The 57,671-nt window shown below is 56.4% G+C and carries 54 protein-coding genes (1 of these 54 running past the window's edge); 28 read left to right on the top strand and 26 right to left on the bottom strand.

Features of this window, described 5'->3' with window-relative positions:
- Window positions 1-131 precede the first annotated feature (131 nt).
- Complete coding sequence (locus tag AAHA41_RS14090) at window positions 132-1,070, top strand: DUF2971 domain-containing protein (protein WP_323070179.1); 939 nt, start codon at window positions 132-134, stop codon at window positions 1,068-1,070.
- Window positions 1,071-1,426: 356 nt separating this feature from the next.
- Here AAHA41_RS14090 and AAHA41_RS14095 read toward each other — a convergent pair whose 3' ends face one another.
- The 10 genes from AAHA41_RS14095 to AAHA41_RS14140 all read right to left on the bottom strand — a co-directional run bounded on the left by AAHA41_RS14095 (window position 1,427) and on the right by AAHA41_RS14140 (window position 9,579).
- Window positions 1,427-2,314 carry a hypothetical protein gene (locus AAHA41_RS14095; protein WP_323070182.1) on the bottom strand — a complete coding sequence of 296 codons (888 nt, stop codon included), beginning with the start codon at window positions 2,312-2,314 and terminating at the stop codon, window positions 1,427-1,429.
- A gap of 758 nt (window positions 2,315-3,072) precedes the next feature.
- Complete coding sequence (locus AAHA41_RS14100) at window positions 3,073-3,912, bottom strand: hypothetical protein (RefSeq protein ID WP_323070184.1); 840 nt, start codon at window positions 3,910-3,912, stop codon at window positions 3,073-3,075.
- A 139-nt stretch (window positions 3,913-4,051) separates the two neighbouring features.
- Window positions 4,052-5,254, bottom strand: a complete 1,203-nt coding sequence (locus AAHA41_RS14105) for a zonular occludens toxin domain-containing protein (RefSeq protein ID WP_323070185.1) — start codon at window positions 5,252-5,254, stop codon at window positions 4,052-4,054.
- Window positions 5,255-5,569: a DUF2523 family protein gene (locus AAHA41_RS14110; RefSeq protein WP_323070186.1), complete on the bottom strand. Its 315-nt coding sequence runs from the start codon at window positions 5,567-5,569 to the stop codon at window positions 5,255-5,257.
- A 6-nt stretch (window positions 5,570-5,575) separates the two neighbouring features.
- Window positions 5,576-6,901, bottom strand: coding sequence for a hypothetical protein (locus AAHA41_RS14115; protein ID WP_197025490.1), 1,326 nt, complete (start codon window positions 6,899-6,901; stop codon window positions 5,576-5,578).
- A gap of 92 nt (window positions 6,902-6,993) precedes the next feature.
- The gene (locus AAHA41_RS14120) at window positions 6,994-7,215 is read right to left on the bottom strand and encodes a Flexible pilin (RefSeq protein ID WP_323070187.1); all 222 of its coding nucleotides are present in this window, start codon (window positions 7,213-7,215) and stop codon (window positions 6,994-6,996) included.
- Window positions 7,216-7,218: 3 nt separating this feature from the next.
- Window positions 7,219-7,452, bottom strand: coding sequence for a hypothetical protein (locus AAHA41_RS14125; protein WP_146181436.1), 234 nt, complete (start codon window positions 7,450-7,452; stop codon window positions 7,219-7,221).
- Window positions 7,453-7,598: 146 nt separating this feature from the next.
- Window positions 7,599-7,832, bottom strand: a complete 234-nt coding sequence (locus AAHA41_RS14130) for a hypothetical protein (protein ID WP_323070188.1) — start codon at window positions 7,830-7,832, stop codon at window positions 7,599-7,601.
- Window positions 7,833-7,859: 27 nt separating this feature from the next.
- Window positions 7,860-9,341 carry a replication initiation factor domain-containing protein gene (locus tag AAHA41_RS14135; protein WP_323070189.1) on the bottom strand — a complete coding sequence of 494 codons (1,482 nt, stop codon included), beginning with the start codon at window positions 9,339-9,341 and terminating at the stop codon, window positions 7,860-7,862.
- A complete protein-coding gene (locus AAHA41_RS14140; RefSeq protein ID WP_041207774.1) occupies window positions 9,328-9,579 on the bottom strand; it encodes a hypothetical protein in 252 nt (83 codons plus the stop codon). The genes AAHA41_RS14135 and AAHA41_RS14140 overlap by 14 nt, the downstream gene beginning before the upstream one ends.
- A 124-nt stretch (window positions 9,580-9,703) precedes the next feature.
- Here AAHA41_RS14140 and AAHA41_RS14145 point away from each other — a divergent pair, with 124 nt between their 5' ends.
- From AAHA41_RS14145 to fabA, 3 genes are all read left to right on the top strand, one after another.
- Window positions 9,704-10,066, top strand: coding sequence for a helix-turn-helix domain-containing protein (locus tag AAHA41_RS14145; RefSeq protein WP_323070190.1), 363 nt, complete (start codon window positions 9,704-9,706; stop codon window positions 10,064-10,066).
- A gap of 79 nt (window positions 10,067-10,145) precedes the next feature.
- Window positions 10,146-12,122, top strand: coding sequence for a Lon protease family protein (locus AAHA41_RS14150; protein ID WP_323070191.1), 1,977 nt, complete (start codon window positions 10,146-10,148; stop codon window positions 12,120-12,122).
- Between the two features lie 76 nt (window positions 12,123-12,198).
- Window positions 12,199-12,759: a 3-hydroxyacyl-[acyl-carrier-protein] dehydratase FabA gene (gene fabA, locus AAHA41_RS14155; RefSeq protein ID WP_033113552.1), complete on the top strand. Its 561-nt coding sequence runs from the start codon at window positions 12,199-12,201 to the stop codon at window positions 12,757-12,759.
- An 87-nt stretch (window positions 12,760-12,846) separates the two neighbouring features.
- On the opposite strand, the gene rmf is transcribed toward fabA, so the two are convergent.
- From rmf to rlmKL, 4 genes are all read right to left on the bottom strand, one after another.
- Complete coding sequence (rmf, locus tag AAHA41_RS14160; RefSeq protein WP_010674759.1) at window positions 12,847-13,023, bottom strand: ribosome modulation factor; 177 nt, start codon at window positions 13,021-13,023, stop codon at window positions 12,847-12,849.
- Window positions 13,024-13,184: 161 nt separating this feature from the next.
- Entirely contained in the window at window positions 13,185-15,098 is a 1,914-nt protein-coding gene (locus tag AAHA41_RS14165) for an ABC transporter ATP-binding protein (RefSeq protein ID WP_323070192.1), read from the bottom strand.
- A gap of 73 nt (window positions 15,099-15,171) precedes the next feature.
- Complete coding sequence (locus AAHA41_RS14170; RefSeq protein WP_323070224.1) at window positions 15,172-15,402, bottom strand: glutaredoxin family protein; 231 nt, start codon at window positions 15,400-15,402, stop codon at window positions 15,172-15,174.
- Window positions 15,402-17,579, bottom strand: coding sequence for a bifunctional 23S rRNA (guanine(2069)-N(7))-methyltransferase RlmK/23S rRNA (guanine(2445)-N(2))-methyltransferase RlmL (gene rlmKL, locus AAHA41_RS14175; RefSeq protein WP_323070194.1), 2,178 nt, complete (start codon window positions 17,577-17,579; stop codon window positions 15,402-15,404). The genes AAHA41_RS14170 and rlmKL overlap by 1 nt, the downstream gene beginning before the upstream one ends.
- A 250-nt stretch (window positions 17,580-17,829) precedes the next feature.
- Between rlmKL and AAHA41_RS14180 the strand changes: the two genes are divergently transcribed.
- The 9 genes from AAHA41_RS14180 (at window position 17,830) to AAHA41_RS14220 (ending at window position 27,837) form a co-directional block, all read left to right on the top strand.
- Complete coding sequence (locus AAHA41_RS14180; RefSeq protein WP_033113548.1) at window positions 17,830-18,198, top strand: response regulator; 369 nt, start codon at window positions 17,830-17,832, stop codon at window positions 18,196-18,198.
- A gap of 15 nt (window positions 18,199-18,213) precedes the next feature.
- Window positions 18,214-18,534: an STAS domain-containing protein gene (locus tag AAHA41_RS14185; RefSeq protein WP_323070195.1), complete on the top strand. Its 321-nt coding sequence runs from the start codon at window positions 18,214-18,216 to the stop codon at window positions 18,532-18,534.
- Window positions 18,521-20,695, top strand: a complete 2,175-nt coding sequence (locus AAHA41_RS14190; RefSeq protein WP_323070196.1) for a chemotaxis protein CheA — start codon at window positions 18,521-18,523, stop codon at window positions 20,693-20,695. Before AAHA41_RS14185 ends, AAHA41_RS14190 begins: the two co-directional genes overlap by 14 nt.
- Window positions 20,696-20,738: 43 nt before the next feature.
- The gene (locus AAHA41_RS14195; RefSeq protein ID WP_323070197.1) at window positions 20,739-22,415 is read left to right on the top strand and encodes a methyl-accepting chemotaxis protein; all 1,677 of its coding nucleotides are present in this window, start codon (window positions 20,739-20,741) and stop codon (window positions 22,413-22,415) included.
- Between the two features lie 10 nt (window positions 22,416-22,425).
- Complete coding sequence (locus AAHA41_RS14200; RefSeq protein WP_033113544.1) at window positions 22,426-22,959, top strand: chemotaxis protein CheW; 534 nt, start codon at window positions 22,426-22,428, stop codon at window positions 22,957-22,959.
- Window positions 22,959-23,822, top strand: a complete 864-nt coding sequence (locus AAHA41_RS14205; RefSeq protein ID WP_323070199.1) for a protein-glutamate O-methyltransferase CheR — start codon at window positions 22,959-22,961, stop codon at window positions 23,820-23,822. The genes AAHA41_RS14200 and AAHA41_RS14205 overlap by 1 nt, the downstream gene beginning before the upstream one ends.
- Window positions 23,819-24,889 (top strand): chemotaxis response regulator protein-glutamate methylesterase, encoded by a 1,071-nt coding sequence (locus tag AAHA41_RS14210; protein WP_323070200.1) that lies wholly within the window; start codon window positions 23,819-23,821, stop codon window positions 24,887-24,889. The genes AAHA41_RS14205 and AAHA41_RS14210 overlap by 4 nt, the downstream gene beginning before the upstream one ends.
- A gap of 11 nt (window positions 24,890-24,900) precedes the next feature.
- The gene (locus AAHA41_RS14215) at window positions 24,901-26,130 is read left to right on the top strand and encodes an EAL domain-containing response regulator (RefSeq protein ID WP_323070202.1); all 1,230 of its coding nucleotides are present in this window, start codon (window positions 24,901-24,903) and stop codon (window positions 26,128-26,130) included.
- 75 nt (window positions 26,131-26,205) lie between these two features.
- Window positions 26,206-27,837: a methyl-accepting chemotaxis protein gene (locus AAHA41_RS14220; RefSeq protein ID WP_323070203.1), complete on the top strand. Its 1,632-nt coding sequence runs from the start codon at window positions 26,206-26,208 to the stop codon at window positions 27,835-27,837.
- 237 nt (window positions 27,838-28,074) lie between these two features.
- On the opposite strand, the gene AAHA41_RS14225 is transcribed toward AAHA41_RS14220, so the two are convergent.
- The 10 genes from AAHA41_RS14225 to AAHA41_RS14270 all read right to left on the bottom strand — a co-directional run bounded on the left by AAHA41_RS14225 (window position 28,075) and on the right by AAHA41_RS14270 (window position 42,053).
- Window positions 28,075-28,611: a cell division protein ZapC gene (locus AAHA41_RS14225; RefSeq protein WP_043850785.1), complete on the bottom strand. Its 537-nt coding sequence runs from the start codon at window positions 28,609-28,611 to the stop codon at window positions 28,075-28,077.
- Window positions 28,612-28,700: 89 nt separating this feature from the next.
- Window positions 28,701-29,711 (bottom strand): quinone-dependent dihydroorotate dehydrogenase, encoded by a 1,011-nt coding sequence (pyrD, locus tag AAHA41_RS14230; protein ID WP_033113539.1) that lies wholly within the window; start codon window positions 29,709-29,711, stop codon window positions 28,701-28,703.
- A 77-nt stretch (window positions 29,712-29,788) separates the two neighbouring features.
- Complete coding sequence (locus tag AAHA41_RS14235; protein WP_323070204.1) at window positions 29,789-34,627, bottom strand: NAD-glutamate dehydrogenase; 4,839 nt, start codon at window positions 34,625-34,627, stop codon at window positions 29,789-29,791.
- Between the two features lie 278 nt (window positions 34,628-34,905).
- Window positions 34,906-35,127 carry a DUF2835 domain-containing protein gene (locus AAHA41_RS14240; RefSeq protein WP_041207791.1) on the bottom strand — a complete coding sequence of 74 codons (222 nt, stop codon included), beginning with the start codon at window positions 35,125-35,127 and terminating at the stop codon, window positions 34,906-34,908.
- Window positions 35,128-35,220: 93 nt separating this feature from the next.
- Window positions 35,221-37,845: an aminopeptidase N gene (gene pepN / locus AAHA41_RS14245; RefSeq protein ID WP_323070205.1), complete on the bottom strand. Its 2,625-nt coding sequence runs from the start codon at window positions 37,843-37,845 to the stop codon at window positions 35,221-35,223.
- A 129-nt stretch (window positions 37,846-37,974) separates the two neighbouring features.
- Window positions 37,975-39,990: a carboxy terminal-processing peptidase gene (gene prc / locus AAHA41_RS14250; RefSeq protein ID WP_043850781.1), complete on the bottom strand. Its 2,016-nt coding sequence runs from the start codon at window positions 39,988-39,990 to the stop codon at window positions 37,975-37,977.
- Window positions 39,991-39,998: 8 nt separating this feature from the next.
- On the bottom strand, window positions 39,999-40,637 hold the full coding sequence (gene proQ / locus AAHA41_RS14255; protein WP_323070207.1) for an RNA chaperone ProQ: 639 nt from the start codon (window positions 40,635-40,637) through the stop codon (window positions 39,999-40,001).
- Between the two features lie 101 nt (window positions 40,638-40,738).
- Window positions 40,739-41,197: a GAF domain-containing protein gene (locus AAHA41_RS14260; protein WP_033113533.1), complete on the bottom strand. Its 459-nt coding sequence runs from the start codon at window positions 41,195-41,197 to the stop codon at window positions 40,739-40,741.
- A 102-nt stretch (window positions 41,198-41,299) separates the two neighbouring features.
- Window positions 41,300-41,761 (bottom strand): hypothetical protein, encoded by a 462-nt coding sequence (locus tag AAHA41_RS14265; protein WP_323070208.1) that lies wholly within the window; start codon window positions 41,759-41,761, stop codon window positions 41,300-41,302.
- Between the two features lie 124 nt (window positions 41,762-41,885).
- Window positions 41,886-42,053 (bottom strand): hypothetical protein, encoded by a 168-nt coding sequence (locus AAHA41_RS14270; RefSeq protein ID WP_323070209.1) that lies wholly within the window; start codon window positions 42,051-42,053, stop codon window positions 41,886-41,888.
- Here AAHA41_RS14270 and ccoN point away from each other — a divergent pair.
- From ccoN to ttcA, 11 genes are all read left to right on the top strand, one after another.
- Window positions 42,045-43,469, top strand: a complete 1,425-nt coding sequence (ccoN, locus tag AAHA41_RS14275) for a cytochrome-c oxidase, cbb3-type subunit I (RefSeq protein ID WP_042031008.1) — start codon at window positions 42,045-42,047, stop codon at window positions 43,467-43,469. The genes AAHA41_RS14270 and ccoN overlap by 9 nt on opposite strands.
- Before the next feature lie 16 nt (window positions 43,470-43,485).
- Window positions 43,486-44,100: a cytochrome-c oxidase, cbb3-type subunit II gene (gene ccoO, locus AAHA41_RS14280; RefSeq protein ID WP_041207796.1), complete on the top strand. Its 615-nt coding sequence runs from the start codon at window positions 43,486-43,488 to the stop codon at window positions 44,098-44,100.
- A gap of 10 nt (window positions 44,101-44,110) precedes the next feature.
- Window positions 44,111-44,293 carry a CcoQ/FixQ family Cbb3-type cytochrome c oxidase assembly chaperone gene (locus AAHA41_RS14285; RefSeq protein WP_041207797.1) on the top strand — a complete coding sequence of 61 codons (183 nt, stop codon included), beginning with the start codon at window positions 44,111-44,113 and terminating at the stop codon, window positions 44,291-44,293.
- Entirely contained in the window at window positions 44,290-45,270 is a 981-nt protein-coding gene (gene ccoP, locus AAHA41_RS14290; protein ID WP_041207798.1) for a cytochrome-c oxidase, cbb3-type subunit III, read from the top strand. Before AAHA41_RS14285 ends, ccoP begins: the two co-directional genes overlap by 4 nt.
- A gap of 140 nt (window positions 45,271-45,410) precedes the next feature.
- Window positions 45,411-45,911 carry a FixH family protein gene (locus AAHA41_RS14295; protein ID WP_041207800.1) on the top strand — a complete coding sequence of 167 codons (501 nt, stop codon included), beginning with the start codon at window positions 45,411-45,413 and terminating at the stop codon, window positions 45,909-45,911.
- A 3-nt stretch (window positions 45,912-45,914) separates the two neighbouring features.
- Complete coding sequence (locus AAHA41_RS14300) at window positions 45,915-48,311, top strand: heavy metal translocating P-type ATPase (RefSeq protein ID WP_323070210.1); 2,397 nt, start codon at window positions 45,915-45,917, stop codon at window positions 48,309-48,311.
- Between the two features lie 138 nt (window positions 48,312-48,449).
- A complete protein-coding gene (gene ccoS / locus AAHA41_RS14305) occupies window positions 48,450-48,638 on the top strand; it encodes a cbb3-type cytochrome oxidase assembly protein CcoS (protein ID WP_033113556.1) in 189 nt (62 codons plus the stop codon).
- A complete protein-coding gene (locus tag AAHA41_RS14310; protein WP_215807908.1) occupies window positions 48,622-49,308 on the top strand; it encodes a sulfite exporter TauE/SafE family protein in 687 nt (228 codons plus the stop codon). The genes ccoS and AAHA41_RS14310 overlap by 17 nt, the downstream gene beginning before the upstream one ends.
- Before the next feature lie 68 nt (window positions 49,309-49,376).
- On the top strand, window positions 49,377-50,132 hold the full coding sequence (locus tag AAHA41_RS14315; protein WP_033113524.1) for an FNR family transcription factor: 756 nt from the start codon (window positions 49,377-49,379) through the stop codon (window positions 50,130-50,132).
- Between the two features lie 151 nt (window positions 50,133-50,283).
- Window positions 50,284-51,231, top strand: a complete 948-nt coding sequence (uspE, locus tag AAHA41_RS14320; RefSeq protein ID WP_323070211.1) for a universal stress protein UspE — start codon at window positions 50,284-50,286, stop codon at window positions 51,229-51,231.
- 74 nt (window positions 51,232-51,305) lie between these two features.
- Window positions 51,306-52,214 carry a tRNA 2-thiocytidine(32) synthetase TtcA gene (ttcA, locus tag AAHA41_RS14325; protein WP_005336634.1) on the top strand — a complete coding sequence of 303 codons (909 nt, stop codon included), beginning with the start codon at window positions 51,306-51,308 and terminating at the stop codon, window positions 52,212-52,214.
- Window positions 52,215-52,317: 103 nt separating this feature from the next.
- Here ttcA and AAHA41_RS14330 read toward each other — a convergent pair whose 3' ends face one another.
- Window positions 52,318-53,007, bottom strand: a complete 690-nt coding sequence (locus AAHA41_RS14330; RefSeq protein WP_071910072.1) for a DUF2987 domain-containing protein — start codon at window positions 53,005-53,007, stop codon at window positions 52,318-52,320.
- Window positions 53,008-53,023: 16 nt separating this feature from the next.
- A complete protein-coding gene (locus AAHA41_RS14335; protein ID WP_043850773.1) occupies window positions 53,024-53,761 on the bottom strand; it encodes a hypothetical protein in 738 nt (245 codons plus the stop codon).
- Between the two features lie 191 nt (window positions 53,762-53,952).
- Here AAHA41_RS14335 and potA point away from each other — a divergent pair, with 191 nt between their 5' ends.
- The 4 genes from potA to AAHA41_RS14355 all read left to right on the top strand — a co-directional run.
- Window positions 53,953-55,056, top strand: coding sequence for a spermidine/putrescine ABC transporter ATP-binding protein PotA (gene potA, locus AAHA41_RS14340; protein WP_323070212.1), 1,104 nt, complete (start codon window positions 53,953-53,955; stop codon window positions 55,054-55,056).
- On the top strand, window positions 55,043-55,930 hold the full coding sequence (gene potB / locus AAHA41_RS14345; RefSeq protein ID WP_323070213.1) for a spermidine/putrescine ABC transporter permease PotB: 888 nt from the start codon (window positions 55,043-55,045) through the stop codon (window positions 55,928-55,930). Before potA ends, potB begins: the two co-directional genes overlap by 14 nt.
- On the top strand, window positions 55,927-56,697 hold the full coding sequence (gene potC, locus AAHA41_RS14350; RefSeq protein WP_005336644.1) for a spermidine/putrescine ABC transporter permease PotC: 771 nt from the start codon (window positions 55,927-55,929) through the stop codon (window positions 56,695-56,697). Before potB ends, potC begins: the two co-directional genes overlap by 4 nt.
- Before the next feature lie 81 nt (window positions 56,698-56,778).
- Window positions 56,779-57,671, top strand: the 5' portion of a protein-coding gene (locus tag AAHA41_RS14355; RefSeq protein WP_323070214.1) for an extracellular solute-binding protein. The gene runs 175 nt beyond the window's last position; the window shows 893 of its 1,068 coding nt (coding positions 1-893); it begins with the start codon at window positions 56,779-56,781; its stop codon lies off the right edge, out of view.

Here is a 57,671-nt window from a genome sequence, read left to right on the forward strand (position 1 = left end):
TGGAGTGGGAACACACGAAACTGGACACCGATAGGAGCCGTGATGCTGAACCCAGAGCGGTCAGAACCAGAAGAAAAACAAGCGGCTTAAAACAGGGTTACGCGACAACTATCTTGAAAAACGCCGCATAGATGAATGTACTATTTAAATATTATAAAAATCTACCTATTTCATATTTTGATGCGCCGACACTAAAAATAACAAGCACAACTCAACTTAATGACCCTTTCGAGGAAATAATAGATGAAGAGTCAATGAGTCTTGCGCTTGATAAATATGAAGACACAGATCCAGTATCAATTTTTTGTAAGAAGGATGAACAACTCCTGTCCATATTCAATGAAGTCAGCTTCAGCACTATGGTTGAAATGACAGGAATTATTTCACTAACTGAAACACCAAGAAATTTACTAATGTGGTCTCATTATGCAGATCAGCACAAAGGTATTTGCATCGGTTATAAGTCAAATTTTTTAGAACACATGGAAAATAGAGTCCATCCATCACTTCCAGTTGCATTTAAGCCACATAAAATAAATTATGACAACTGCAGGTATGATAGACATACCGACATGTTTAGTGGAATGGATGTCACAGAATTAAGAAAAAATATACTAATGAAATCACTTTTAACAAAGGGTGACGATTGGATATATGAAAAAGAATACCGATGCATAGTCCCCTTGCAATTTCATGATCAAATAAAATGCATAAGTGACAAAAAAGCAGATTATTATCAAGGTCAGCTCGATGACGTAGTCGTAATAGATGAAGACACCTTCAAAGTTGAAACTGATATCGATGGTTTATCGCAAAACAACTATGCGATGCTTTCCGATGAATTAATGCTCACATTAAATATTAATCCTTCATCCATCGTGTCTGTATATGTTGGCTGGAAATCAAACCACATTGAAAACATGAAGCTACATGATAAAATATGTAAAAACAATCAACTATCTCACATTAAAATGTTTCAAGTAACGCCAAGCAGAACCAAGTTCGAACTAAATATAATTCCATTTTCTGAGTTCAATATTTTTGACAACATAACATTACCTAATACTTAAATTCCCCGAGGTGTTTCCTCTCTCAGACACTGAAAGTTTTAAAAACCAGTTTGGCAGGAAAGGGATAGATGGGCGACATATTGCCGCCCATAAAGCTTTAGCGAACCTTGCTAAAGATTAGTAATATAAGACTTACACATACCAAGAATCCCCACATCGCAACGCTGAAGACTGTATTAGTTGCATCCATAACGTTTTCCATTATTGCTCGGTGCTGCTCTAAGGTAATTGGTCCAGAAAGTAATACACTTTCTTTCTCTGATATATGACCAAATGGTAAAGAAGCCAGACCGAGCCAGACATAATAGCCAAGGCCAACAATCGACATGGAAGCCCATCGTATGATGGTTTTAACTTTACTTGATAGCATCAGACACCCCACCTAATACGCCACCAACTGAACCACCAGAATACGGTGATAGCTTACCTATAGCTGATGCAACCTCAGCCAAGGTACTCAGGAAAGAATCATCATGTGCAGGAGAAACCTTGGTAGTATTCGGATATTGCTTTCTGAACTCAGCAGTCACCTCTACGACCTGCATAGATTTTTCTGAACTTTTCTTAATCAAATAACGCTGCAAAGATACGGGAACAGCAAAATCCTCTTCCGAATCAATCCGCATTTGAGAATTCGTTGTGTATCCTCCTTTAAAAACAGAGGAGCCTGCCATTTTAATACCATCAGTGGTGTGTGTTGTGCAGTTTTTTCCTGTTACATCATATCTATCGATGGTATGGCCATTTTTCTTTGTCATTGCGCCCATGTCAGGAGTGGGGGCAGCAGGTACACCATTAGACCAAAGGCGCTCAAAATATTTTCTTGCAATAGCAGGGTCAGCATCAGTGATCATAAATACTCTGGCTGATTTGCTATAAAGTTCATCACGGTAATATTCTCTGGCGTCTTCATATTTGAAGAAATTCAGGATGCCATCCCCAACAGCACCGCGAGGGTTCCCAACACGACCAAAGCGGCCATAGGTGTAGACGAACGGGCTATTGCTTTCATGAACAGAAACAAAAGCATGTCCGGCACCTTTAATTTCTGTCCAAACAAATACGCCATTTTCTATCGGATTGAACGGCTTCTTACACTCGTTCTCCGATTCAATCCATTTGCCTTCGGCTTTCTTAACCAGTTGCACGAAGCCACCGTTATCCTTTTTCGTGTACTGGATAGGCTCACCAGTGGCCAACTTCTTGTCTTGCCACAGGCCCAATCCCTTACCGTATTGCTTCATCTGAGCCGGAGTCATGTTTCCCTCACACCAAAAACTAAGCGGGCATTGTGCCATGAGCTACAGGCGAGACCAAATTTGAATGACGTAGGGCGTGCCTGATTATCATGACGGCCAGCACCGCAGACTAATACGGCGCTATTGAGTGATGGGGCAGGGAAGTGATTACTCCTATTGTTGCGGTTCCCGAAAAATTTGCAGAGGGTTTGCGTCGCTTCGCTAGCACCCTCGCATTTTTCGTCTATTCGGGCAGCTAAACACGGTTTGGCAGGGAAGTGGGTGATCCAGTCTCTGGGGTAGATGGGCGTGCTCCGCCGCGAGGCTATTGGAGGTTAAATGGACAGCAGAGGGCGGCTTATAGGGGCTACCGCCCCTATCCTTTGCGGCGTTGACATCTGTATTTAACATAAACAATGCAGTGACGCAGTTAGGCATTATTTATACCCGGGCATAAAATTAAAAGGCCGTCTGAATCCTTTCAAACGGCCTTCAACCATCAAGTTCTCTTAACGAATAATGATAGGCGGCGGGGGAGGAGGTGGCTCACCTGCCGAGACTGAGAACACAGCAAAGGCATTCATCCCGATAATAGCCAACACAAGCAAAGCGATTCTTTTCATGTGTCTTAATCCCTGACGATTGGTAGCTCGGTGTAAGTGGGCGGGACTACGGCACCACTCAAGACCTATTAAAGCTTACCGGCGAGGATACACAAAGGGCACTCCGTAAAATTCCCGGGAATACCGCATAGCAAAATCGCTTTACCGCTTCTCTTCATCCGAGAACTCGGTCTGCGGGACCCGCTGACTCACCCAAGCAGACTGGCATGCATCTCGTAAGCGAAGTGCCAATTGCTTATCCAGAGGGTAGGAGATGTCTCCGGCCACAGCGGTCAGATACGTTAACAGCTCATCTGCATCAGCACGGTCAAAAGTAACCGTGACTTTTTTCATTTTCTGACGAGCACGATATGCGGCCTGTTTTTCGGCTGGAGTCATAGCACGCTCGCCAGAGGATGGTCTGCCACGAGGTCGTTTAGGCTTGGCCTGCTCGGGTGTAGAGGTTGTTTTGGTCACAGTTTCCAAATCAAGATTGGGGATGCTGTCAGCGCGTTGATCTTTTTCGGCAACTGTTACCAAATTTTGAGTTTTAGTGGGGCTAGTCGGTGAAGTCATTTTGGTCACTGTTACCTCTGGTGATGGCTTGGCCAATGCGCCTACTGGATTATCGGATGAACGCTTGGCCAGCACATCGGCAATCATTGCTGCGTTCTTGGCCTCAATCTGGCGAAGGCCATGATGCAACAATTTGGACGCATCAGGAAAGACAATAGGCTTCTTGGGCGGCCTCGGTGGTAAAGCAACAGCCTCCTTCTCCAACTTATCAGCCGTCATATCGGCCTCAATCATAAGGGCCTCAATGGCTCGCCGCAGCGGGATTGGTCTGCGTGGCCAGACAGGCTCCTCAAGGGGGAAGTCCGCAGGCGTAAGGCCAAGAGCCTCCAATGCCTCAATCATATCGAAGATATTGTCCTTCTTGATAGCCGCAAGAAGGCTGTTATACCGAACACGAAGTTGAGCAATCTGAGCTTTGTAGTCCATGACAAAACCTTTTTAGTCACTGTTACCATCAACATTATAGTAACGGTGACCAATAAATTAAATCATTACGTAACGGTTACCTTATTTATTTTCACGTAATGGCCTTAAGGCCAAGGGAAGGGATCCCTCCTGAAGCCATTTATGTTCGGCCATCATTTGGTTTCATCTTGCTATCACCGCCAGCAAAGAGGGCGGCGTTCTGTTTACGGCGTAGAGCGTCACCTTCTGGATCGCAGTACACGTCTACCGGCTGGCCCTGATACTTCACCACGGCATGGCAACCGCTGACGGCATCGACACTGGCCAGTTCCTCTGGCCAATCGTCTACATCCAAAGGCGCGACCTCGTCTCCCTTGCGCAGGGCAAAGCAATACTCGACCCGGTAAGACCCAAGATTGTCTTTAATCAGCACATGGCAACTGATGATCAGGCGATGGCCTGCAAAAGGTCCTACAGAAAGAACCCCGCCACCAGACGCAGCAGGAGCGCCGCTAGGACGTACCCCAGCAGTGGGCGAAGCACCCACCGCCCCAGAAGTCTTAGCAGCGGCAGGAGAGGGCGCAGGGGCCTTGCTAGGCTTATCAATAAATTCCGGCTTGATGAGGCCAAAGTAGAGACAGAATCCAATAACACCCAGAAAAAACAGAATTTTAGGATCACGCAGGATCGAGCTACCCGCAATTGTATCCGTGACTTGGCCTGTTGTAGTTGAGTCGTAGAGCTTGAAAACATAGTTGGGCACCTTGTTGAATGGCTTGGCCTGCAGAACATCGGACATAGACGCACCGCTGTTATCCGCAAGATGCAAGACAGTTTTGTAACGCTTACCAAAGCCCAATATCTTCATATTGGTGTGTCTGATCGCCGTCTCTGATGCAGCCCTGATCACGGCGTGAACCTTCTTGATGTTCGGGGTGGTAAAGACGAAATCCCAGTTGTGGTGACGGTGCATATCAAAGGCAACGTCAATGGTTTCGGGTCGGCCGTCAGCCTTGGCGACTTCCGGCCCACCCGGATAATCGAGTCGGTCGAGGTCGCTCTGGCGCCATGCAGGCGGAAAGATCCGCTGCACTTCATCGACCAGAAAGAACACCCCCTTCGGAGCCCAGTGGTAGAAGCGGGCTAATTGGTCGCGGCCTTCTTGGGCTTCGGTGTCGATATAGGTCACCTTGAACTCATCGGGCACCGCCTTGCCCAGAACCTCCTTGCAGCGTTCGGCGGTGAACCCGCGAACGTTAGTGATGATATGGCGGCCTGCCTTGATGGCGGGGATCACATCGGTGTGAATGGCCCCTGATGATTTGTAAGAGCCTGGCGCCCCGTGGTGGATCTTGATGGACATTTACCACCCCATGATGTTCAGCAGAAAACGGGTCACGAAGGCCTGCGTCAGGATGGCAAGCCCTTTATCCAGATGGATAAAGAGCAGCATCGAGCGAAAGTCAGCGGGGAGGGCATTGAAGGACTGGGAGATCATTTCACTAAAGTGAACGTTCACCAAAATTTGCTTGGCAACGTCCCATGAGAAGGTAAGCATAAACAACTTAAATTCTACCCATTGCACCGTCATTCTGATTGCCAACCATGCACCGAACTGGACAGCCAATTGATATAAATCGTTGAAGAATGAATTAAAGAAGTCACCAAGCCATTCCATGACGTATTACCTCTTGAATACAATTGCGAACGCAATGAAGTAGAAAATAAACATCATCAGTGCGGCGATGATGTCCCAATATTCTTTTGCAGGCGGGCAAACGCGATAATCTTTTCCACCATAGGTGAAAAAATCGAAGCACTCCATAATTCCAGCAGAACCAGAGAGCTGAAAATCAAACATGTCTTTTACTTCATCACCAATACTTTTGTGTTTGTCAGAGATAGCCTTGTTCGCGTCATCCAGCTTCTTTTGAATGGCGGCTATATCAAAGAAGCAATCACCGCCCGTACAGGCCGAGTTATAATGAGCAGCTCCCACCGTGAGCGGATGATTGCCGGAGCCAGGCATCTTGGAGTAATCAATTCCGCTGTCGCCGCTTCCCGAGCCGGAGCCAGAACCGGTACCGTCACCTGCAACCGAGTTGCGAATATCGCGCAGATCCTTGGCCATGAACTTCATGCCTTCAAGCATCTGCTGCATGGATGGATCACCCGCACCACCACCGGAAGAGCCGCCGCCCGTTGAGCCGCCAGAACTGCCCATCTTGGCGCTGATTTGTTCTAGGGTGCCTCGCATGGCGTTGATATTGCCTGCCATGCCATTAGAGCCCATCGCGCCCGCAATGCTATTAAGCGGGTTCTGCATGCTGTTTAACTTCTGATCCATGCTGTTGAATACACCCCAGCGCATGGCATCCAAGACACCAAATAACCGGTCTTGGTCAAACTCTCGTCCGGCAGAACCGCCAGAGCCAGAATCGCCCCCTTTATCTGCGATTTTCTTAAGATGGACATTACTCTCCTGAATACCTTGCTCAATGCGAGACAGAGACAGGTTAGAGCCCTCCATAGAGGATTGAGCTGCACGGTTATATTCGGCGATATCTTTTAATAGACGCTCAGCAGTTTCAGTTGCATTAACAATACGCGTTGTATCGCCACTAATTTGATTTACCCGTGAATATATCCGTTCCGTACCTTCGGAGAAGGCGCCAATATGTTTACCAAGGTTTTTATTGAGCTTGGCAATAGATGCGGATACAGAAGTCCCTGTGGCATCACCCACAACCGGATTAAAGAAATCCCAGTCCTTAGGTAAACCGCCGTTCTCTGAATTATTGCCTTCGCCCGGTGTATGGCCGCTGCCGTCAGAGTCACCGTTACCACTGCCATTATCGGTATAATTGCAGGCCGTGCCGGTGGTCTCCACTGGCCCCTTGGTATTGGCTAAAGGCAACTCAACACAGACCCCCTTGCAATTAACCTCGCAGCCACCCAGTTGTGATGAATCGAACTTCAGGCAGACAGGCAACCGAGTGGCAATCGTCACGTTCCCCAGCTGAACACCGACTGGACAACCAGCAATAGCAAACGCCAGCGATGGAAATAAAACCAGAGCGTCCCAATAAGCAGGGACATGGTTTAAGCTTTACGGATCAGGGAAATGACGATACCTGTAGCGGTCACCAGTGCGACTACCAACAACACTTTGGGAGAGGTTGAGGTTACATCGGCCTGAGCTGCCTCCATCGCTTTACCGGCTGCATCCGCGAGACCAGTTCCCTCGGCCAGCGCCGCATTAGCAGACAGACCACACACAGCCGCAATACATGCATTACGGAACAAACCTGATACTTTTTTCATTTTTTATCCTCTTTTTGCACCAACAATTACACGGGCAATTGCGCCCAACTTTACGCCTAAGACCCAAATAGCAAGGCCAGAGCCAAAGGCTATTCCCACGGTGGATATATCGAACTGGAACCAGTTTGATATATCCGTGAGTCTGGAATGCTCCTGAACAGTCAGCAGCACATATTTACAGGCATCCCCCTCGGATAAACGGGCATATCCTTCGGCGGTAATATCAAGACAAAGCATGGTCGCGCCCTCGTCGTCGCTCGCTGCGCGCTCTCGCTCCTCCTCCTCGCGGCGCGGTGGTTAAACCGGTTTTTTGCTGGCCTGATAGCCAACAACAACGTTGCGGGTCGGGTTCTGCGGGTCGGCTTCCAGCACCAGATCAATGGCTACCAGCTTGGGGCAGTCGGCCATCTCCTTGATGGTGCAGCATCATTGCGCAGGGCCAGCTGGCGAACTTCGTAGCCCCAGGAGGTGATATTGCACTCGGGCTTATTAACGTTATTGGCCGGAGCCAAGTATTCAACCTGTGCAAAATCATACGGAACCGGCGAACCCGATTTACGAGATACACCAAAGCCATGAGTAACGCGCGTTACCAAAATACCTGTGAGCAGGGACATATTACTTACCTCGTTGAAGAACCATGATTAGGTCGAAATTAGACAGTGTTCACCCGATATAAACTCGGGTGGTAACGGCATTCTTAACCGTGCGGGAATATCATCTTCTTTTAGGTGCGCAGTTAATTGGTTAACAATCACCGCCGGGGCTAACCCTTCAATATTTGCTAACCAATTAACGAGCCGGCCGGCCATGCGAGCCATATTGAATACAGCGTTATCACGACTGGTTTTGAACTTGTTCTTAAATGTGGTCACACGAACAGGTTCGACATCGGCCTGCTTGAGTGAATCCAGCCATTTAGCAAACTGCGGATACATCCCGGCAAAGAAAGGATCCGGATTAACCAGAACCTCCAGTGGGATCACCCGGTCTTTGTTATGTAGCTCGCCTTCGGCGCGCACCCAGTTCGGATGCTCGGTCGATTGCATCTGCTTACCTTTCTCATACACCCGGGCACATTTGCCATTGATGCGGCTGCCAACATAGAACGAACATCCCTTGGTCGGGGCCATGCCATAGCGCTTGGCAATCCCTTTAGAGATCTCGGCTATCACGAACTCACCTGACTCGATCTTCATCCATGACGGAGCACGGCCACGTTCTGGATGGAATTCCCCAGACTCAGCACCGGCGATTGCATCTTGATAGGAGATCACGTCGCCGCTGTAGTCATCGAGCGCCAAGTCGACCCGGGTGATGCGAATGGATGGAATGTGAGAGATAACATCATGCAAAGCTTGGAAATCGAGGGCCGCACAACCCACGCCAGAAAAACTCACCATGCAGCCATGGTTGGCCGCCCCCCAACCAATCAGACCGCAGGGCAGGCCATCACAAAGCAGATCTGCAGAGTGGGTATAACCATGCAGGCCAGAACGACGCGGACGCATCGAAAAGCGAGGGGCGGGGATAGGAACCCCAATCCGGGTATTCAGCTCCTCAAGCCACAACTCGATTTCGGCGCAGCACAGGGCATCAAGAAACTGAACCCCATAGCTGTCGATCAAATCGTTGTAGGCTTCCCAATACTTGGCGCCTTCGACCACCTCGAACTGGGAGAACTCCAACAGGGTAGAGCAGACCGTCTTCAGCTCTTTACGGACATCAGCGCGAGACTTGTACCCAGAGTGCAGCACTTGTTCCAGCATGTCCGCCATTGACGGCGAGCATACAGGGGAGGGGGCTTTACAGATCACAGGCTGGGGCGTGGCCTTGTCACAAAGGCGTTCTGTCACCTTATCAAAGCGGGTGAGGGGATTGAACCCAGCCGGGCGTTTCCACAGATAACGCAGTTCATTGACCGCAGGAGTTGAGAACGCCGCCTGAATAGAGGGATTGCTGGTCTCGAAACGTGGGATCGCTTTTAAGAACGCACCTTGCTTGGCCAGCTCGGTCATTCGGCGTAACTCATCGGGCGACCATGTGAATGACAGATAGTCGATCAGGGTTTTGTTGCCGATAACGCTATTTATCGGCATTACGGCGTCAGCATTATGACCAGTCATCGAAGAAGACTCCCTGATCATAGAAACCTTGCCATGTCTCTTCGGTAACCTCGACCAGCTCGAAGGCGGTATCGGGATACGTCATAGAGAGGAACACCCGCAGTTCGTAGAGGTCGCGGAACATCTCAACCTGACCCGCGATACAGGCGGAGTAATCGCCAGTCGGTTCAGCCTGCCAATAGACCTTGCGCTCGGTGAGCGCAGGCAGATCTTGGTTTTGTGGGCTAAAGTAGGTCATGGGTAGATAAGATTTATTATGAACTGACTGGATTGAATCAGATCTAAATCTAACTAACAACGGATGACTTTTAGCCCAAATAAGTGTGTGATATGCCCACTGAAGCAAGCGAGGAAACAGCAAAATGGACTCAAAAGCCCTGATTCAGGCGTACATGAGAACCAAAAAGCTCACCCAATATCAGCAAGTTGCTGCTGAGCTTGGTTTTACCAAATCGCACATCTCCAGTTTGACCACTGGCAAAGTGCAACTCACTGATGCCACAGCAAAAAAGATTGCCGCAGAGATCGGCCTAGACGTTCAAGAAGTGCTGTTAAATCTGGCCGCTGTCAGAGAGACAGACCCAGAGCTAAAACAGGCTTGGTATGACATTTTAGCGAAGTACACAAAAGGTACAGGCACAGCTGTAGCCCTTGCGGTTGCTATGTTCCTGACCCCTAGCCACGGGACTGACATGACTGCGCATAATGTATATTATGTTAAATGAAGTATCTTGTTTTCTGTTCCCACTAAGTGAACTGTGTATAATGGCAACAATTGATCCTCTCTCCGACCGGATGTCTTAAGTGGCTGAATTAACATCAGAACAATTAAAACCTGCTTTTGCGATTGAACAGTTTCCAAGCCTCAGCGAGCTAGAACCCATTCCGTTTGCTGCGCTGCAACCCAGAGCCATTTCTGCCATCAAACGGTTAGCCAGTTTTGATGGCGACTGCCCGGTCATGTTGCTCAACGGGTTCCCCGGCGCCGATTACGAAGATGTCTGCCGTACCCTCATTGCCGCCTCCAACGGCAAGGATGGCGATCTGTTCGACCTCTGCTACACCGAGAACCTCAACAACCCCTTCAAACCGATCTGGCTGCGCCTGCAACCAGGCACTGGTATCGAGTTCTGCGAGATGGTTGGCGAATTGCTCAAGCTGATGAGCCACCACCTCGATGCCGAGCGTCTGGTGACCCGCATCATGCGCAAGCAGAACAACGATCCCAAGATCGATGACTTTCTCTCCGATCTGTCCGCCCATGTCGCTCTGGGTCTGGAGTTCCAGCATCCGGTGCTGATCAATCTGCTCATTCATCACGAAGAGCAGGAAGCGCCGGTGATCTACGGCCGTGACCTCAACTGGGATACTCTGTTTGGCTCCATCAACTACCAGACCGAGCAAGGCTCCGTCTATGCCAACCAGCACCTATTGGAGCCCGGCTTGCTACGTCAGGCCAACGGCGGTTATCTGATCCTGCAACTGGATGAACTGCTTGATCAGCCCCATCTCTGGTTCAAGCTCAAAAATGCCATGCAAAAAGGCGAGCTGGACTGGAACGCCTATCAGGAAGGCAAGACGCTGACCCCCTTCTTCACGCCGGAAGCGACCCCCATCAAGCTCAAGCTCATTCTGGTGGGTGATCGTCTCGATGTGGCCGAGTTCCAGATGCTGGATCGTGATATGTCCGAGCGTATCTTCCTGCGCGCAGATCTGGTCTCTGAAGTGAACATCGAAGAAGATCTGCAGGAGTTTTTACAATATCTCGCTTGGCTGCGCGAGCGTTGGGAACTGCTGGACTTCACTCCTGCCGCCCTCGCCGCTCTATGCCGGCACGCCAGCCGTCTGTGCGATCATCAGGAGTGGCTCTCCCTCTCCGAGGTACAACTCTCCGCCATCATGCGGATGGCTGACAGTCTGGCACGCGAACTGGAAGCGGAGGTCGTCACCGACGAGCATATCCGCGGCGCACTGGAAGAGCAGGATTATCGCCTCAACTATCTGGTCGAACAGTCCGATCAGGGGGTTATCGATGGGCAGATCCTGCTGCAGACCGATGGTGAAGAGATTGGCCAGATCAACGGCCTCTCCGTCATTCAGGTCTCCGGTCACCCATATGACTTTGGCGAACCGGTACGTCTGACCGCCACCGTTCACCTGGGTGATGGCGATGTGGCGGATATCGAACGCAAGGCAGAACTGGCCGGCCACATCCATGCCAAGGCGATGATGATCATTCACGGCTACCTCTCCAACAAGTTTGGCGCCGAGAACCCCTCTCCTCTCTCCGCCAATCTGGTGTTCGAGCAGTCCTATCACGAAATTGATGGTGACAGCGCCTCGCTAACCGGTCTGTGTGCCCTGCTCTCTGCCCTCGCCCGCCAGCCCATTTACCAGCACTTTGCGGTAACGGGTGCGGTCGACCAGTTTGGCAATGTGCAGGCCGTTGGCGGCGTCAACGAGAAGATCGAAGGCTTCTTCCGGGTGTGCAAGATCCACGGTCTGACTGGCAAACAAGGCATCCTGCTGCCCGGCACCAACGCCCAACAGCTTAACCTCTCTGATGAGGTGATCGCCGCCGTCGAAGCGGGTCAGTTCCATATCCACCCGGTGGATCATGTGGAAGAGGCTATCGAGCTCTTGACTGGCTGTGTGGCGGGTGAACCTGACATGCCAGATACCCTGTTCGGCCGCATTCAGGAGCGACTGGATGAGCTGAACGGCAGCACAGCGAAAGTCGGGCTGCTGCGAGCCCTTCTTGATCGGCTGTTTGGCCGCTAATGAAGTGATCGGAGTTGTTTAGCGCACATCTGTACGCTAAATTGGCGCAGCTTTACTCATTTGAAGGAAACTCAGCGTGACCGTAGACAATTCGACCCTGGAAGCCCGCCTTTCCCTGTGTGAACAGGGCAAGAACTCTTTTACCCGTGAAGAGCTGCTGGCTTGCAGCCGTGGCGAACTCTTTGGTGAGGGTAACAGTCAGCTGCCCGCCCCCAACATGTTGATGATGGATCGCATCGTCAAGATCAATGACAACGGTGGCGAGCACGGCAAGGGCGAGATCCTGGCAGAGCTCGACATTACCCCCGATCTCTGGTTCTTCGATTGCCACTTCCCGGGTGATCCCGTGATGCCGGGCTGTCTCGGTCTGGATGCCATGTGGCAGCTGGTTGGCTTCTTCCTCGGCTGGAAAGGCGGCCCGGGCAAAGGCCGTGCGCTGGGTGTCGGTGAAGTGAAATTTACCGGCCAGATCCTGCCAACCGCCAAGAAAGTGACCTACAAGATCACTTTCAAGCGGGTCATCAACCGCAAACTGGTGATGGGCATTGCTGATGGTGTCGTTGAAGTTGACGGCCGCCCCATCTATAGCGCAACCGACCTGAAAGTGGGCCTGTTCCAGGACACCACCGCATTCTGATTAATGCGAACCTGAATGTGGCGAAAGCCACAACGCAAAGGGGCCACGACGGCCCCTTTCCTTTTGTAATGAGTGTAATGAAGTAACTTACTTCATGAAGAGGCCTGAGCCCCGCCCTTCCATGGCATCTCGCCAACCACCAAGCCAATGCCCACGGGCATCCAGACATTGATACGGACACGCTTCTTTCTGTTTGCCGACCACGCCAGCCTGATAACCACGAGCACGAGCTCTTTCCAGACGGTCCCGTTTCTGTCTCTTCATCATCTACGACCCTCTTCGTGGAACAAAAAAAGCGACCAATTCTTCATCGGTCGCTTTCATCTTTACCCCAGCAGGGAGGGAGGGTCAAACAAAAATTTCCATGCTAACCCCCCTCTGTGACATAAGGCACTGAACTCAATTAAATTTAAATTACAGGAAACTTATTCCTGATTTTTGAGTCCTTCCAGCTCTTCCCAGCGAGCAAATGCCTCCTCCAGCGATGTCTCGGCGGCACTCAATGCGGCCAGTTTGGGCTGGGTCTGCTCGCTTGGCAGGGAGAAGAAACCGGGCTGGTTGATCTCCCCTTGCAGCGCGTCAAGTTCAGCTTCCAGCTGCTCAAGACGCGCCGGCAAACCATCCAGTTCAAGCTGTAGCTTGTAGGAGAGTTTTTTGCCTTTCTTCGGCGCTTCGGGCGCAACGGCAACGACCGGCTCGGGAGCCTTCACCGGTGTGCTCTTGGCCTGTTGCTGAGCGCGCTGCTGCTCACGGGTCGCCATCATGTCGGCATAGCCGCCCACGTAGTCACTGATGCGGCCATCCCCTTCAAATAGCCAACAACCGGTTACCGTATTGTCGATGAAGCGACGATCGTGACTGACCAGCAGCAGAGTACCCGGATAGTCCGCCAGCAGCTCTTCCAGCAGCTCCAGAGTCTCGACGTCGAGGTCGTTGGTCGGTTCATCGAGGATCAGCAGGTTGCTGGGTTTAAGGAACAGCTTGGCCAGCAGCAGACGGTTTTTCTCACCGCCAGAGAGCGCCTTGACCGGCGTTCTGGCCCGCTTGGGCTCGAACAGGAAGTCCTGCAGGTAGCCGAGGATGTGGCGGGAGCGACCGCGCACCATCACCTCCTGCTTGCCCTCCCCGACGTTGTCCACCACCGTCTGCTCGGGATCGAGCTGTTCGCGGTACTGATCGAAGTAGGCCACTTCCAGATTGGTGCCCTGACGTACCGAGCCACGAGTGGCATCTAGCTGGCCCAGCAACAGCTTGATCAGGGTCGACTTGCCGCAACCGTTGGGGCCGACCAGCGCAATCTTGTCGCCACGCAGCACCTGCAGATCCAGCCCCTCGAACAGGGTGCGATCACCAAAGTCGAGCCCCAGCCCTTCCGCCTCAAATACCAGCTTGCCGGAGCGGCTCGCCTCATCGAGTTGCAGCTTGGCTTTGCCCTGCAGTTCGCGACGCTGGGTTCGCTCCATGCGCATCGCCTTGAGGGCGCGCACTCGCCCCTCGTTACGGGTACGGCGCGCCTTGATCCCCTGGCGTACCCACACCTCTTCCTGAGCCAGCTTGCGATCGAACTCGGCATTTTTCAGCTCTTCGACCCGCAACCACTCCTCTTTGCCCTGCTGGTACTCGTCATAGTTGCCGGGCCAGGAGGTGATCACGCCGCGGTCCAGATCGATGATCCGGGTCGCCAGCTTGTGGATAAACTCACGGTCGTGGGAGATAAACACGATGGCACCACGGAAATCCTTGAGGAACTCTTCCAGCCAGTTGATGGCCTCGATATCCAGGTGGTTGGTCGGTTCGTCCAGCAGCAGCAAATCGGGATCGCATGCCAATGCCCGGGCCAACGCCACCTTGCGCAGCCAGCCACCGGAGAGACTGTCGAGGGTCACGTCAGGATCAAGACCAAGCAGGGTCAACACCTGATTGATGCGGGTCTCGTACTGCCAACCATTCTGATAATCAAGCTGCTCCTGCAGCTGGCTCATCTTGCGAATGTTGGCATCGGACGGGTCACTCGCCAGCGCCATGGAGACGTGGTGATACTGCTTGAGCAGCTCGCCCACGCCAGCCAGCCCTTCGGCGGCGTAATCAAACACGGTGAGCTCGCTCGAGGTGGGCGGATCCTGCTCAAGACGAGTCACTTTCAGATCCTGCTGCAACACCAGACGGCCATCATCGAGGGGCAGTTCACCGGCAATCACCTTCATCAGGGTGGACTTGCCCGCCCCGTTGCGGCCCACCAGACAGAGGCGCTCGCCTCGCTCGATGGTCAGCTCGGCCTTGTCGAGCAACGGAAAATCACTGAACGACAGACACGCGCCGTGCAATGTTAAAAGAGCCATGTTCGTTCCTTATCTCATATGAAAAAACGGGCAACAGACTGGGTCTGCCCCCGTTTCATCGTCAAATCACAAATCAACCCTGACGAGCGAGCCAACCCTTGAGCTCCACCAGCGTGAAGGGCCAGCCCAGCTCGCGGCCAGCCTCGTCCCGCAGCACCGGAATACGCGCCCGATAGGCCTCAAGCCAGCCGGCATCGTCCATGATGTCGCAGCGGCGGGTCACATCGCCTGCCCCCGCCTCCTCCACCAGCGCCCACGCCTGTTCGCACAGGTGGCAACCGTCGGTGTGAAACAGGGTCAGCATCATGCCTCAGCCCCGCTATCGGCATGGGTGATGATCCAGCAGTTGTGGATGTGCTGGTTGCGCTCGAAATCCTTGGGCCGGGTCTTGCCTGTGATGTTCTGTGCCTTGAGACCGATGGCCTCAAGACCGGCCAGATCCATCTTGAAGTGGCGCTTGTTGTTGGAAAACACCAGGGTGCCACCCGCAGCCAGCAACCGCTTCAGGTGCTGCATCAGCAGCAGGTGATCGCGCTGCACGTCGAAGCTCTCGTCCATCCGCTTGGAGTTGGAGAAGGTGGGCGGATCGATAAAGATGAGGTCGTACTGCTCGTCCGCTTCCGACAGCCACTTCAGGCAGTCGGCCTGGACAAACTTGTGCTGACGGCCCACCAGCGAGTTGAGGCGCATGTTGTCCTGAGCCCAGTTGAGGTAGGTGCGCGACATATCCACCGTGGTGGTCTCGCTGGCACCGCCAAGACCCGCGTGCACGGTGGCACTGCCGGTGTAGGCAAACAGGTTCAGGAAGCGCTTGCCCTTGGCCATCTGACCCAGCATGCGGCGGGTCTGACGGTGGTCAAGGAACAGACCGGTATCGAGGTAGTCATAGAGGTTGACCCACAGACGGGCCCCATACTCCTGCACTTCCATCCGGTGCTGCTCTTCGGAGAGCTTCTGGTACTGCTGCTTGCCCTCCTGACGCTCGCGCACTTTCAGGATCACCTTCTCGCCGTCCATGCCGGTCACCTTGATGGCGGCTTGCACCATGTCGAGCAGACGCTGACGGGTCTTCTGGGCGGGGATATCCTTGGGCGCCGCGTACTCCTGCACCACCAGATAGTCCTGATAGCGGTCGATGGCGGCGTTGTACTCAGGCAGGTCAGCATCGTAGAGACGGTAGCAGTCGAGATTCTCTTTCTTGGCCCACTTCTCGAGCGCTTTCAGATTCTTGCGCAGACGGTTGGCAAAGTCCTGAGCCACCTCTTTTTGCGAGGCGACGGCATCGAGCGCAATCTGGTAGTTACGCAGCTGACACTCGAGGGCACCGTTGAACAGGCGATACTGCTTGTCAGCGCGCAGGCGCAGACAGCTGAGCAGCTCGGGTGATGCGGACAGAATGGAGACTCTCCACCCCTGGAAGCTGCGACGCAGGGCATCGCCGAGGGCCTGATGCACTTCCAGCAGCGCCGGGAATTCGCCAAGACGCTCGCCGTAGGGCGGGTTGGAGATCAGCATACCGACCTGACGGGCCTCCCCTTCCACAGCCGGCATCGGCAGCGGGTTTTCCAGCTTGGTGACATCAGCCTGCTTGAAGGTGATGAGATGGGCGACACCGGCGGCTTTTGCGTTGTCACGGGCTTTGAGCAGCACGCGCGAATCGGCATCACAACCAAACAGTTTCACCTCACAGCGCTGCATGCCGCGTTTGGCTCGAACTTGCGCTTCCATCATCAGGCTTTGCCACAACTCGCTATCGTGCAGCAGCCAGCGATCAAAACCGAAGCGCTCGCGGCGCAGGGCCGGAGCCATATCGGCGGCGATAAAGGCCGCTTCAATCAGCAGCGTACCGGAGCCGCACATCGGGTCCATCATGGGCTCGCCGGCCCAACCGCTACGGGCAATCATGGCGACCGCCAGGTTCTCTTTGAGCGGTGCTTCACCTGTGCCCTGACGATAGAAACGCTGATGCAGCGCCGGGCCTGACAAGTCCAGCGTGATATTGGCCTTGCCTTTGCCCAGATGCGCCATGATGCGAATATCCGGGGATTTTTTGTCCACGTCCGGGCGGACATGACCGCGCTTGGTAAAGCGATCGACGATGGCATCCTTGATCTTCAACGCGCCATATTGGGTATTGCGAATGGAGGCGTTGGTACCGGTAAAGTCCACCGCAATGGTGGCGGTGCCGGAGAAGTGCTCTTCCCAGGGGATGGTATGCGCGCCCAGATAGAGATCCAGATCGTCGTTCATCTGGAATTCGGAGAGCACCAGTACGATGCGGGAAGCCAGACGGCTCCAGAGACAGGCCTTGTAGCCCACCGCCAGTTCGCCTTTGAAGTGGACGCCAGCCACGGTCTCACGGACCTGCTCTGCGCCCAGATTGGTCAGCTCGTCGGCCAACAGGTTTTCCAGCCCCTTGGGGCAGGTTGCAAAAAATTCTTTCATCACGCTCACGGGGAACCCATAAAAATAGTCCCGCATTATACCTCATCAGGTCACTCTGAGCATGCAAAAGTGGCTGACAATGACAGGAGATACGGTGTAACAAGCGCCTATTGAACCCATTCCGTAGTCGCTTAAAAACCACCACGCCCCCCCTTCCCCGATTTTTGTCCTGCACACGCCGATCCATTTTTAAAAAATCCACACACATCAACTTATTGGACAACAATTAGGAAGCCTCTACCCATGTCACCCGGATACAAATAACGCCAGTGAACGAGTCACCCTTATGACCAAAACCATCCTTGTTGTGGAAGACTCCGCCAGCATCAGAGCCACCATTACCATGACGCTGCAAAGCGCCGGTTTTAGCGTGATCGAAGCGGATGATGGCAACGCGGCCCTCTCCCGCCTCGATGGCCAGCGGGTACATCTCATCATCTCCGATCTCAACATGCCGGGCATGGACGGAATGACACTGCTGCGCCATCTCAAGGCACAGGCAACTACTCGCTATATCCCGTTCATCATGCTGACGACGGAAAACTCGCCTGAGATCCGCCAGGAGGGGTTCGATGCTGGCGCCCGTGTCTGGCTGACCAAGCCATTCGAACCGCTGAAGCTTATCGATGACGTCTACAAGGTGGTGCAACCATGATAGGGAGCACAAGGTATGAGTTTTGAACTGGATATTATGCACGCGCCCCCAACCGCCATTCTCACGGGGGAGTTCACCGTCATGACGGTGGCAGAGCTGCAAGACGATCTCTTCAGTCTGCTCAACTTTCCTGTTGCCCTGCTGGATTTGAGCCAGCTTGAAGCACTCGATAGCTGCGGCGCCCAGCTTGTCGCCCTACTCCAACAAGAGGCCAATAACCAGGGCAAGCGGCTGCGGATCAAGACGGGAGATGGCAGTGAAGCCGAACTGGCGCTGGGCCAGCTCGGGTTGCTTTCTTCCCTGACCAGAGCGGAGGGGCCAGATGGACGTCAATAAAGCGCGCACCCTCTTTTTCGAGGAGGCCTACGAGCAGTGTGATCATCTGGAGCAGGCGCTCCTTGATCGCGAAAGCTATCCGGCCAATCCCGAAACCTACAATCTGATGTTTCGTACCGCCCATACCATCAAGGGTTCAGCCAGCATGCTGGGCCTCACCATGCTGGTACGCTTCGCCCACGCCATGGAAAACATGCTGGCACGGCTTCGCAGCGGCGAGTTGCAGCTCGATGAGCATCTGATCAACCTGCTGCTGGCCTGCAATGATCAGCTACGCGACCTGTTGCAAGGGGCGGAGCACAACCCCGAGCTGCCGCAGACCGAAACCCAACAGATCCTGGCCCTGCTTTCCCAACTGCAAGGCCATCAAAGTTTGCCAGCCCAGCCGGTCGTAGTGCCGCCACAGAACGTAACTTCTTCGCAGGATCTCAAGCGCTGGCACCTCTCTGTGCGTTTTTATCCCGCGCTTTATCAGGATGGCTTCGACCTGCTGGCCTTTATCCGCTATCTCGGCAATCTGGGAGAGATCATCTTCATCGAACCGGTCTGGCACGAATGGCCCCCCCTTCAGTTGCTCGACCCAACCGAATGTTTCCTTGGCTATGAAATTGGCCTGCGCAGTGCTGAATCCCCCGAGCGGATCCGCAGTACCTTCGATTTTGTGGCTCATGCCAGCATCATCTGCCTGCTGACGCCTCATCAGGATCTCGCCGAGTTTGCTGCGCAAGGTGAACGACTGGCCCAGTGGCGCAATGAAGCGCTGACGGCCCAGCTTGCCCGCTGGGAGGCGGCCGACGTCCTGACCCGTGAAGAAGCGGCCGCCATTGAACGGGGCGACTATCGCCGCGGCCAAACCAGCGAAACAGACAACGCATCCGCCGCCCCTTCAGCATCAGTGTCACAACCTGCGCAGCCAGAGCCGGAACAGCCGGTAACACCTCAGCCCAAGCCCGCCCCGCTGCGCAGTGAGGGACACTACATTCGCATTGAGGCGGCGAAGCTCGACCGGCTGATCAACCGGGTCGGCGAACTGGTGATCGCCACCTCAGCGACAACCCTGCAGGCCAGATTGCGAGGAGATGCCGAGCTGGTCGAGTCGGTGGCAGCGGTCAATACCCTGGTCGAGGGGATCCGCGATGACGCCCTTACCCTGCGCATGGTGCCCATCAACGAGATCTTCAACCGCTTTCCGAGGTTGGTGCACGAACTCTCCCAGCAGACCGGCAAGAACATCAGCCTGCACATCAACAACGCCGAAACCGATATCGACAAATCCATGGTCGAGAAGCTGACCGATCCCCTGATGCATCTGGTGCGCAACGCCGTCGATCACGGCATCGAGGATGAGGCGCAGCGCCTTGAGGCTGGCAAGGCGGCTGGCGGCGTGATCACCCTGAACGCTTATCACGACGCAGGCGCCGTAGTGGTTGAAGTGAGCGACGATGGTCGCGGCATCGATCGCGACAAGATCCTGGCCAAGGCCCAGACGATGGGCATGGCTCAGGAGGGAAAAGTCCTGAGCGAGCAGGAGATATTCCAGTTCCTGTTCCAACCCGGCTTCTCAACCGCCAGCGGTGTCAGCGATCTTTCGGGTCGCGGTGTCGGGCTCGATGTAGTTAAACGCAATCTGGAGTCCCTGCGGGGCGAGACCACTATCGAGAGCCATCCTGGCCGCGGCACAACGTTTCGCCTGCGGCTCCCCCTGACCCTCGCCATCATCGACGGTTTTCGCATCGAGGTGGATCACTCCTCTCTGGTGATCCCCCTCGACATGATGCTCGAGTGCATTGACCTGCCGCCGGATGCCCTCGATACCCCCTCGCGCCAGATCAATATCCGCGGCGAGTGGGTGCCCTTTATCGTACTGCGCGAGCTGTTTGCCCTTCCCCCCGCCGACGAGCCCGAGTTTGTCGTTATCGTCGACTATGCCGACAACCGCGCCGGCATTGTGGTGGATCGTCTGATTGGCGAAGTGCAGGCGGTGATCAAACCACTCGGAGAGCTGTTCAGGACGCTGCGATATGTCAGCGGTTCAACCATTTTGGGCAATGGCCAGCCGGCCCTCATTCTTGATGTGCCACAGCTTATCGAGCTGGCCAGACGACGGGAGTTGCACTTGATCCACCGGCATGCCGATGCCCTCTCCGGCAACCGAACCTGATTGACCACATACTGTTATCAACCGCTTTAACGGAGTCAAAACCATGGACTGGTTTCACAACTTGCAAGTCAGAACAAAACTGGTGCTCTCATTTTCCGTTTTGATGGTGCTGCTGGTGACCTTGACCGTCACCAGCTACTACTCCACCAAAACGATGGCACTGCTTGTCAGAAGCATGCATGCCAACCAACTGGTGCCCATTCGGGATCTGGCCAACGCCAACATGCAGGCGATCTACATGAACCGTGCTCTATACCGCTACGTGCTGGAGACCAAAGAGGAGACCAGAAAGCTCAATGCAGGCAACATCCTGCGTTACGAGAGTCAGCTCAACAAACTGCTCGATGCCTATCGCAAAACCTATCTGACCCAACCTGAAATCGATGCGCTGGCGCGCTTTGACCAATCCTGGGTCACCTACAAGTCCTATGCCGATATCATCATGCGCACCGCGCAGTCGGATACCGGCGATAATGTCAACAACCAGAGAGCAACCCAGATCATGGCCGAACAAGGCCGCCCAGCCTTCGACAAGTCAGATGATCTGCTGACCGAGCTGGTCAATATCAATGACCGCCTAGCCACCCAGTCGTTAAAAGAGAGTGAAGATATCTATCAGGACAACCTGAGCCTGCTGATCCTCATCTCCTGCTCCGCCTTCGTTATCTGTCTGGTTCTGGCCATGCTGGTCACCCGCAGCATCCTGCGTCAGCTGGGTGGCGATCCCTCCTATACCGTGCAGGTGGTTTCCCGTGTCGCCGCCGGGGATCTTTCAACCCCGGTCAAACTGCGCAACGATGACAGCAGCAGCCTGCTCTTTGCCATCAAGAGCATGGCCCACCGCCTCTCCGATATTCTCAACGAGGTGGGCGCCATGTCGGAAGCCATCGGCTCGGCCTCTGAACAGGTCGCCGCCACCGCCAACTCGCTGTCGCAAACCTCCTCCGAACTGGCCTCCAGCGTCGAGCAGACCAGCGCCTCCGTCGAGGAGATGGCGGCCACCGTCAGCCAGAACGCCGACAATGCCAAGGTCACCGAGAATATCTCCACCAAGGCGGCCAGCAGTGCCACCGAAAGCGGCAAGGCGGTGGGCGAGATGGTTCACGCCATGAAGGAGATCGCCTCGCGCATCACCGTCATCAATGACATCGCCAACAAGACCGACCTGCTGGCCATCAATGCCGCCATTGAGGCGGCGCGCGCCGGCGAACACGGCAAGGGTTTTGCCACCGTGGCGGCAGAGGTGCGCAAACTGGCGGAGCGCTCGCAAAATGCCGCCAAGGAGATTGGCGAGCTGGCTGGCCGCTCGGTCAGCGTTGCCGAACAGGCCGGCACCCTGCTGCGGGAGATGCTGCCGGGGATCGATCAGACTGCCACTCTGGTGCAGGAGATCGCATCGGCCTCCCGTGAACAGCGGGCCAGCGTCTCCCAGATCAATATTGCAGTGACCCAGATCAGTGATGGCATGCAGGCCTCCGCTGCCTCGGCCGAGGAGCTGAGTTCCACCTCGGAAGAGCTGAGCTCCACCGCTCTGCAACTGCAGGAGCTGATGCAGCAGTTCACCCTGCGCGGCGGCAACAACCGTCAGCCCACCCAGTTTCATGCCGCCGGTTACAGTGCCAGACCGGCCATCCCGAAAAAGAGCACGCTGAACCAACACCTGCACCATGACGACGATCTGGAGCGGGAAGTAGACGATGGCAAGTTCAGCAACTATTAGGAGCAACCCAATGCGCACAACACATGCCCCTGATACTGTCACCTCCCACTTCCACTGCGTGACCTTCATGCTGGGAGGGGAGCTCTACGGGGTCGATATCGGCTGCATCCGCGAGATCATCGAGTTCGAGGGGATGACGCCGGTGCCCATGATGCCGCGCTTTGTCAGGGGGATCATCAACCTGCGGGGCGCCGTGGTGCCGGTCATCGACCTCTCGATCCGCTTTGGCCGGGGGCAGACCCCGATCCAGCCCACCACCTGTGTCGCGATCCTTTCGCTGCCCAACAGCAATGGCGAAGAGCAGGAGATCGGCATGCTGCTCGACTCCGTCTGCGAGGTGCTGGAGATTGCCACCGACACCATAGAGCCAGCCCCGACCTTTGGCGCCCATATTCGCGGCGACTTCATCCAGGGGGTGGTCACCATCGCCCAGCAGTTCGCCATTCTGCTCGACATGCACAAGGCGCTCTCCATCGCCGAGCTGAGCGCCATGGCCGAGGCCACCACCAGCCAGCTCTTCAACAGCGAGCAAGGGGGCTATTAGTGGCGGCATCCCTCACCACCCCGGATCAGGGGCCGGTGCTCACCCAAAGAGAGTTCGAGCTGTTCCGGCGTTTTATCTTCACCGCCGCCGGCATCGATCTCGCCCCCTGCAAGCGGGCGCTGGTGCAATCCCGCCTCGCAAAACGGCTGAGGGCGCTCAATCTCACCAGCTACTACGGCTACTGGGAGTGGATCAACCAGCCACAGAATGTGCAGGAGCGACAGCTCGCTATCAACCTGCTCTCTACCAACGAAACCTATTTTTTCCGCGAGGCACAGCACTTCAGCTGGCTGAAACACCATGCCGAACAACTACACGCTAGCCGCCATCAACCATTGCGAGTCTGGTCTGCCGCCTGCTCCACCGGTGAGGAGGCCTACTCCGCCGCCATGGTGCTGGCCGAACAGCTCGGCATCAACGAGCGCTGGCGGATCTACGGCACCGACATCAATACCCGGGTGATCCCCTTTGCCCAGCGTGCCATCTATGCCGTGGAACGGGCCCAGCATGTCCCGCCCCACCTCTGGATGCGCTATTTCCAGCGCGGTCACGACGAATATGCGGGCAAGGTGCGGGTGAGACCCGAGCTGGCGAGAAAAGTGTCATTCTCCAACCTCAACCTGCTCACCTGCGGCAACTTTATCGAGCGGGAGTTCGACGTCATTTTTCTGCGCAATGTGCTTATCTACTTCAACGAAGAGACCAAAGGCCAGGTGCTCTCCCAATTGTGTGAGCTGCTCAGACCCGGCGGCTATCTGCTGGTCGGCCATTCGGAGATCATCCGTCAGCAGGATCTGCCACTGGTGCAGGAGGCCCCTTCGCGCTATCGCTGCCAACCTCAGCTTTTTAAGGATGAAACATGACCATACGGGTACTGATCGTGGACGACTCGGCGCTGGTGCGGGAAGTGCTGACCCAGATGCTGGGCAAGGCTGCCGATATCGAAATAATTGGCGCAGCATTCGATCCCATCTTTGCCATGCAGCAGATGAAGAAGTGTTGGCCGGATGTGATCATTCTCGATATCGAGATGCCCCGCATGGATGGTCTCACCTTTCTGCGCAAGATCATGAGCGAACGTCCGACGCCGGTCATCATCTGCTCTTCCCTGACCGAAGAGGGCGCTACTATTACCCTGGATGCCATGGCTGCCGGGGCCATCTCCATCATCACCAAGCCCGCGGTCGGCATCAAAAGCTTCCTGCAGCAATCGGCCAATGAGCTGATCCAGGAGATCCGTACCGCAGTCAACGCCAAGCTGCGCAACCTGCTGCCAGACCACCAGCAACCCGGTTTTAGTCCGCCTCCCAAGCGCACCGCCGATGCCATGCTCTCGCCCCCGCCGGAGCGGGTCAAATTTCGCACTACCGACCGGATCATCGCCCTTGGCACCTCCACCGGCGGCACCCAGGCCCTTGAGTATCTGCTTACCAGACTGCCGGTCACCTGTCCGGGGCTCGCCATCGTGCAGCATATGCCGGGGCGCTTTACCGCCTCGTTTGCAGAGCGCTTGAACGGCCTTTCCAAAATCGAAGTCAAAGAGGCGGCCACCGGCGATCGCCTGCTGCCCGGGGTGGCGCTGATCGCCCCCGGTGGCAAACATCTGCTGATCCAGCGCAGCGGCACCCAATATCTGGCTGAGGTGAAAGAGGGTCCCCCCGTCTCTCGTCACTGTCCCTCGGTCGATGTGCTGTTTCGCTCGGTAGCGGTCAGTGCCGGTCACAACGCCCTTGGCGTCATCATGACCGGCATGGGGGATGATGGCGCCCGCGGTATGCGTGAACTGCATGACACCGGCGCTCGCACCATCGCGCAGGATGAGGCGAGTTGCGTGGTCTTTGGCATGCCCAAGGAGGCAATCGCCCATGGCGGGATCGATGAAGTGATGTCCCTTGCCCAGATAACCCAGACGCTTGGCCGTCCCGATTGAGAGGAACCACCATGTCCCTAGAACAATGGCAGGGCCGCAATGCCCTGGTGGTCGATGACTCCCGTACCCAGCAGTATGAGGTGACCTGCCTGCTGCAAGATCTGGGCTTTGGCCAGATCCATCTCGCCAGCGATGGTCAGGATGCCCTCAACAAGCTGCAGCAACTGGAGCATGTCGATCTGCTGCTGACCGATCTCAACATGCCGGGAATGGATGGGGTCGAGCTCATCAGCCAGCTGGAGAAGCACACCGGCTATCAGATGTTTGTCGCCGTGATGAGCGCCGTGGATCGGGATGTGCTGGATGTGATCCACTCCATCGCCGATGCCGGCACGCTGGAGGTGATCGGCGTACTGGCCAAACCGCTCAGAGCCCAGGATCTGCGCAACATGTTGCAGCACTGCGATCCGCGGGTCCATCGGGAGAGCAACAAATGGATGCAGCTCACCTTCACCAGCGACGATGTCCGCCATGCTCTGGAGCAAGGCCAGCTGGTTCCCTTTTTGCAGCCCAAGATCACCATGAGCGATGCCAGCCTCTATGGCTTCGAGGCGCTGGTGCGCTGGCATCACCCCGAGCATGGCACCCTGCCCCCGGTCTGTTTCGTTCATCATCTGGAAGAGGGGCCGCTGGCGCTCGATTTTTTCTACGCCTTCCTGCATGCCACCTGCGAGGCACTCAACAAACTCACTCTGCAAACCGGCCAGCTCAGCTGCTCCATCAACCTGCCGGTCTCACTGCTGACGACCGACAAGCTGGTGGAAACCATGGTAGAGGTAGTGCAGGGCCATCGCCTGCCCTGTCAGGCGATTATCATCGAAGTCACCGAGACCACCTTCATGTCCAACCTCGCCGTGTCGCTCGGTACCCTCGCCCGTCTGCGACTGCGTGGCTTCGGTGTGGCAATGGACGATTACGGCACCGGCTACTCCTCGATGAAACAGCTGTCCCGCTGCCCGTTTACCGAAATCAAGATAGACAAGGAGTTTGTCCACGATGCCCATACCAGCCCCAAGAAGCTGGCCATCCTCACCTCCGCCATTGTGATGAGCCAAAAACTGGGGCTCAAAACCGTCGCTGAGGGAGTTGAGAGCGAAGAGGATTGGGATCAGCTGGCCTTGCTGGGGTGTGATTTAGCCCAGGGCTATTACATCAGTCGCCCGCTGCCGGTTGAACAGATTGCACACTGGTTCGGCGAATGGCAGGCAAAAAACGCTATTTATCCGGCAGACCAACCCTGATTGGGAAAATAACTTAAATTTAAGGTGTCGTGTAATTTCGGCATGGAATGCAAATACATCAGCATGAGGCTCTATATGATAAATCTGATCCGTCTTGTATCGATAAAAATGCGACTGATGCTCGCCTTTTTGCTAGTCAACCTGATCCTGATCGGGGTGGGATTTTACGGCAAGCAAAATACTGCAACCGTCAACGACATGTTGAATGACATGTATCTCAACATGCTGGTCCCGATAAAGGATCTCTCCAACGCCAATATGCAGGCTATTTATCACAACCGCTCCCTGTTTGATTATGTGATTGAGCCAACCAAACCGGGCATGGATGCCATCTCTCATAAAATGGATGGCTACGAGCAGAAGATGAACGAGCTGCTCAACCAATATCGAGCGACCGAACTGACCGAACCGGAAAAAGTGGTGCTGGCAGATTTTGATCGCGCCTGGCCCCTTTACAAAGAGGCGGCCAAAAAAGCGATGGCAGCCAGCTACGCCAATGATAACGACACCGCCGTCAAATTGATGAAGGGGGAAGCAGCCGCGACCTTTCAGGTCGCCGATGACCTGCTCAGCAAGCTGGTAGATATCAACCAGGGGCTGGCTAAACAAGCCTATGACGATAGCGACGTGATCGTTGCCGATATCTCCACTGCAACCTACACCATCATCACAATATCAGTCGCCCTCTCGGTAGTGCTTGGCTGGCTGCTTAGCCAGAGCATCAACCTGCCGCTTGGCAACATCATGGAAGAATTGAAACAATTGGCCGCCGGTTATCTCACTGGCAGTGATAATCGTGACGGGCAAGACGAGATCACCCAGATGCAGATCTCCATGGGTAACGCCCGCCGCAGCCTGCGCAACATCGTATCCACCATGCAGCATGCCGCCGAAGGGCTCAGCGCCAGCTCCTCCCAGCTGGTTGCCGCAGCGCAGCAAGTCAACACCAGCTCCCAGCAGCAATCACTGGCGACCGCCAACACAGCCGCATCGGTAGAAGAGCTGACCACCTCGGTCTCCCAGCTCTCCTCCTTTGCCAATCAGGCCAACAGCGTGGTAATGGAGTCCGGTGAAATCGCTCATGCCGGTGAGGAACAGGTCAAGCGGGCGTCACAGGAGGTGGTGCGCGTTACCAATGCGGTCAACGATTCCGCCAAACAGGTACAGGGATTGTTTGATGACATCACTCGCATCAGCCAGATCTCGGTGATGATCCAGGGGGTCGCCGATCAGACCAACCTGCTGGCGCTCAACGCGGCTATCGAGGCCGCCCGGGCAGGCGACATGGGCCGCGGCTTTGCGGTCGTTGCCGATGAGGTGCGTACGCTGGCGGCCCGCACCACACAGGCCACCCAGGAGATCAACGAGATGCTCCAGTCAATCCAGCAGGGTGCAACCGGCGCGGTCAAGGGAATGAACGCCTGCTCCGACAGCATGGGCACGGTACGCGAGACTACCGACAACTCCAGCCACACCATGGCGCAGGTCGATCAGAGCTCCCGCAAGGTAGTGGGCCTTATTCAGGAGATCAGTTCCATGCTGCATGAGCAGGCGGCAGCCAGCCAGCTGATCGCCCAGTCGGTCGAGGAGATCACCCAGATGTCGCTGGAAAACGTCTCGGCCGCCGAGAGCGTCAACCACGATGCCTCCCAGCTGACCGACATCATCAAACAGCTCGACGAGGGGATCCGCTTCTTCAAGGTGTAAAACTGGATAACAACAAGATCAGATGCAAAGTGGCGGGCAGTCCCGCCACTTTTTTATTTCAACTTCACTCAGGGCAACGCCCCGTCTCGATTTCCAGACACGCAATCAAGCCATTTGCCAGGCAACGGCGGCATCACTCTCTGGGGAAACTGAAATATAAACAGATGACGGGGTAAGAATGTGAGGAAATAGAGGCAAATAAATGGAACTGAGAATGGCGGCGACAGGGCGCCGCTTTCAGCTGACCTGACGATATTGCTCGGTCAGGACAATACGAGGGGTCATCCGGTTGTTCATCACCTTGATAACGCCAAAACGGGACAAGGTTTTGCTGGTTGTCAGTACAAAATCCTGAGTCAGGTTCATGCAGACACTCGCCTGTTCACCCGCTTCAATGACCATAAATTCCCCTCTGCCGTGGGGCGTATTCATCCAGACCAGATCGCCATTTTGTGGCGATATAACCGGGTGCTGTTCACCAAAAAACCAGCTTTGTGGCATCAGGGGTTTATAAAAACGGCTCACTGCGATGGCATTAAGCACCAACTGGACCTGATGAGGAATACTCCACGCCAGTTCTGCCGCTTTATCCATCAATTGATAATAGAGTGCCGCATCATCGACACAAAAAGGCTGGGTGGTAAATGAACTGGGTACCAATTGCCGCCCTTTATATTCGGTGGCAAATAGCATGTTATCAGACAGGTCCAACATCAGACGGTCATTCTGGGCATCATAGTGCCATTGCCAGCTATCGGTCGGTTGGATAAGCATGCGGGAGCCCTTACTTGATAATTACCAGTTGACTTTATTCCATATGCAGGAAATCAGCAACGTCAAATAAAGGGCTCCCCAACTATTTCTTAAATATTGGTCACAATCTCTTTGACCAGACCCGGCCCTTTATAAATAAAACCGCTATAAATTTGTACCAGACTGGCTCCGGCAGCCAATTTTTCCCGCGCCGCCATGGCACTATCGATACCACCGACCCCGATAATTGGCAGAGCGCCATCAAGCGCTTTGGCCAGATGACGGATCACCTCGGTGCTCTTGTGCTGCAGCGGACGACCACTCAGGCCACCCGCCTCACCGGCATGGGGCATGTCGTAAATCATCTCGCGCTCGAGGGTGGTATTGGTGGCGATGACCCCATCGATGCCATTGCGAACCAGCGAAGCGGCAACCTGATCTATTTCCTCGAAGCTCAAATCCGGCGCAATTTTTACCGCCAGCGGCACATACTTTTTATATTGGGCGGCCAGTTCCTGCTGGCGGGTTTTCAGTGCGGCGAGCAATTCATCGAGCGCCTCGCCATATTGCAGCGAACGCAAACCCGGGGTGTTGGGAGAAGAGATATTGACGGCGATATAACCGGCATGGTCATACACCTTGTCCATGCAGAAGAGGTAATCATCCTTGCCCTGCTCGATGGGGGTATCTTTGTTTTTGCCGATATTGATGCCAATTACCCCCTGATATTTGGCCTCTTTTACCCGCGCTACCAGATGATCAACCCCCTTGTTGTTGAATCCCATCCGGTTGATGATCCCCTCTGCCGGAATAACCCGGAACAGGCGCGGTTTGTCATTGCCGCTTTGCGGTCTGGGGGTAACGGTACCTACTTCGATAAAGCCGAATCCCATGGCCCCCAATGCATCAATACACTCCCCATCTTTATCCAGACCGGCCGCCAACCCCACCGGGTTGGCAAAAGAAAGCCCCATGACAGTGACGGGGCGTTTCGGCAAATTCTGGCGGAAGAAACAATCGAGTGGCGTACCGAGAAGGCGGGGCAAATATTTCATGGAGAGATCGTGAGCCTGTTCCGGATTGAGTTTGAACAGGAAATGCCTGGCGATGGGGTACAACATCTTTGCTCCTTAAAGAAAGCCCCGGCAACTGGCCGGGGCTTTGGGTGTAATGTCGGTGTCATGCCTTAATCCGGCAATTAAAGTGCCCGACAATTCAACTGGAGCAGGTTCAACTCTCGCAAGGCCACCGAGAACTTGGCGAACTCGTGAGTGCTGGTGGTCTTGAAGTCGGCCAACATGTGGGTCCAACGGGACAAGAGTTGTTCATGCTCCGAAATCCAGTCGGCCAGTATGGTAGCGCATTCTCCCTGATCTTTGCACCCTTCCAGTACCACGGAAGTGAGACTGCGCTGCTGCCAGTCCAAATCTTCGCGGAAGGAGGCCCGCGCCATCGCCTGCCAGTGGTTGCCCACCGGCTGATGGTTGATCTGGTCGAGGAACCAGTGCAGGTCCAGCTTGGCGCCAAGGCGATAGTAGACGTTGGCGGCGCGCAGGATGTCGGTCTTGTGCTCCGCGGCAATCTGGGCCAGATCCAGAGTGGAGAAGAGGCTGCTCATATGAGCGACCTGACGGGCGATGGCCTCCGGCACCTGTTTCTCCACCAGCTTCTGCACTGCCAGCTTGTGCTCGGCTACTTCGCTCTCATCCATGACCTCATAGAGATGCTGACTCAGGGTTTCGAAGGCCGGACGGAAGAAGGCGATGTTCTCGCTGATACTCCAGCTGCGGTTGCGAGCGCGCAGGAACCAGCGGGTGGCGCGGCGCACAATGCGACGGCTGTAGAACATCAGCTCGAGCTGGGTCTCTGCCCCCACCAGGTTGTCGCACCCTTCGATATCGCGCCACAGCCGGTTCATGCCAAACACCTCGCGGGCCATGGCAAAGCAGCAGGCCACTTCAGCGACCGAGGCTCCGGTCTCGTCTTTCATCCGGCTGGCGAAGTTAAGCCCCATGTCATTGACCAGCATGTTGGCGACCCGGGTCGCAATTATCTCGCCACGCAGCGGATGCTGGGCCAGTGCCGCACCGAACTGCTGCTGCAGCTTGGGCGGGAAGCTGGTGACCAGCATGTTGGCCAAGAACGGCTCGTCGGTCACTTCCGGGCAGTTGAGCTGCTCTTTCAGAACCATCTTGCCGTACGCCACCAGCACCGCCAGCTCGGGTCGGGTCAGCCCCTGCCCCGCCGCCATCCGCTCGGAGAGCTCCTCATCGGATGGCAGGAACTCCAAAGCTCGGTCGAGCTTGCCTTCCCGCTCCAGCCCCTGAATAAAGCGCTGCTGCTCTTTGAGTTGTTCAGAGCCGCGGAAGCTGGTGACCGAGATGGACTGGGACTGGCGATAGGCGTTGGTGATGACAATCTGCGCCACATCGTCGGTCATCTCGTAGAGCATCTGGTTACGCTGCTTGAGGGTCATATCCCCGGCTGCCACCAACTGGTTCAGCAGGATCTTGATGTTCACCTCGTTATCGGAGCAGTCCACGCCGCCCACGTTGTCGGTAAAATCGGTATTGATGCGGCCGCCCTGACTGGCGTACTCCACCCGGCCAAGCTGGGTAAAGCCGAGGTTGCCGCCCTCACCCACGATGCGGGCACGCAGATCGCGGCCATTGACCCGCAGTGCATCGTTGCTGCGATCACCGACCTCGGCGTCGCTCTCGCGGGCGCTCTTCACGTAGGTGCCGATACCGCCATTCCACAGCAAGTCGACATTCAGGCAAAGCAGTGCCTTGATCAGCTCGTTCGGCGCCATGTTGGCCTTGTCGGTACCGAGCAGGGTCTGCATCTCGGGGCTGAGCTTGATGGACTTGGCCGAGCGCAGGAAGATGCCGCCCCCTGCCGAGATCAGGCTCTTGTCGTAGTCATCCCAGGTCGAGGTCGGCAGCTCGAACAGACGCTTGCGCTCGACAAAGCTCCTGGCCGAATCCGGGTTGGGGTCGACGAAGATGTGCATGTGGTTGAACGCGCCCACCAGTCGGGTGTGCTCGGAGAGCAGCATGCCGTTGCCAAACACGTCGCCCGCCATGTCGCCGATCCCGACGCAGGTAAAATCGGTGGTCTGGCAGTTGATACCCAGCTCGCGGAAGTGGCGCTTGACCGACTCCCAGGCGCCGCGCGCAGTGATGCCCATCTTCTTGTGGTCATAACCGACCGAACCGCCGGAGGCGAACGCGTCACCCAGCCAGTGGCCATACTCCAGGCTGATTTCGTTGGCGATATCGGAGAAGGTGGCCGTCCCCTTGTCGGCGGCAACCACCAGGTAGTAGTCATCCTCGTCGTGACGCACCACATCCCTGGGCGGGATCACTTCGCCGGCGATGATGTTGTCGGTCACATCGAGCAGACCGCGGATAAACAGGCGATAGCAGGCCTTGCCCTCTTCCTGAATAACGGCGCGAGGGGCCCCCGCCGGCATCTGCTTGCAGTAGAAGCCCCCCTTGGCCCCCACCGGCACGATGACGGTGTTCTTCACCTGCTGGGCTTTGACCAGACCCAGCACTTCAGTCCGGAAGTCCTCCTTGCGATCGGACCAGCGCAGGCCGCCACGGGCTACCTTGCCCCAGCGCAGATGCACCCCTTCCACTCGTGGCGAGTAGACAAAGATCTCGAACTTGGGCAGCGGCAGCGGCATGTCGGTGATGCTGGATGGCGCCAGCTTGAAGGAGATGTAGGGCTTGATGTTGCCTGCCTTGTCCAGCTGGTAGTAGTTGGTGCGCAGGGTGGCGTCGATCATCTCCACATAGCGGCGAATGATGCGATCGTCATCGAGGTTAGCCACCTGATCCAGCTTGGCGGCGAGCTCCTCATGCAGTCTGGCCCCGGTTTCCGCATTGCGGGTCATGGCCGGATTGAGACGCTGCTCGAAAAGTCCAAACAGCAGGCCGGCGATATCGGGATAGCGGGTCAGGGTCTCTTCGATATAGGACTGGCTGAAGGAGACGCCAGTCTGGCGCATGTATTTGGCATAGGCGCGCAACACCGAGACCTGACGGCCAGTGAGACCCGCACCCAGCACCAGTCGGTTGAAGCCATCATCTTCCAGCTGCTTGTTCCAGATGGCCGCGAAGGCTTCCTGGAAGCGCTGCTGGCTCTGCTCCAGATCGAACGGCTGATCGCTGTGCAGCAGCATGGAGAAGTCGAGGATCCAGAACAGCTCGCCCGCCGGAGTACGCACCTGATAGGGTGTCTCGCCAATAACACGCAGCCCCATGTTCTCCAGCATCGGCAACACGTCGGAGAGGTGGATAGGTTCGGTGCGGTGGAACAGCTTGAGGCGTACCCGGCGATCGTTCTCCTCTTCCTGAGCGCGGTAGAACAACATGCCGAGTGGCTCAGCTTCACTCAGGTTGTCCAGCGCCATGATGTCGGCCACGGCAGAGCCCGGCAGCACATCTTCCTTGTAAGCGCGGGGGAAGGCGGTGCTGAAACGACGACGCAGTTCGTTGCCGCGCGCTTCGCCATAGTGGGAGAGCAGCACGGAGTCGAGTCTGTCGTCCCAGCTGCGGGCCGCTTCAATCAGGTTGTTCTGTACTTCGTTCACATCCACATCCACGTTGTTGTTGTTAACCCGCACTATGTAGTGAGTCCGTGCCAGCACGCCCTCGGTGAAGTAGACGTTGAACTCCACCTCTTCGCTGCTGCCGAAATATTGTTGCAGGATCTGCTGGGTCTTGATCCGCAGCGCGGTGTTGTAGCGCTCCTTGGTGACATAAACCATGCAGGAGAAGAAGCGGCCATAGACATCACGGCGCACAAACAGGCGCAGCATGTCCCGCTCCTGCATCTCCAGCACACCCAGACCGGTAGCCAGCAGCTCCTCTTCGCGGGCCTGGATCAGCTCGTCACGGGGGTAGGTTTCCAGCACGTTCAGCAGCGCCTTGTAGGCGTGGGAGCCCTTCTCATGGCCGGAGGAGGCCATGATGCGCTCGAGACGGTGGCTGATGAGCGGGATCTGGGTCGCACTGGTGTTGTAGATGGAGGAGGCATACAGACCGATGAAGCGATCTTCCCCCACTACCTTGCCATGCTCGTCGAAGCGCTTGATGCCGATGTAATCCACATAGGCCGGGCGATGAACACGGGATTTGCTGTTGGATTTGGTGAGGATCAGCAGATCCTGACTCAGCGCTGCGTGACGGGCGCTGGCCGGCATATTGCCAAGACGCTGTCCCTCATCCTTGATGGAGTTCTTCATCAGTCCGAGGCTGGAACTGGCCTGCGGCAGGATCTCGTGATCCCCCTCCACCGCCTTGACGTCGTAGCGGCGATAGCCCATCAGGGTGAAGTTATGGGCAGCTACCCATTTGAGAAACGCGATGCAGGAGTTGACCTCCTCCTGACTCACCGGATGGTTGCGCTTTGGCAGCTCGTCGATGATTTCATTGAGCTTGGCCAGCATCGGCTGCCAGTCGCCGACAGCCAGCGCAACTTCGCCAGCCACGGATTTGAGCTCGGCTGCCAACGCTTCCATCTGCGCTTCGCTGGTAAGGTGATCGATTTCGATGAGGAAGGCGGTTTCGACCGATGTCTGCCCGTCGGTATTGTCGAGATCCAGAATGGCGCTGATCTTGCCCTCTTCGCCGCGGATCAGGTGCAGCGGCTGGTGCAGCATCATGTGGGCGGTGATATTGAGACGCTTGAGCGCCATCCGGATGGAGTCCACCAGGAAGGGGGAATCCTGCAGGATCACCTCGACGATAGTGTGGGGAGACTGCCAGCCATGGCGGGTCAGCTCGGGGTTGTAGACCCGGATATAGGGTTCGGTGCCGCTACGCTGATTGAGGGCATTCCAGAGGCTAAGCGCCGCACCGTAGAGATCGCTGTCGTTGCGATCATGCATGTCGGAGCTCGCCATGTTGCCGTAAAACTTGGCCACGAAGCATTCGACCAGAGAGGCACTCTTCTTGGGCAGTTTTTGATGGATCAGGCCGAGAACGTTTTCGAGCAGAACTGAGGTAGGGGCGTCTTTCAATGCCATTTTTATATTCCTTATCGGACGACATTAACCACCGACGCAGAGGCAACCACCCTGGTTACCCGCTGGTGCAGAGTTGTTGCGAAGTGTAATGGCTGGGATCAAGGAAGGCGAGAGAAGATGCTAACGGACTGTTAAAAACAAGGTGCAGATCACGGCTTAAACTGTGAGATATTTTGCCAACAGGCAAAAAAACAGAAATTCCCACTGCCTTTGTGCCACTTTTCCGGATAGATAGTGAGCAAAATCAGATAATCAGTCGGTAAACTGTTCGTTTTTTGTTAACTTATGCGTTCGAGGCTGATAAAGCGATAATCGTCCTGCGTTTTGAGGCGAAAATAGCCATGTACCCCGCTGATAGCGACAAAAGGCCGGATTTTATCGATGCCAAGCTCGATGGTCAGCCCCTGTTCACTGCGCACCACCAGCCGTCGGGCGTGCCCCTGATACATCAACATCACCTCGTCACTGCTCAGCGACAGCCGAAAGGTAAATTGCTTCACGTTTACTCCCGATAGATGCCCTGTTTACCCCGCTGGCAAGCAGAGAGGATCAAAAAACGGGGCAAAGGATGACACTCCCCTGCCCCGTCAATGTTACTGCTGCAGCGCCTTGCTCACTTTTTCGAACAGATCCCGCGCCAACCCTTCGAGGTTGGCCAGGCGGGTCAGCTCGGCACGGATCAGCGCCTTGCGCCCCTCATCGAGTCGCTTGAACTGGATAAGCGGGGTGATGAGGCGGGAAGCGACCTGCGGGTTGACCTCGTTGAGCTCGATCAGCAGGTCGGTCAGGAAGCGATAGCCGCGACCATCGATGGCGTGGAACTGCACCTGGTTGTTCATGGCAAAGCTGCCGACCAGCGCTCGCAGACGGTTCGGGTTGCGAATGCTGAAGGTCGGGTGAGCCATCGCCTGCTGCACCTCCTCCAGCACATCTTCCGCCGGCTTGCTACCCACCAGACGCAGCCAGTTATCCAGCACCAGACCATCCCTAGCCCACTTGCCTTCGAAATCGGCAAGCAGCTCGGAGCGGCACGGCAACAGATAGCTGTTTGCTACCTGCAACGCAGCCAGAGTGTCGGTCATGTTGTCGGCGGCGGCATATTGTTGGCGCACCAGCAGGTCGGCACTGCCGGCATCGAGGGCCGCCAGATAGCCGAGCACCACGCTCTTGAGCGCGCGTTTGGCCATGTCGGCATGCACCACCTGATAACCCGGCAGATGAAGGCTCTCGTAGGTCACCAGCAGCTGGGCGCCAAAGGCTTGCGCCAGCGAGGTGGTGATCTCGTTGCGCACCTGATGGATGGCATCGATATCCGCCACCTCAAACAGTTCGGCCAGGGTCGCCTCACCCGGCAGGTTCAGGATCTCCGCTTTAAGCGCCGGATCGAGTTCGGCATCTTCCAGAATGGCGATAAAGGCTGCCAGCAGGGTTTGGGAGAGCTCAACCCCCTGTCCGTGCTGCACCCGGGCTACCCCTTCGATAACTGCCTTGTTGATCAGCATCTGGGCTGCATCCCAGCGGGCAAATTCGTTGCGGGCATGGCGCATCAGGAAGGCCAGCGCCTCATCACTGTAATCAAAGTGCAGCTTGACCGGCGCGGAGAAGTCCCGCAGCAGGGAAGGAACCGGCTTGACCGGCACCTGATCGAACACGAAGGTCTGCTCTGCTTCCAGCACGTCGAGCACGTTGCCGATGGCCTTGCCCTGATACTGCAGCGCAATAACGGCGCCCTGCTCGTCATAGAGTTCGATATCGAGTGGAATGTGCAGCGGCAGCTTTTGCGGTTGATCCTGAGTCGGCGGGGTGTGCTGGCTCACGTGCAGACGGTAAACACCGCTCGCGGCATCGTACTCGTCGGTCACGGTGAGTTCCGGAGTGCCGGACTGGCTGTACCAGCGGCGGAAACGGCCGAGATCAACCCCGGAGGCATCCTCCATCGCCTGCACGAAATCATCGCAGGTGGCCGCCGAGCCATCATGACGCTCGAAGTAGAGGCGCATACCCGCCAGGAAGGCGGTCTCACCCAGCAGGGTGTGCATCATGCGGATCACTTCCGACCCTTTCTCATAGACGGTCAGGGTGTAGAAGTTGTTCATCTCGATCACCACATCCGGACGGATGGGGTGTGCCATGGGGCCCGCGTCTTCGGCAAACTGCGGCCCGCGCATGGTGCGCACGTTGTCGATGCGGTTGACGCCACGAGAGCCCAGATCAGAGGAGAACTCCTGATCCCGGAACACCGTCAACCCCTCTTTCAGGCTGAGCTGGAACCAGTCACGGCAGGTAACGCGGTTGCCGGTCCAGTTATGGAAATATTCGTGACCGATCACCCGTTCGATATCGTTGTAGTCGTTGTCGGTGGCGGTCGCCGGGTTGGCCAGTACGAAACGGGAGTTGAAGATATTCAGCCCCTTGTTCTCCATGGCGCCCATGTTGAAGAAGTCCACTGCAACGACCATGTAGATGTCGAGATCATACTCGAGACCAAAGCGCTGCTCGTCCCAGCGCATGGAGTTGATGAGGCTCTCCATGGCGAAACCGGCGCGATCCAGATTGCCTTTGTCGACGAAGATCTCAAGAGCCACCTTGCGACCGCTTTTGGTGACGTAATGGTTGCGTTCCACGTCGAAATCACCGGCTACCAGGGCAAACAGGTAGCTGGGCTTGGGGAACGGATCCTGCCACTGCACGAAATGGCGGCCGTCGCCCAGATCGCCACTATCTACCTTGTTGCCGTTGGAGAGCAGGAAGGGATATTTGGCTTTGTCGGCGGTGATGCGGGTGCTGTAGCGCGCCAGAATGTCGGGGCGATCCAGATAGTAGGTAATGCGGCGAAAGCCCTCCGCTTCACACTGGGTACAGTAGGCATCACCCGATTTGTAGAGCCCTTCCAGCGCGGTGTTGACGGCCGGATCCAGCAGGGTGACGATGGTCAGCACGCACTCGGCGGGCAGATTGAAGATGGTCAGGGAGCTCTCGCCCTGCTCGTAGTGTTCGCAGGGGATGCCATCGATGGCGATGCTCTCTAGCGTCAGCTGCTCACCATCCAGTACCAGCGGCGCATTGTGCTCGCCGTTGCGGCGGATGCGGGTAATGGCAGTGACCCGGGTCTGTGGCTCCTGCAGCTGGAAATCGAGGTCGATGGTGTCGATCCAGTAGAGCGGTGCCTGATAGTCCTGACGATATTTGGCCGTCATGGCCTGGGAGTGATCGTTCATTATTGTCTGCTTCCACGCTTGTTAAAGGCGAGAAAGAGGCTGTCACAACCAACTGGCAGGGTCAAACAATTTGCAGCAGACAAAAAGAAAGGGCGACTTGCGTCGCCCTTGCTCGTTATCTCAGTCAGATCAGCTGCGTTTGCCGGTCTTGGCCAGATCTGCCGTAATATTGGCCGCTTCGACCAGATATTCGTCAGGAGCCTCAAAATCGGCAGGCAGTTCATCCAGGCTCTTCACCGGCGGCTTGCCAAGGCGAGCCAGTCGCTCATTGGTACGCTTGAGCGCTTTCTCATCCTGCTTGGCCTGCTCTGCCAGACGTACCGCTTCATTGAGGGAGACTGACTTCTTGTCCTTCTCCTCTTTGTAGTCGGCAATGTCCTGCATCACGTAGGCAAACTCGGGATCCTTGGCGATACGTGCATCATGGGCCGACTTCAGCTTGGGCAGCAGGCTGGCAAAGTTGCCGAGCTTGTCATACTTGGCCGACGCGATCTTGTCCCAAGGCAGAGCATTGAACTCGCGGCTCTCACCCGTCTCTTCCGGTGCAACCGGTGTCGGGAAGCTGATATCCGGTGCAACCCCCTTGTTCTGGGTACTGCCACCGTTGATCCGGTAGAACTTGGCGATGGTGTACTGCACGTGACCCAGCGGCTGCTCGTAGAAGTCGTAGACCTTGGCGAGGCTGCGATGCTGCTGCACCGTCCCCTTGCCGAACGAGTTTTCACCGAGGATCAGGGCACGGCCGTAATCCTGCATGGCTGCCGCAAAGATCTCGGAAGCCGACGCGCTGTAACGGTCGATCAGCACAGTCATCGGGCCGCCGTAATAGACGTTGCCATCATCATCGCCATTGACCGTGATACGACCCATGTGATCACGGATCTGAACCACCGGGCCACTGCCGAAGAAGAGGCCGCTCAGGGCAGACGCTTCGGTCAGGGCTCCACCACCGTTACCGCGCAGATCGATGATCAGACCGTCGATCTTCTGCTTGTTGAGGGTGGAGAGCTCCTTGATCACATCATCATGCAGATTGACGTAGAAACTCGGGATCTCGATGACACCTATCTTCTTGCCTTCGGCGTTAATCACCTTGGACTTGGCCGCGCGATCTTCGAGGCGCACCTTGTCGCGAGTCAGATCAATCAGCTCGGTCTTGGCGGTTGCCCCCTTGCCACGCTGGATCTCCAGCTTGACCTTGCTCCCCTTGGGCCCCTTGATGAGCTCGACCACGTCATCAAGACGCCAGCCGATCACATCAACAATCTTGCCATCGTCCTGCCCTACCCCGGTGATCTTGTCATCGGGCTTGAGGCGGTTGGACTTGGCAGCCGGGCCGCCGGGAACCAGCGAGCGAATGACGGTGAAATCATCCTCTGCCTGCAACACGGCACCAATCCCCTCGAGCGAGAGGTTCATCTCGGTATTGAAACGATCGGCACTGCGCGGAGAGAGATAACTGGTGTGCGGTTCGATGGCACGAGCGAAGGAGTTCATGAAGAGCTGGAACACATCCTCGCTCTCGGTCTGGGACATCCGCTTGATGGCGTTGTTGTAACGCTTGCCAAGCAGCTCCTTGATCTCGGGCCACTCCTTGCCGCTGAGCTTGAGGCTCAGGGCATCGAACTTGACCCGCTGACGCCACAACTCATTGAGTTCAGCCTCATCTTTTGGCCAAGCCGCCCCTTCCCGATCAAACACATAGTTGTCGTTCTGGGTGAAATCAAAAGGAGTATCGAGCAGTTTGAGGGCGTATTCGTACCGCTCATAACGTCGCTGCTGACTCAGGTTGAACATCTCGTAGGCGGGTGCCAGACGGCCTCTTTCAAGGTCGGTGTCAAAACCGTTACGGTACTTTTCAAAACGGCTGATATCAGAGGCCAAAAACAGATTGCGGCTGTAATCCAGGTTCTCCAGATACTTGTCGAAGATCACGGAGGAGAAGGCATCATCCAGCTTGAACTGTTTGTAGTGCGAGCGGGTAAACAGATTGGTAATTCGCTTGCTGGCCGTAGCATGTTGGCTCTCTTGAGCCAACACAGGCAAATCACTCTCCTTGAGCACCGGCTCGATGGCCTGTGCAAGCCCGACAAACGCCAGGCTACAGGCAACGAGGGAAAAACGAATTACGCCATGCTTCAACATTTGTCTCCTTAGAGAACCAAGTGCTCTGATTTGACCCGCAGCATCATGCCGGTCTGCAGTTGGACCTGTACATCATCTTTGGTCACTTCCTTGATGGTGGCCGCAACCGGGGATTTACCCATAACAACGCGCACACCCTGACCCACTTTCAGCGTAGCGGCATCCACTTTTACCAGCGGAGCTTCAGCGACCGGTGCTTTCTCCTTCGCTTTCGGCTTGGCAGCTACATCAGCTTTTTCGGTTTTGCGGGGAGCAGGACGACGCGGCTTCTTGGCCTTTTCATCCTTCTCTTTGGTATTGGTGCGACGGCTGGCAAAGACGCGCTCTTTGCTCTCTTTCAGAGCCTGCTTGGCGTGCTCGATGTGCTCTTCGGTCAGCAGTTCGCCCGGGTTACCATCCAGATCAACGCGAGCCTGACCGGCTTTGAGCCCATGCAGGTAGCGCCAGCTGGAGGTGTATTGACGCAGTGCGGAACGCAGCATGGTCTTGGAGACTCTGGCATCGTCAGCAAGACGCTCGGCCAAATCCTGGAAGATGCCAATCTTGAGCGGCTTGGCCTCTCCTTCAGCAACGAAGCAGGCCGGGAATTTCTCGACCAGGTAGGCAACGATCTCTTTACTGTTCTTCAGCTTCTCAGTGTTTTCCATGTATAACCTTGGCTTTCAATAAACGCACGGGCACTTCCCGAGCACAACAAAGGCCCCATTATAGAGAGCTTGGGGCCTTTTGCGAACCATCTAGCAATGACTTAAAGCATGCTTTCCAAAATTTGCACCGTTTCTTCAAGACCAATCCGGTCTTCCTGGTCGAAACGGTTAAAAATCGGACTGTCGATATCCAGCACCCCGATGATCTCGTGACCCCGACGCAGCGGAATCACAATTTCAGCGTTGCTGGCACCGTCACAGGCAATATGTCCCTCGAACTGGTGCACATCATCCACCAACTGGGTCTTGCCTTGGGCAACAGCCGTACCGCAGACACCACGGCCAACCGGGATCCGGACACAGGCAGGCTTGCCCTGGAAGGGCCCCAGCACCAGGGTATCCCCTTGCAACAGATAAAAACCGACCCAGTTGATACCAGTCAACTCCTGATTGAGCAAGGCGGAGAGGTTGGCGAGTTTGGCGATCAGATCTGGCTCCCCTTCCAGCAGCGCCTGCGCTTGCCGGTTGAGGGTACGATAAAAGGCGTTCTTGTCACTCATGATTAAATGCACTTCACTCCCTGTAGACTGAAGGGAAGGTAACCTCTGAGACAAAAATTTCAAATATTTTTTCCAGAGTCCCCCTTCCCTGCCACGACATCACTATTCCCGAGCGACTGAAAGTGCCAGCTGCTGGCGCTGGCCATTGCTCCACTCAATATTGAGCAACCAGACCATCATGGGGGATGTGCAGCTTCCTACCAGCGTATTTGCCTGCCAGCCATTGCCACTTGATTCAAAATTGACAGGGATGGTGCCCATAAACATATCTCGCCCCTCGAGCCAGGCTTTGATCGGTTTAATCCCGGGGTCCCCGCCCTCCAATCGAATAATAAAATCGCGTTCAGCGCGCACAGGTAATTGTGAAATAGCAATTGCCATCGACTTTTCACCAATTAACAGGTCACAACTGCTGTGGGAAAGATCACAAATTTGATCTTTTTTTGGCTCGGAATTTTGTGAATTATCGACTGCAAACCAGGTGCGATAGCTCACCAGCGCCACCAGAACGGCCAGCACTAGCACAAGATGCGTTACTTTCTGTGCAGTCAGTCTCTCTTTCATCAAAAACACCCTGTAAAGATGTAATAAAAATGGTCTTTTTTTGATCTCGCACAAGGTAAAACAAGCGTGTCAACGAGACCGTGCGGAGCCAAATATATCACTGTTTATACTGTTATTTTACCTGTCAGTTCAGTATCATTCCCATGGAGTTTTCATTTAGCCATCTTTTACTTTTCCTTTCGTTAACAGGTGTTAACAAGTGGTTGAGGATAGCGCGATGAAGTCCGTCCGGTTTGCCGGACAAAAAACCAAACAACAGCAGCATCGGAAGCGGAATATAACGATGAGCCATACAACTAACCATCCTGAGTACAACTACACCGTTGTTCGCCAGTTTACCGTCATGACGATTGTCTGGGGAATTGTCGGCATGTCGGTTGGCGTACTGATCGCAGCCCAGCTTATCTGGCCTGCTCTTAACTTCGACACTCCGTGGCTGACCTACAGTCGTCTGCGGCCCCTCCATACCAACGCGGTGATTTTTGCCTTTGGCGTCAGCGCTCTGATGGCAACGTCGTTCTACGTTGTTCAGCGCACCTGCCAAACCCGGCTGTTTGGTGGCCCGCTGGCGACCTTCGTCTTTTGGGGCTGGCAAGCCATCATCCTGTCGGCTGCCATCTCCCTGCCGCTGGGTTACACCTCCGCCAAGGAGTATGCCGAGCTGGAGTGGCCGATTGACCTGGCCATCACTGTGGTGTGGGTCGCCTACGCCATTGTCTTCTTCGGCACGCTGATGAAGCGCACCACTTCCCACATCTATGTGGCGAACTGGTTCTTCGGCGCCTTCATCATCACGGTCGCCGTGCTGCACATCGTCAACAACATGGAAGTGCCGCTCAGTGCCATGAAGTCCTACTCCATGTACTCTGGCGCCATGGACGCCATGGTGCAGTGGTGGTACGGCCACAACGCGGTAGGCTTCCTGCTGACTGCTGGCTTCCTCGGGATGATGTACTACTTCGTGCCCAAGCAGGCTGGACGTCCGGTTTACTCCTACCGTCTCTCCATCGTCCACTTCTGGGCGCTGATCTCCCTCTATATCTGGGCCGGTCCGCACCACCTGCACTACACTGCGCTGCCTGACTGGGCTCAGTCCCTCGGCATGGTTATGTCCCTGATCCTGTTCGTGCCCTCCTGGGGTGGCATGATCAACGGCATCATGACCCTCTCCGGTGCCTGGCACAAGCTGCGTTATGACCCCATCCTGCGCTTCCTGATCGTCTCCCTGTCGTTCTACGGCATGTCGACTTTCGAAGGCCCGATGATGGCGATCAAGACTGTCAACGCCCTCTCCCACTACACCGACTGGACCGTTGGTCACGTTCACTCCGGCGCGCTGGGCTGGGTAGCCATGGTCTCCATCGGTGCGGTTTATCACCTGATCCCGAACCTGTTCGGTCAGGGCCGCATGTACAGCATCAAGCTCATCAACGTCCACTTCTGGCTGGCGACCGTGGGCACCGTGCTCTACATCGTTGCGATGTGGATTTCCGGCGTGATGCAAGGCCTGATGTGGCGTGCAGTCAACGAAGACGGCACTCTGACCTACAGCTTCGTAGAAGCGCTGCAGGCCTCCTATCCCTTCTACTTCGTGCGCTTCCTGGGTGGCTGCTTCTTCGTCACCGGTATGCTGCTGTTGGCCTACAACGCCTATCGCACCATCACTGCGCCCAAAGGTTCCCTGGAACCTGTCGCCCAGCCAGCATGATTGAAGAGGTCCAAGAATGAGCAACAATAACCGTCACGAGATCCTTGAAAAGAACGTTCCTCTGCTGGTGGTGGCCATTATCTTCGCCATCAGCCTGGGGGGCCTGGTTGAAATTACCCCGCTCTTCTTCCAGAAGCAGACCACCGAGCCGGTTGAGGGCCTCAAGCCCTATACCGCACTGCAGATGGAAGGGCGCGATATCTTCATTCGCGAAGGCTGCACCAACTGCCATAGCCAGATGATCCGTCCGTTCCGTGCCGAAACCGAGCGTTACGGTCACTACTCGGTTGCCGGCGAGAGCGTGTGGGAGCACCCCTTCCTGTGGGGCTCCAAGCGTACCGGCCCGGATCTGGCCCGCGTAGGAGGTCGCTACTCCGATGCCTGGCACCATGCTCACCTCATCAACCCGCGTGATGTGGTTCCCGAGTCCAACATGCCTGCCTATCCCTGGCTCGATACCAACGTGCTGACCGGCGAGATGACGGGCAAAAAACTGGCGCTGTTCCGCGATCACTTCGGTGTGCCATATACCGATGCGGATATTCAGGGTGCAGGGGAAGCAGTTAAAGGCAAGACCGAGCTGGAAGCCCTCATCGCCTATCTCCAATCACTGGGCCATGCCCTGAAATAAGGAGCCTGAGATGGATTACGGCACATTTCGCGGTCTGTATACCCTGCTGTTGATGGCCATCATGATTGGCATCATCGTCTGGGCCTACAGCAAACGCCGCAAGACCTCTTTTGATGAGGCCGCCAATCTGGTGTTTGCCGATGATGAGCAAGCCGGTGCTGATAAAAAGAACGCAGGAGCGAAACAAGAATGAGCACTCTGTTTAGTATTTTCGTAACCGTCATCACCCTGGGGACCATCCTTGGCTGCTTCTTGCTGCTGATGTGGTGCCTCAAGGACAAGATGGGCGTTGAAGAAGGCAAGCCGATGGGCCACTCCTTCGATGGTATCGAGGAGATCAACAACCCGTTGCCGAAGTGGTGGACCTACATGTTCCTCTTCTTCATCGTCACCGGTCTGGTCTATCTGGTCGCCTTCCCGGGTCTGGGTAACTTCAAAGGCCTGCTGGGCTGGCAAAGTTCCAACCAGGACGTGCGCTCGCTGGCCGAGTCCAAGGCCGCAACCGAATCGGCCAAGGCTGAAGGTCGCGCCGTGGAGTACGACCGTGAGGTCGCCAAGGCTGACGAGATCTATGGCGCCAAGTTCCGTGAACTGACCTATGAGGCTGATGGCAAGACCTACCGCGCCATCACCGAAATCGCCAAGGATCCGGAAGCCCTGAAAGTGGGTCAGCGTCTGTTCCTGCAGAACTGCTCCCAGTGCCACGGCTCTGACGCCCGCGGCGGTCGAGGTTTCCCGAACCTGACCGACAGCGAATGGCAATGGGGCGGCCAGCCTGATCAAATCAAGACCACCATCATGGGCGGTCGTCAGGGTATCATGGCTGCCTGGGGTGAAATCCTCGGTAAAGACGGTGTGCAAGAGGTGGCTTCCTACGTGCTGAGCCTTTCCGGTCGCAAGGTCGATCTGGTCGAAGCCAAGAAGGGTGAAGCGCGCTTCACCATCTGTGCTGCGTGCCACGGCCCCGATGCCAAGGGCGGTATCGCCGTTGGTGCACCGGACCTGACCAACAACACCTGGCTCTACGGCGGTTCCCGCGAAGTGGTGGTGCAGACCATCACCCACGGTCGCCACGGTGTGATGCCGGCCTGGAAAGACATCCTGGGTGAAGACAAGGTACACCTGCTTGCTTCCTACGTTTACAGCCTGTCCCATCAGCCTGCTAAATAAAGGTCGCTCACATAAGTCGTAACATGTGATAAACACGTGATTACACAGCAAAAAGCCTCGACTCCTCGAGGCTTTTTGTTATCTTGTGTTGCAGAAAAGCTCTCTTACTCGTTAATCATTCGTTTCACGGCAGTAGCATCATGACCCAACCTGTAATCAAACCCTGGTATCGCCAATTCTGGCCCTGGTTTATCATCGCCCTCCCCACTGCCGCCGTTGTCGGCAGCATCTCTACCGCCATCATTGCCAGCAAGGATGGGGTCAATCTGGTCGCCGAGGACTATTACAAACAAGGGAAAGAGATCAATCAGGATCTGAGCAAGTTCGATCGCTCCGAGGCCCTCAATATCCGCTTCGCCCTTGAGGTCAACAGCCACGAGCTCACCCTCAAGCCCGTCAGCGGTGACATCCCGCCGGGTCAGGCCCTCTATCTGTCGCTCTTCCACCCCACTCTGGCGGGACTGGACAGCGAACACATGATCACTGCCGATGCGAGCGGCACCTATCGCCTCCACTTCGATAAACCGCTCACAGGCAAATGGCACATCCGGGTGGATGCGTTCAACCACGAGTGGCGCCTGCAAGAGACGGTACAACTGCCCACCCAGGCACCTGTCGAACTCGATCCGAAAGGACGCTAAGTCATGACCGGCTGTTTTCACTGTGGCGAGCCGGTTCCCGCCAATAGCGGCTATTCCCTCGAGATAAAGGGGATCGTCAGGCCCATGTGCTGCCCCGGCTGTCAGGCCGTGGCAGAGACCATCATGGAGTGCGGCCTTGCCAGCTATTACGATCACCGCACCGCCCCCGGCATCAAGGGTGAACTGGTACCCGAAGAGCTCGCTGCCCTCACCCACTACGATCTGGCGGAAGTGCAGCAGGAGTTTGTCACCGACAGCGGCACGGGTCGGGAGACTACTCGCGAAATCCAGCTGACGGTAGAGGGATTGACTTGCGCCGCCTGCGCCTGGCTTATCGAGCGCCATCTGATGACGTTAAGTGGTCTGCGCTACATCAACGTCAACACCACGACCCATCGCGCCCGTATCAAGTGGGATCCGGCCCAGCTATCCCTGAGCGACATCCTCAAGGGCTTCGCCAAGATTGGCTATCGCGCCTACCCCTTCCAGACCCATCAGCAGGAAGCCCTCTACGCCAAAGAGGTGCGCAGCTACATGTTCCGGCTGGCATTGGCGGGGCTGGGGTCGATGCAGGTGATGATGTGCGCCGTCGCGCTCTACATGGACCTCTTTATCAGCGTCGAAGATGAATTCATGGTCTACTTCAAGTGGATAAGCCTGCTGCTCTCCACCCCCATCATGATCTACTCGGCCCAGCCTTTTTACATCAACGCCTGGCGCAGCCTGAAGCAGGGACACCTGTCGATGGATGTCTCGGTATCGCTGGCACTGATCGGGGCGTTTATCGCCTCCATGTGGGCCACAGTGTTCAATACCGGTGAGGTCTACTACGACTCCATCACCATGTTCGTCTTCTTCCTGCTGCTTGGCCGTTTTCTTGAGCTGCGGGCCCGGCGCAAAGCCTCCGAATCAAGCTCCAACCTGGCACGGCTGGTGCCCATCATGGCGACCCTGATCGACCAGGATGGCGAGCGTGAAGTGGCAGCCAAGACCCTGCAAGTCGGCGATCGGGTGCGGGTACTGGCAGGGGCGACGCTGCCCGCGGATGGCGTCATCGTGGCGGGAGAGGCAAGTCTCAATGAGGCGATGCTGACTGGCGAGCAGCTGCCGCTGTTCAAGCAGTGCGGCGATCTGGTCTATGCCGGCACCATCAACACCGATGCGCCGCTGCAGATCCGGGTGACCCACCGCATCGAAGAGTCGCGCATCTCCCAGATCATGCGCCTGCAGGATCATGCCCTCGATGACAAACCGGCCATCGCCCAGATGGCGGACCAGCTGTCGCGCCACTTTATTCTGGTGCTGCTTATCATTGCCGCGGCGGTCTGGACCTTCTGGCACTTCCACCAACCGGAACAGGCATTCTGGATCGCGCTGGCCGTGCTGGTGGCCACCTGCCCCTGCGCACTTTCGCTGGCAACGCCGACAGCGCTGACCTCGGCGACCGCCAATCTGACCCGCAACGGCATCCTGCTGCGCCGCGGCCATGTGCTGGATATATTGACCAAGGCCAACCGGATCGTGATGGACAAGACTGGCACGCTCACCACCGGTGAGATCCGCCTGTCCGCAACCACGGTGATGGGCACACTCGATGCAGACCGCTGCTTTAGCATCGCACGGGCTCTGGAGACCCAGTCCGAGCACCCCATCGCCCGAGCGTTCAGGCTACCCGCCGATGAAGTGGCACTATTGCCACAGGCCAGCGAGATCACACCAGTCATCGGTCACGGCATCACCGGGCTGGTAGACGGCGTTCGCTATCGTATCGGCAGCGCCAGTTGGCTTGGTATCGAGAGTGACGATAACGCCCAGCATGGTCTTGCCATCTACCTTGCCGACGAACAGCAACTGCTCGCCCGTTTCGATCTGGATGACACCTTGCGCCCGGATGCCAAAGCGTTGATCGACGCGTTCAAGGCTGCCGGTCTGCAGACGACTATTCTGACCGGTGACAGCTCTTCCCAGGCTGACGAGATTGCCCGAACCCTTGGGGTCGACGAGCTGGTCAAGGGGGTGACGCCGGATGGCAAGCTGGCGTATCTCAAAGCCCGTGAAGCAGAGGGCGAGATCAGCATCATGGTGGGTGATGGCATCAACGATGCCCCCGTGCTGGCCGGAGCGCACGCCTCCTTTGCCATGGCGGGCGGCACTGACCTGGCCAAAAACAGCGCCGATGCCATTCTGCTGGCCGATGATCTCAGTCGTCTGCTCGATGCCAGGAGGCTCGCGCTGCGCACCCGCAAGATCATCATCGAGAACTTTACCTGGTCCATAGGTTACAACCTGCTGGTACTGCCGCTGGCAGCCTGTGGCTGGCTACCTCCCTATCTGGCGGCTGCGGGCATGTCGCTCAGTTCACTCATCGTGGTGACCAACTCGATGCGCCTCAACAGATAAGCAAACTGCAAGAAAATAGCTGAAATAGTGGCCTGCCTCCGATGCAGGCCACATTTTTGACCGATAGCGGCTGGCCCTCCTCCCGAACGGGGTTACCATGGAGGACGCTTGCCACGGATGAATGCCAAGGTACTTCTCATGAACATAATTTTTGTCCTGATCCCCATCGCCATTCTCTTCGTCGTCATCGCCGGCGTGGTCTTTTTCTGGGCCATTCGCTCCGAACAATTTGAAGATCTCGATCGCCAGGGTTCCAACATCCTGTTTGATGAAGATGAACCCCAACAAAAAGCGGTGAAGCCCTCCTCCCATGACTCACAACCTTGATCTGCTGGGGGCCCTGCTGGTAGGACTGGCAGGCTCGGCTCACTGCATCGGCATGTGTGGTGGCGTCTCCGCCGCCCTCTCCATGGCCATCCCGGCCGACAAGCAGCACTTCAGCGGACGCCTTGGCTACCTGCTCAACTACAACCTGGGGCGGATCCTGAGCTATGTGCTGGCAGGCGCGCTGGTGGGCGGCCTGCTCGCTACCACCAGTGAACTGGGCGCAGGCAAACATGCCATCGAGGGGCTGCGGCTGATAGCCGCGCTGCTGATGATCGCCCTTGGTCTCTATCTGGCCGGCTGGTGGCAGGGGATCCTGCTGCTGGAGCGCCTCGGCGCCAAACTCTGGCCCCATATCAAACCCCTTGCCGGTAAGTTTCTCCCCTTCACCTCGCCGCTGCAGGCACTCCCCTTTGGCATGGTGTGGGGCTGGCTCCCCTGCGGGCTGGTCTACTCCATGCTGACCTGGAGCGCGGCGGCCGGTTCGGCCAGCGGCGGGGCGCTGATCATGCTCTTTTTTGGTCTCGGCACCCTGCCGACCTTGTTCGCACTGGGGGGGCTTGCTGACCGCCTCAGATACTGGTTAACCCTGCGCAGTTTGCGCCTTGGCGGCGCTCTGTTACTCATTTTGTTCGGGGTTCATACCCTGTGGGTTGGCATAGCCGCCTTTTGAAACCCTATCCAAAACGGATGAGTTGGTGGTAAACTTGTTTGATATAAATCAATTATTCGTATGAGCCTATGATCCCGGAAAAGAAACCTGGCAGACGTATCCAGAGCGGTGGCTGTGCAATTCATTGCCAGGATTGCAGCATCAGTCAGCTCTGTATCCCCTTCACCCTGAACGACAACGAGCTTGATCAGCTCGATAGCATCATCGAGCGCAAAAAGCCGATCCAGAAGGGTGAGGAGCTGTTCAAGGCCGGTGATGAGTTCAAGTCGCTCTACGCCATTCGTTCCGGGACCATCAAGTCCTACACCATCACAGAACAGGGCGATGAGCAGATCACCGCCTTCCACCTGGCTGGTGATTTGGTCGGGTTTGACGCCATCAACAAACAGGCTCACCCCTCCTTTGCTCAGGCGCTGGAAACGGCCATGGTGTGCGAGATCCCCTTTGAAGTGCTGGATGATCTCTCCGGCAAGATGCCCAAACTGCGCCAGCAGATCATGCGTCTGATGAGCAGCGAAATCATGGGCGATCAGGAGATGATCCTGCTGCTCTCCAAGAAGAATGCCGAAGAGCGCCTCGCCGCCTTCCTGCACAACCTCTCGGTGCGCTTCTCCGAACGCGGTTTCTCTGCCAAGGAGTTCCGTCTGGCTATGACCCGTGGCGATATCGGCAACTATCTGGGTCTGACCGTCGAGACCATCAGCCGTCTGCTCGGCCGCTTCCAGAAGTCCGGTCTCATCAGCGTCAAAGGCAAGTACATTACCGTGCTGGATCAGGTCGCGCTGGGCATGATGGCCGGAGCTACCCGTCCGCCCTGCGGCTGATTTTTCTCCTTACAACCCCGCTTTTATTCCGCTTTCCCTGCCGGATCCTTTCCTCTGGAATGTGATCCGGTACGTTCCAGCCCCCCTCCTCCTGCGCTAAGCTGTAATGACTAAGATTCTGCCGTCATTGGACTTTTCCAAGGAGGAGAAGATGGTCAAATATCAGAATATTCTGGTAGTTATCAATCCAGAAGAGGAGCGTCAAATCGCCCTCGAACGGGCCGTCAAGATCGCCGAGCTGGACGACAATGCCCGCCTGACCCTGCTGCTCACCATCTATGACTTCTCGTATGAAATGACCGCCATGCTCTCCGTCGAGGAGCGCGAAGAGATGCGTAACGGCGTCATCTCCCAACGGCGCGAGTGGCTGGACGAAATCCTCACCCCCTACCGCTCGCAAGGGATTGCTTGCGAGGTCAAAGTGATCTGGCACAACCGCCCCTTCGAATCAATCATTCAGGAGGTGCTGGAGCAACGCCACGATCTGGTGGTCAAGGCCACCCACCATCACAGCTTCCTGCAAACATTCATTTTTACGCCGACCGACTGGCATCTGCTGCGCAAATGTCCCTGCCCAGTGCTGCTGGTAAAAGAGGGGCACTGGAAACGGGGCGGCAATATCATCGCAGCCATCAACTGCTCCAGCGACGACCCGGATCAGAAGCTGCTTAACGAGCGGATCACCCAGGAAGGTGGCGATATCGCCGAGCTGCTCGGCTCCAGTCTCTATCTGGTCAACACCTATCCGGGTACCCCGGTCAATGTGGCCATCGAGCTGCCGGAGTTTGATCCCAACGCCTACAACGAGGCTATCCGCAAACACCACGAGACCCTGCTGCTGAGCCATGCCGACAAGTTCGGTATCGGCCATCTCTGGACCCGGGTGGCAGAAGGGTTGCCAGAAGAGGTGCTGCCGGACATGGCTGAAGAGCTGGATGCCAATCTGATGATCATGGGCTGCGTCGGCCGCACCGGTCTCTCGGCTGCCTTGCTCGGCAATACCGCTGAACATGTGATCGACCACCTCTCCTGCGACCTGCTGATCCTCAAACCGGCCGACTACAGCTGCCCGGTCGACAGTCGTCGCAATCAATCATAAGGTGCCTGGCACCTTGCCCTCCCCCGGGACATGGCTATAATAACGCGCTTATTTGTGTCCCGGGTTTTACGAGCATGCTAGAAGAGCTGAACGCCAAAGAAAAATACAGTTTCAACAAACTGCAAAAGCGCCTGCGGCGCAACGTAGGTCAGGCCATTGCCGACTTCAACATGATTGAAGAGGGCGACAAGGTCATGGTCTGCCTCTCCGGCGGCAAGGACAGCTTCGGTATGCTCGACATACTGATGAGCCTCAAAGCCAGTGCCCCCATCCATTTCGATCTGGTTGCCGTCAACCTGGATCAGAAGCAGCCCGGTTTCCCCGAGCACGTGCTGCCCGAGTATCTGGACTCCCTCGGCATCGAGTACAAAATTGTCGAAGAGGATACCTACTCCATCGTCAAGGAGAAGGTTCCGGAAGGCAAAACTACCTGCTCTCTCTGCTCACGACTGCGCCGCGGTATTCTCTACCGTACCGCCCAGGAGCTGGGTTGCACCAAGATTGCCCTTGGCCACCACCGCGACGACATCCTCGAGACCCTGTTCCTCAACATGTTCTACGGTGGCAAGCTCAAGTCCATGCCGCCCAAGCTGGTGAGCGACGATGGCAAGAACGTGGTGATCCGCCCGCTGGCCTACTGCAAGGAGAAGGATCTGATCCGCTACGCCGATGTCAAAGCCTTCCCCATCATTCCGTGCAACCTGTGCGGCTCGCAGGAGAACCTGCAGCGTCAGGCCATCAAGCAGATGATGCAGGATTGGGATCGCCGCTTCCCGGGTCGTATCGAGACCATGTTCACCGCCATTCAGGACGTGATCCCGAGCCACCTGCTCGACCACAAGCTGTTTGACTTCAAGAGCATCAACCGCGACTCCGGCATCATCGATGGCGGCGACAAGGCCTTTGATCCGCCCGAGATGCCAAAAGCGCCGTTGCTGGACATCGACGAGATGGACATGCTGGATGTGATTGAAGTGCGCTAAGCCACGCTCACAGGGCAAACGCCACACAATAAAAAAGGAGCGATTATCGCTCCTTTTTTGCTTTCATGACCTGCCTGCTACGAATGTAACAGCACCGTTGGCATCAGCCTTTGTGCAGCCAGGGGGTCAGTCGCAACACCTCGCCCTGCAGACGCAAGGTACCACCCGCAAATGCACTCAGCTGCGCATTGCTCAAGAGCAACTGGCCATGCTGCCACGCAACGGGCTCCTGCCGGGCCCCATCGACAAGGTAGGCCGTCCCCTGCGGCTCGACCAGCGCGATCCGGATACCCTCCATCTTCGGCAAGAAGTACTTGCCGACCATGCCAGCCATCTTGTCCAGCAGCTGCTGCATCTGCTGCTGACGCTTGGCAAGCTCAGCCAGTGGCATGTCGGGAACGGCCGGCGCATCGGCCATCACCTGCACCGTCATATCGCAGGTCGCGTGCGGCTCTTTCAGGGTGACCGCAACCACCGCCTTGTCGAGATTGAGGTCGTCATCGAACGGCAGACGCAGCTCGCTGTCGATCGTTACCTCCCCCTTCACATCCTTGTCCTGTGTCGAGACCCGGGCAGAGTCGAGCGCACAGCGCTTGCCATTTTGCGGATCGGTCAGATAAAACCCCAGTCTGGCATGGCCAAACTCGCCCTTGGCGAAGGTCTTCATCTGGCTGTAGAAGGCGCCATATTGCAGCTCCAGCACAGGTTGCCCGGCCATCGCCAGTGTCGGCAGCAACAGGCTGGCCAGCAGGGTACGACGTACGGTAGAGATCACTCCATATCGACAGGTCATTCAGCGTCCTTTTGCATCATGCATTGAAATGGTTGGGTCCTTCAGCCACCTCGTTAACCTCTACCGCCACCCCGCAGAGATCCCGATAGAGGATCCCCTTGCAGTTGAAGTAGAGTGGTGCCACCCAGATAAGACCCAACCCCATCGGGATCAGGGCCACAAAGAAGAGTGCAGCCATCACTCCGTGAAACAGCACCAGGCTCGGCCAGCCGCGCAAGAAGATCTTGAGCGAGACCACAATGGCCTGCGGCGGCGTCATGCCGCGCTCTAGCACCAGCGGCACGGTAAAGAGCAGCCCCATGCCAATCAGTGCGGAAGGGATAAACGAGAACATCACCGGCAACCCAATCAGCTCGAACAGCGGGCCAAACAGGCTGGTGAGCAGACTGCCGAGCAGACTCAGCATGCCAAGGCGCACAAAGTGGCGGAAGAAATCGAACACCTGGCTCGCCCGGGCCCGCACGCCAACCGACTGCTGCAAACCGAGCATGTCGAGGGCACTGGTCATGGGGGCCATGATGACGGTGATCAGCAGGCTCAGGACCATCGCCACATTCATCTGGCTGTCATCGCCGATATAGGGCACCAGCACCATGTTGCTGAGCAGGATCCAGATCGCCGTGACGCCGACAATCGCCAGCAGCAGGCCAAATCCGGTACGGCGGGTCTGTTGCCACCCCTCTTGAATGACCCCTTTCAGGTCCAGGCGATAACCCTTGTTCAAAGATTGCTCGAGCGAGCCGCCAATACGCATTCTGTTACTCAATTGACTATCCAACATCGAAAACGACCAAATCAGGTGGCACATTATAGCGACTTGGCCTGCTATTCGTAGTCGTTTTTCCTGACCACTTGCGGCCAAAAAGCCTTTAATTTCATGGATTGGCTGCATAGAATGCGGCCCTCTTTCAACATGATGGCCACTGGCTGGGGTGAGACTGGCGGATGATGAACAATCCACAGGTAATTGTCGCGCTGAACAAGATCAGCAAACTTTATGACGGCAAGGCGATATTGAGCGACCTTGACCTTGAGATCTATGACGGTGAGTTTCTCACCCTGCTGGGCCCCTCAGGCTGCGGCAAGACGACCCTGCTACGCCTCTTGGCCGGGCTCGAATCGGTCGATGGTGGCACCATCCATCTGGCCGGTGACGAGATCACCCATATCCCCGCCGAACACAGGCACATCAACACCGTATTCCAGAGCTATGCGCTCTTCCCGCATATGACGGTGTTTGAAAACGTCGCCTTTGGCCTCGAGATGCAGAAGGTACCGGCCAGCGAGATCCGCCAGCGAGTCGAGGAGACCCTCGCCATGGTACAGCTCACCGAGCTGGCCAACCGCCGCCCGGATCAGCTCTCCGGCGGTCAGCAGCAACGGGTCGCCATTGCCCGCGCCGTTGTCAACAAGCCGCGCCTGCTGCTGCTCGATGAATCCCTTTCGGCGCTCGACTACAAGCTGCGCAAGCAGATGCAGAGCGAGCTCAAGGCGCTGCAGCGTCGCCTTGGCATCACCTTTGTTTTCGTCACCCATGATCAGGAAGAGGCGCTCACCATGTCTGATCGCATTCTGGTGATGGAGGGCGGCAAGATCATCCAGCGCGGCACCCCGCGCGATATCTACGAATCGCCAGCCAATCTGTTCGTGGCCCGCTTTATCGGCGAGATCAATGTGATGGATGGCAAGCTGATCAGCCAGCGCGAGTCCGGTATCTGGCAGGCCGAGGTAGAGGGGCGTGAATGCCTGCTTCATACCACCTTGCCGTTCCAGCCAGACGACAAGGTACTGGTGCTGCTGCGCCCGGAAGATCTGCGCATTCTCGATCAGGATGACGACCAGAGTGGTGCGCTGCGGGGCAACATCCGCGAGCGCAACTACAAGGGGGCGACGCTGGATTCGGTGATCGAGCTCGAAAGTGGCAAACAGCTGCTTATCTCCGAGTTCTTCGACGAGGATGACCCCGATTTTGACTACCGTCTGGGTCAGGAGGTGGCGCTCCACTGGGTTGACAGCTGGGAGGTGGTGCTGCCCTATGAGCCTCACTAATCTGCGGGTACCGCACAGCTTTGCCCACAAAGGCTTTCGCAACGGGGCCATCGCGCTGATCCTGGGCTGGCTGACGCTGTTTGTCTTTTTGCCCAACCTGATGATCATCGGCGTCAGCTTCCTGACCCGTGACGAGTCCGATCTTATCGCGCCGCTCTTTACCCTGAGCAACTATGGCCGCCTGCTGGACCCCCTCTATTTCGAGGTGCTGCTCCACTCCCTCTGGCTGGCGCTGCTCGCCACAAGCATCTGCTTGCTGGTGGGCTACCCCTTTGCCTGGCTGCTGGCCCATCTGCCAGCGCGTATCCGCCCGCTGCTGCTGTTTCTGGTGGTTGTGCCGTTTTGGACCAACTCCCTCATTCGTACCTATGCGCTGAAAGTGCTGCTCGGCACCCGGGGGCTGATCAATGGGTGGCTGCTGGATCTGGGGCTTATCGAGCGGCCGCTGCAGATGATGTATACCGAGGTGGCCGTCATCATCGGGCTGGTCTATGTGCTGCTCCCCTTTATGGTGCTGCCGCTCTACTCCAGCATCGAGAAGCTGGATGGCCGTTTGCTGGAGGCGGCGCGAGACCTTGGCGCCAACGGCTGGCAGCGGCTGGTGCGGATCATCTTGCCCCTCACCCTGCCCGGCATCATCGCCGGTTGTCTGCTGGTGTTCCTGCCTGCCATGGGGATGTTCTACGTCTCCGATCTGCTGGGGGGCGCCAAGCACCTGCTGATCGGCAACCTGATCAAGACCCAGTTCCTCAACAGCCGTGACTGGCCCTTTGGCGCCGCCATCAGCGTGATGCTGACGGTGCTGATGGCGCTCTTGGTCTACTGCTACTGGCGGGCGGGCAAGCTGCTCAGCAAGAAGGGGGAGCTGGCATGATGCGCGCACTGAAGGCTCTGTTCTTGCTGCTGGTGTTTGGCTATCTCTATGTGCCCATCGGGGTGCTGATCGCCAACTCCTTCAACCTGTCGAAATATGGTATCGACTGGCGCGGCTTTACCCTGGGCTGGTATGAGAAGTTGTTTGCCAGCGCCAGCCTGATGCAGGCGGCCCAGCACTCCCTGACCATCGCCGCCCTCACCGCCACCGCCGCCACCCTGATCGGTACCCTCACCGCCGTGGCGCTGTTTCGCTACCGCTTTCGCGGCAAGCAGTACGTGAGCGGCATGCTGTTCGTGGTGATGATGTCCCCCGATATCGTGATGGCTATTTCGCTCCTGACCCTGTTTGTGGTCACCGGCATTGCGCTGGGCTTCTGGTCGCTGCTGATCGCCCACATCACCTTCTGCCTGCCGTTCGTGGTGATCACCGTCTACTCGCGGCTGTGCGGTTTTGATGTGCGGATGCTGGAAGCCGCGCGGGATCTGGGGGCTGGCGAGTGGATCATCCTGCGCCGCATCATACTGCCGCTGGCGCTGCCGGCGGTGATGGCGGGCTGGCTGCTCTCCTTTACCCTGTCGCTGGACGACGTGGTGGTGAGCTCCTTTGTTACCGGCCCGGCCTACGAGATCCTGCCGCTCAAGATCTACTCCATGGTCAAGGTGGGCGTCTCCCCCGAGGTCAACGCCTTGGCAACCCTGATGCTGGTCGCCTCCCTCGGGATGGTGCTGCTGGCGCAACTGTTACTGCGCAAACGGCAGGGTTGACCCTGCCCGTTTCGTCCCCGCCACCTTTGGCGAACTCTGTCACGGTGGGCCGCAAGGCCCCATAACCCCAAGGAGTTGTTGATGACAATCCAACACCAGGCCGGCGCCCTGCTGGCAGCCGCCCTCACCCTCACCACCCCGCTGCTGAGCCAGAGCGCTCGCGCGGCCGACGACAAGGTGGTCTACTTCTACAACTGGTCGGAATATGTGCCGGATGGCCTGCTGGAGCAGTTCCAAGAAGAGACCGGCATCAAGGTGATCTACTCCACCTACGAATCCAACGAGACCCTCTACGCCAAGCTGAAAACCCATGGCGACGGCTATGACGTGGTGGTGCCGAGCACCTACTTCATCTCGAAAATGGCCAAAGAGGGGATGTTGCAGCCGCTGGATCGCGCCCAGCTGCCCAACTTCAAGCACCTCGACCCCACCCTGCTCAACCACGAGTACGACCCGGACAACCGCTACTCCATCCCCTATATCTGGGGCGCAACCGGGATCGGCACCAACACCGACATCATCGAGCAACCGGTGACCAGCTGGAAGCAGCTCTGGGCACCGGAGTGGAAAGAGAGCCTGCTGCTGATGGACGATGCCCGCGAGGTGTTCCATATCGCGCTGGTGCAGCTGGGCTACAGCCCCAACACCCAGGACAAGGCGCAAATTGCCGAAGCGTTCGAATACCTGAAAAAGCTGATGCCCAACGTCAAGGCGTTCAACTCCGACAACCCGGCCGACCCCTTTATCGCCGGTGAGGTCAATATCGGTATGCTGTGGAACGGCTCGGCCTACGGCGCCCAGCGCGAATACCCCTCCATCCAGATGACCTACCCCGAAGAAGGCGCCGTGCTCTGGATGGACAACCTCGCCATTCCGGCCAAAGCCAAGCATGTGAAAGAGGCCCACGCCCTGATTAACTTCCTGATGCGCCCCGATGTGGCCGCCAAGGTGGCCGAGGCGATTGGCTACCCCAC

Origin of the sequence: Aeromonas sp. SER (assembly GCF_038739615.1) — a bacterium.
Classification (GTDB): domain Bacteria; phylum Pseudomonadota; class Gammaproteobacteria; order Enterobacterales; family Aeromonadaceae; genus Aeromonas; species Aeromonas jandaei.

Coding starts and splice junctions, on each gene's coding strand:
- AAHA41_RS14145 (WP_323070190.1), top strand. CDS start 9,704: ATGGACTCAAAAGCCCTGATTCAGGCGTACATGAGAACCAAAAAGCTC.
- AAHA41_RS14300 (WP_323070210.1), top strand. CDS start 45,915: ATGACCGGCTGTTTTCACTGTGGCGAGCCGGTTCCCGCCAATAGCGGC.
- AAHA41_RS14235 (WP_323070204.1), bottom strand. CDS start 34,627: ATGGCATTGAAAGACGCCCCTACCTCAGTTCTGCTCGAAAACGTTCTC.
- AAHA41_RS14260 (WP_033113533.1), bottom strand. CDS start 41,197: ATGAGTGACAAGAACGCCTTTTATCGTACCCTCAACCGGCAAGCGCAG.
- AAHA41_RS14120 (WP_323070187.1), bottom strand. CDS start 7,215: ATGAAAAAAGTATCAGGTTTGTTCCGTAATGCATGTATTGCGGCTGTG.
- potB (WP_323070213.1), top strand. CDS start 55,043: ATGAGCCTCACTAATCTGCGGGTACCGCACAGCTTTGCCCACAAAGGC.
- potA (WP_323070212.1), top strand. CDS start 53,953: ATGATGAACAATCCACAGGTAATTGTCGCGCTGAACAAGATCAGCAAA.
- AAHA41_RS14225 (WP_043850785.1), bottom strand. CDS start 28,611: ATGCTTATCCAACCGACCGATAGCTGGCAATGGCACTATGATGCCCAG.
- AAHA41_RS14105 (WP_323070185.1), bottom strand. CDS start 5,254: ATGTCCATCAAGATCCACCACGGGGCGCCAGGCTCTTACAAATCATCA.
- AAHA41_RS14190 (WP_323070196.1), top strand. CDS start 18,521: ATGGACGTCAATAAAGCGCGCACCCTCTTTTTCGAGGAGGCCTACGAG.
- AAHA41_RS14295 (WP_041207800.1), top strand. CDS start 45,411: ATGACCCAACCTGTAATCAAACCCTGGTATCGCCAATTCTGGCCCTGG.
- AAHA41_RS14215 (WP_323070202.1), top strand. CDS start 24,901: ATGTCCCTAGAACAATGGCAGGGCCGCAATGCCCTGGTGGTCGATGAC.
- AAHA41_RS14090 (WP_323070179.1), top strand. CDS start 132: ATGAATGTACTATTTAAATATTATAAAAATCTACCTATTTCATATTTT.
- potC (WP_005336644.1), top strand. CDS start 55,927: ATGATGCGCGCACTGAAGGCTCTGTTCTTGCTGCTGGTGTTTGGCTAT.
- AAHA41_RS14265 (WP_323070208.1), bottom strand. CDS start 41,761: ATGAAAGAGAGACTGACTGCACAGAAAGTAACGCATCTTGTGCTAGTG.
- prc (WP_043850781.1), bottom strand. CDS start 39,990: ATGTTGAAGCATGGCGTAATTCGTTTTTCCCTCGTTGCCTGTAGCCTG.
- AAHA41_RS14315 (WP_033113524.1), top strand. CDS start 49,377: ATGATCCCGGAAAAGAAACCTGGCAGACGTATCCAGAGCGGTGGCTGT.
- proQ (WP_323070207.1), bottom strand. CDS start 40,637: ATGGAAAACACTGAGAAGCTGAAGAACAGTAAAGAGATCGTTGCCTAC.
- AAHA41_RS14180 (WP_033113548.1), top strand. CDS start 17,830: ATGACCAAAACCATCCTTGTTGTGGAAGACTCCGCCAGCATCAGAGCC.
- AAHA41_RS14140 (WP_041207774.1), bottom strand. CDS start 9,579: ATGACCTACTTTAGCCCACAAAACCAAGATCTGCCTGCGCTCACCGAG.
- AAHA41_RS14200 (WP_033113544.1), top strand. CDS start 22,426: ATGCGCACAACACATGCCCCTGATACTGTCACCTCCCACTTCCACTGC.
- AAHA41_RS14100 (WP_323070184.1), bottom strand. CDS start 3,912: ATGGACTACAAAGCTCAGATTGCTCAACTTCGTGTTCGGTATAACAGC.
- AAHA41_RS14195 (WP_323070197.1), top strand. CDS start 20,739: ATGGACTGGTTTCACAACTTGCAAGTCAGAACAAAACTGGTGCTCTCA.
- rlmKL (WP_323070194.1), bottom strand. CDS start 17,579: ATGCGGGACTATTTTTATGGGTTCCCCGTGAGCGTGATGAAAGAATTT.
- AAHA41_RS14095 (WP_323070182.1), bottom strand. CDS start 2,314: ATGAAGCAATACGGTAAGGGATTGGGCCTGTGGCAAGACAAGAAGTTG.
- AAHA41_RS14335 (WP_043850773.1), bottom strand. CDS start 53,761: ATGCGTATTGGCGGCTCGCTCGAGCAATCTTTGAACAAGGGTTATCGC.
- ccoP (WP_041207798.1), top strand. CDS start 44,290: ATGAGCACTCTGTTTAGTATTTTCGTAACCGTCATCACCCTGGGGACC.
- ccoN (WP_042031008.1), top strand. CDS start 42,045: ATGAGCCATACAACTAACCATCCTGAGTACAACTACACCGTTGTTCGC.
- AAHA41_RS14165 (WP_323070192.1), bottom strand. CDS start 15,098: ATGGCTCTTTTAACATTGCACGGCGCGTGTCTGTCGTTCAGTGATTTT.
- AAHA41_RS14130 (WP_323070188.1), bottom strand. CDS start 7,832: ATGTCCCTGCTCACAGGTATTTTGGTAACGCGCGTTACTCATGGCTTT.
- AAHA41_RS14330 (WP_071910072.1), bottom strand. CDS start 53,007: ATGACCTGTCGATATGGAGTGATCTCTACCGTACGTCGTACCCTGCTG.
- AAHA41_RS14125 (WP_146181436.1), bottom strand. CDS start 7,452: ATGCTTTGTCTTGATATTACCGCCGAAGGATATGCCCGTTTATCCGAG.
- ttcA (WP_005336634.1), top strand. CDS start 51,306: ATGCTAGAAGAGCTGAACGCCAAAGAAAAATACAGTTTCAACAAACTG.
- AAHA41_RS14185 (WP_323070195.1), top strand. CDS start 18,214: ATGAGTTTTGAACTGGATATTATGCACGCGCCCCCAACCGCCATTCTC.
- AAHA41_RS14210 (WP_323070200.1), top strand. CDS start 23,819: ATGACCATACGGGTACTGATCGTGGACGACTCGGCGCTGGTGCGGGAA.
- AAHA41_RS14220 (WP_323070203.1), top strand. CDS start 26,206: ATGATAAATCTGATCCGTCTTGTATCGATAAAAATGCGACTGATGCTC.
- pepN (WP_323070205.1), bottom strand. CDS start 37,845: ATGAACGATCACTCCCAGGCCATGACGGCCAAATATCGTCAGGACTAT.
- AAHA41_RS14270 (WP_323070209.1), bottom strand. CDS start 42,053: ATGGCTCATCGTTATATTCCGCTTCCGATGCTGCTGTTGTTTGGTTTT.
- pyrD (WP_033113539.1), bottom strand. CDS start 29,711: ATGTTGTACCCCATCGCCAGGCATTTCCTGTTCAAACTCAATCCGGAA.
- uspE (WP_323070211.1), top strand. CDS start 50,284: ATGGTCAAATATCAGAATATTCTGGTAGTTATCAATCCAGAAGAGGAG.
- AAHA41_RS14110 (WP_323070186.1), bottom strand. CDS start 5,569: ATGGAATGGCTTGGTGACTTCTTTAATTCATTCTTCAACGATTTATAT.
- AAHA41_RS14170 (WP_323070224.1), bottom strand. CDS start 15,402: ATGCTGACCCTGTTTCACACCGACGGTTGCCACCTGTGCGAACAGGCG.
- AAHA41_RS14310 (WP_215807908.1), top strand. CDS start 48,622: ATGACTCACAACCTTGATCTGCTGGGGGCCCTGCTGGTAGGACTGGCA.
- AAHA41_RS14285 (WP_041207797.1), top strand. CDS start 44,111: ATGGATTACGGCACATTTCGCGGTCTGTATACCCTGCTGTTGATGGCC.
- ccoS (WP_033113556.1), top strand. CDS start 48,450: ATGAACATAATTTTTGTCCTGATCCCCATCGCCATTCTCTTCGTCGTC.
- ccoO (WP_041207796.1), top strand. CDS start 43,486: ATGAGCAACAATAACCGTCACGAGATCCTTGAAAAGAACGTTCCTCTG.
- rmf (WP_010674759.1), bottom strand. CDS start 13,023: ATGAAGAGACAGAAACGGGACCGTCTGGAAAGAGCTCGTGCTCGTGGT.
- AAHA41_RS14135 (WP_323070189.1), bottom strand. CDS start 9,341: ATGACTGGTCATAATGCTGACGCCGTAATGCCGATAAATAGCGTTATC.